Annotated in this window: 48 protein-coding genes (1 of these 48 running past the window's edge); 24 read left to right on the top strand and 24 right to left on the bottom strand. The window is 68.1% G+C overall.

Features of this window, described 5'->3' with window-relative positions; all coding sequences use genetic code 11:
• The 8 genes from MicroSTF_RS12850 to MicroSTF_RS12815 all read right to left on the bottom strand — a co-directional run.
• On the bottom strand, positions 1-316 hold the 5' portion of the coding sequence (locus tag MicroSTF_RS12850) for a hypothetical protein (protein ID WP_021200112.1). Its footprint begins 62 nt before the window's first position; 316 of the gene's 378 nt are visible here — the first part of the coding sequence; its start codon is at positions 314-316; the stop codon falls past the left edge of the window.
• A 115-nt stretch (positions 317-431) separates the two neighbouring features.
• Positions 432-1,001, bottom strand: a complete 570-nt coding sequence (locus MicroSTF_RS12845; RefSeq protein ID WP_051668250.1) for a barstar family protein — start codon at positions 999-1,001, stop codon at positions 432-434.
• A complete protein-coding gene (locus tag MicroSTF_RS12840) occupies positions 998-2,254 on the bottom strand; it encodes a hypothetical protein (protein WP_029260846.1) in 1,257 nt (418 codons plus the stop codon). The genes MicroSTF_RS12845 and MicroSTF_RS12840 overlap by 4 nt, the downstream gene beginning before the upstream one ends.
• 136 nt (positions 2,255-2,390) lie before the next feature.
• Positions 2,391-5,432, bottom strand: coding sequence for an AbfB domain-containing protein (locus MicroSTF_RS12835; RefSeq protein ID WP_096359335.1), 3,042 nt, complete (start codon positions 5,430-5,432; stop codon positions 2,391-2,393).
• A gap of 69 nt (positions 5,433-5,501) precedes the next feature.
• Complete coding sequence (locus MicroSTF_RS12830) at positions 5,502-7,865, bottom strand: FG-GAP-like repeat-containing protein (protein WP_322956089.1); 2,364 nt, start codon at positions 7,863-7,865, stop codon at positions 5,502-5,504.
• 126 nt (positions 7,866-7,991) lie between these two features.
• Positions 7,992-10,445: an FG-GAP-like repeat-containing protein gene (locus tag MicroSTF_RS12825; RefSeq protein WP_322956087.1), complete on the bottom strand. Its 2,454-nt coding sequence runs from the start codon at positions 10,443-10,445 to the stop codon at positions 7,992-7,994.
• A 28-nt stretch (positions 10,446-10,473) separates the two neighbouring features.
• The gene (locus tag MicroSTF_RS12820; protein WP_322956085.1) at positions 10,474-11,682 is read right to left on the bottom strand and encodes a hypothetical protein; all 1,209 of its coding nucleotides are present in this window, start codon (positions 11,680-11,682) and stop codon (positions 10,474-10,476) included.
• A gap of 6 nt (positions 11,683-11,688) precedes the next feature.
• The gene (locus tag MicroSTF_RS12815; protein ID WP_322956083.1) at positions 11,689-15,465 is read right to left on the bottom strand and encodes a putative toxin; all 3,777 of its coding nucleotides are present in this window, start codon (positions 15,463-15,465) and stop codon (positions 11,689-11,691) included.
• Between the two features lie 480 nt (positions 15,466-15,945).
• Here MicroSTF_RS12815 and MicroSTF_RS12810 point away from each other — a divergent pair, with 480 nt between their 5' ends.
• Both MicroSTF_RS12810 and MicroSTF_RS12805 read left to right on the top strand, forming a co-directional pair.
• Positions 15,946-16,896, top strand: coding sequence for a DMT family transporter (locus MicroSTF_RS12810; protein ID WP_136024317.1), 951 nt, complete (start codon positions 15,946-15,948; stop codon positions 16,894-16,896).
• Positions 16,897-16,987: 91 nt separating this feature from the next.
• A complete protein-coding gene (locus MicroSTF_RS12805; RefSeq protein WP_029260839.1) occupies positions 16,988-17,707 on the top strand; it encodes a Pr6Pr family membrane protein in 720 nt (239 codons plus the stop codon).
• Positions 17,708-17,863: 156 nt separating this feature from the next.
• Here MicroSTF_RS12805 and MicroSTF_RS12800 read toward each other — a convergent pair whose 3' ends face one another.
• Together MicroSTF_RS12800 and MicroSTF_RS12795 are read right to left on the bottom strand one after the other, a co-directional pair.
• A complete protein-coding gene (locus MicroSTF_RS12800) occupies positions 17,864-18,412 on the bottom strand; it encodes a YbhB/YbcL family Raf kinase inhibitor-like protein (protein WP_297557123.1) in 549 nt (182 codons plus the stop codon).
• A gap of 80 nt (positions 18,413-18,492) precedes the next feature.
• Positions 18,493-18,855, bottom strand: a complete 363-nt coding sequence (locus MicroSTF_RS12795; protein ID WP_021200104.1) for a winged helix-turn-helix transcriptional regulator — start codon at positions 18,853-18,855, stop codon at positions 18,493-18,495.
• Between the two features lie 115 nt (positions 18,856-18,970).
• On the opposite strand from MicroSTF_RS12795, the gene MicroSTF_RS12790 reads away from it, so the two are divergent.
• The 10 genes from MicroSTF_RS12790 (at position 18,971) to MicroSTF_RS12745 (ending at position 30,044) form a co-directional block, all read left to right on the top strand.
• Positions 18,971-19,282 carry a putative quinol monooxygenase gene (locus tag MicroSTF_RS12790; protein WP_029268225.1) on the top strand — a complete coding sequence of 104 codons (312 nt, stop codon included), beginning with the start codon at positions 18,971-18,973 and terminating at the stop codon, positions 19,280-19,282.
• 126 nt (positions 19,283-19,408) lie between these two features.
• Positions 19,409-19,729 (top strand): hypothetical protein, encoded by a 321-nt coding sequence (locus MicroSTF_RS12785; RefSeq protein ID WP_240750531.1) that lies wholly within the window; start codon positions 19,409-19,411, stop codon positions 19,727-19,729.
• Between the two features lie 202 nt (positions 19,730-19,931).
• Complete coding sequence (locus tag MicroSTF_RS12780) at positions 19,932-20,897, top strand: AAA family ATPase (RefSeq protein WP_046398963.1); 966 nt, start codon at positions 19,932-19,934, stop codon at positions 20,895-20,897.
• 7 nt (positions 20,898-20,904) lie between these two features.
• Positions 20,905-21,792 (top strand): DUF58 domain-containing protein, encoded by an 888-nt coding sequence (locus tag MicroSTF_RS12775; protein ID WP_021200100.1) that lies wholly within the window; start codon positions 20,905-20,907, stop codon positions 21,790-21,792.
• Positions 21,779-22,270 (top strand): hypothetical protein, encoded by a 492-nt coding sequence (locus tag MicroSTF_RS12770; RefSeq protein WP_322956075.1) that lies wholly within the window; start codon positions 21,779-21,781, stop codon positions 22,268-22,270. Before MicroSTF_RS12775 ends, MicroSTF_RS12770 begins: the two co-directional genes overlap by 14 nt.
• The gene (locus MicroSTF_RS12765; RefSeq protein ID WP_322956073.1) at positions 22,261-23,247 is read left to right on the top strand and encodes a VWA domain-containing protein; all 987 of its coding nucleotides are present in this window, start codon (positions 22,261-22,263) and stop codon (positions 23,245-23,247) included. Before MicroSTF_RS12770 ends, MicroSTF_RS12765 begins: the two co-directional genes overlap by 10 nt.
• Complete coding sequence (locus MicroSTF_RS12760; protein WP_322956071.1) at positions 23,244-24,293, top strand: VWA domain-containing protein; 1,050 nt, start codon at positions 23,244-23,246, stop codon at positions 24,291-24,293. Before MicroSTF_RS12765 ends, MicroSTF_RS12760 begins: the two co-directional genes overlap by 4 nt.
• 184 nt (positions 24,294-24,477) lie before the next feature.
• Positions 24,478-27,981: a PKD domain-containing protein gene (locus tag MicroSTF_RS12755; protein WP_322956069.1), complete on the top strand. Its 3,504-nt coding sequence runs from the start codon at positions 24,478-24,480 to the stop codon at positions 27,979-27,981.
• A 171-nt stretch (positions 27,982-28,152) separates the two neighbouring features.
• Positions 28,153-28,944 carry a hypothetical protein gene (locus MicroSTF_RS12750; protein ID WP_029260832.1) on the top strand — a complete coding sequence of 264 codons (792 nt, stop codon included), beginning with the start codon at positions 28,153-28,155 and terminating at the stop codon, positions 28,942-28,944.
• Complete coding sequence (locus tag MicroSTF_RS12745; RefSeq protein WP_231494506.1) at positions 28,941-30,044, top strand: hypothetical protein; 1,104 nt, start codon at positions 28,941-28,943, stop codon at positions 30,042-30,044. The genes MicroSTF_RS12750 and MicroSTF_RS12745 overlap by 4 nt, the downstream gene beginning before the upstream one ends.
• A gap of 40 nt (positions 30,045-30,084) precedes the next feature.
• On the opposite strand, the gene MicroSTF_RS12740 is transcribed toward MicroSTF_RS12745, so the two are convergent.
• The gene (locus MicroSTF_RS12740; RefSeq protein WP_322956067.1) at positions 30,085-31,080 is read right to left on the bottom strand and encodes a hypothetical protein; all 996 of its coding nucleotides are present in this window, start codon (positions 31,078-31,080) and stop codon (positions 30,085-30,087) included.
• Positions 31,081-31,149: 69 nt separating this feature from the next.
• Complete coding sequence (locus MicroSTF_RS12735; protein WP_322956065.1) at positions 31,150-32,121, bottom strand: alpha/beta hydrolase; 972 nt, start codon at positions 32,119-32,121, stop codon at positions 31,150-31,152.
• Positions 32,122-32,325: 204 nt separating this feature from the next.
• Here MicroSTF_RS12735 and MicroSTF_RS12730 point away from each other — a divergent pair, with 204 nt between their 5' ends.
• Positions 32,326-32,733, top strand: coding sequence for a pyridoxamine 5'-phosphate oxidase family protein (locus MicroSTF_RS12730; protein WP_029268240.1), 408 nt, complete (start codon positions 32,326-32,328; stop codon positions 32,731-32,733).
• Between the two features lie 38 nt (positions 32,734-32,771).
• Here MicroSTF_RS12730 and MicroSTF_RS12725 read toward each other — a convergent pair whose 3' ends face one another.
• Both MicroSTF_RS12725 and MicroSTF_RS12720 read right to left on the bottom strand, forming a co-directional pair.
• Positions 32,772-33,479, bottom strand: a complete 708-nt coding sequence (locus MicroSTF_RS12725) for a hypothetical protein (RefSeq protein ID WP_322956063.1) — start codon at positions 33,477-33,479, stop codon at positions 32,772-32,774.
• A gap of 313 nt (positions 33,480-33,792) precedes the next feature.
• The gene (locus MicroSTF_RS12720; RefSeq protein ID WP_136053485.1) at positions 33,793-34,287 is read right to left on the bottom strand and encodes a hypothetical protein; all 495 of its coding nucleotides are present in this window, start codon (positions 34,285-34,287) and stop codon (positions 33,793-33,795) included.
• A 94-nt stretch (positions 34,288-34,381) separates the two neighbouring features.
• On the opposite strand from MicroSTF_RS12720, the gene MicroSTF_RS12715 reads away from it, so the two are divergent.
• Genes MicroSTF_RS12715 through argG form a run of 3 tightly spaced genes read left to right on the top strand, consistent with a single transcriptional unit; the run spans position 34,382 to position 36,504 of the window.
• On the top strand, positions 34,382-34,615 hold the full coding sequence (locus MicroSTF_RS12715; protein ID WP_029260826.1) for an AbrB/MazE/SpoVT family DNA-binding domain-containing protein: 234 nt from the start codon (positions 34,382-34,384) through the stop codon (positions 34,613-34,615).
• Positions 34,599-35,015: a PIN domain-containing protein gene (locus MicroSTF_RS12710; protein ID WP_029260825.1), complete on the top strand. Its 417-nt coding sequence runs from the start codon at positions 34,599-34,601 to the stop codon at positions 35,013-35,015. The genes MicroSTF_RS12715 and MicroSTF_RS12710 overlap by 17 nt, the downstream gene beginning before the upstream one ends.
• Before the next feature lie 43 nt (positions 35,016-35,058).
• The gene (gene argG, locus MicroSTF_RS12705) at positions 35,059-36,504 is read left to right on the top strand and encodes an argininosuccinate synthase (protein WP_029268247.1); all 1,446 of its coding nucleotides are present in this window, start codon (positions 35,059-35,061) and stop codon (positions 36,502-36,504) included.
• Positions 36,505-36,592: 88 nt separating this feature from the next.
• Here the strand turns inward: argG and MicroSTF_RS12700 are convergent, their stop codons facing one another.
• Positions 36,593-37,261, bottom strand: coding sequence for a GntR family transcriptional regulator (locus tag MicroSTF_RS12700; protein WP_297557132.1), 669 nt, complete (start codon positions 37,259-37,261; stop codon positions 36,593-36,595).
• Positions 37,262-37,492: 231 nt separating this feature from the next.
• On the opposite strand from MicroSTF_RS12700, the gene MicroSTF_RS12695 reads away from it, so the two are divergent.
• The 5 genes from MicroSTF_RS12695 (at position 37,493) to MicroSTF_RS12675 (ending at position 44,294) form a co-directional block, all read left to right on the top strand.
• Complete coding sequence (locus tag MicroSTF_RS12695; RefSeq protein WP_136024327.1) at positions 37,493-38,146, top strand: TetR/AcrR family transcriptional regulator; 654 nt, start codon at positions 37,493-37,495, stop codon at positions 38,144-38,146.
• The gene (locus tag MicroSTF_RS12690) at positions 38,143-38,847 is read left to right on the top strand and encodes a hypothetical protein (RefSeq protein ID WP_021200082.1); all 705 of its coding nucleotides are present in this window, start codon (positions 38,143-38,145) and stop codon (positions 38,845-38,847) included. Before MicroSTF_RS12695 ends, MicroSTF_RS12690 begins: the two co-directional genes overlap by 4 nt.
• Positions 38,844-40,679: a YhgE/Pip family protein gene (locus MicroSTF_RS12685; protein WP_322956055.1), complete on the top strand. Its 1,836-nt coding sequence runs from the start codon at positions 38,844-38,846 to the stop codon at positions 40,677-40,679. Before MicroSTF_RS12690 ends, MicroSTF_RS12685 begins: the two co-directional genes overlap by 4 nt.
• Positions 40,680-40,816: 137 nt before the next feature.
• Positions 40,817-43,474, top strand: coding sequence for a penicillin acylase family protein (locus MicroSTF_RS12680; RefSeq protein ID WP_322956053.1), 2,658 nt, complete (start codon positions 40,817-40,819; stop codon positions 43,472-43,474).
• Between the two features lie 58 nt (positions 43,475-43,532).
• On the top strand, positions 43,533-44,294 hold the full coding sequence (locus MicroSTF_RS12675; RefSeq protein ID WP_021200079.1) for an alpha/beta fold hydrolase: 762 nt from the start codon (positions 43,533-43,535) through the stop codon (positions 44,292-44,294).
• Between the two features lie 88 nt (positions 44,295-44,382).
• Here the strand turns inward: MicroSTF_RS12675 and mnhG are convergent, their stop codons facing one another.
• Genes mnhG through MicroSTF_RS12645 form a run of 6 tightly spaced genes read right to left on the bottom strand, consistent with a single transcriptional unit; the run spans position 44,383 to position 50,749 of the window.
• A complete protein-coding gene (mnhG, locus tag MicroSTF_RS12670; RefSeq protein ID WP_021200078.1) occupies positions 44,383-44,772 on the bottom strand; it encodes a monovalent cation/H(+) antiporter subunit G in 390 nt (129 codons plus the stop codon).
• On the bottom strand, positions 44,769-45,038 hold the full coding sequence (locus MicroSTF_RS12665; RefSeq protein ID WP_021200077.1) for a monovalent cation/H+ antiporter complex subunit F: 270 nt from the start codon (positions 45,036-45,038) through the stop codon (positions 44,769-44,771). The genes mnhG and MicroSTF_RS12665 overlap by 4 nt, the downstream gene beginning before the upstream one ends.
• The gene (locus MicroSTF_RS12660) at positions 45,035-45,625 is read right to left on the bottom strand and encodes a Na+/H+ antiporter subunit E (RefSeq protein WP_021200076.1); all 591 of its coding nucleotides are present in this window, start codon (positions 45,623-45,625) and stop codon (positions 45,035-45,037) included. Before MicroSTF_RS12660 ends, MicroSTF_RS12665 begins: the two co-directional genes overlap by 4 nt.
• A complete protein-coding gene (locus MicroSTF_RS12655) occupies positions 45,625-47,175 on the bottom strand; it encodes a Na+/H+ antiporter subunit D (RefSeq protein ID WP_021200075.1) in 1,551 nt (516 codons plus the stop codon). The genes MicroSTF_RS12660 and MicroSTF_RS12655 overlap by 1 nt, the downstream gene beginning before the upstream one ends.
• Positions 47,172-47,780: a Na(+)/H(+) antiporter subunit C gene (locus MicroSTF_RS12650; protein WP_021200074.1), complete on the bottom strand. Its 609-nt coding sequence runs from the start codon at positions 47,778-47,780 to the stop codon at positions 47,172-47,174. Before MicroSTF_RS12650 ends, MicroSTF_RS12655 begins: the two co-directional genes overlap by 4 nt.
• A complete protein-coding gene (locus MicroSTF_RS12645; protein ID WP_167254913.1) occupies positions 47,780-50,749 on the bottom strand; it encodes a Na+/H+ antiporter subunit A in 2,970 nt (989 codons plus the stop codon). Before MicroSTF_RS12645 ends, MicroSTF_RS12650 begins: the two co-directional genes overlap by 1 nt.
• A gap of 120 nt (positions 50,750-50,869) precedes the next feature.
• Here MicroSTF_RS12645 and MicroSTF_RS12640 point away from each other — a divergent pair, with 120 nt between their 5' ends.
• The gene (locus MicroSTF_RS12640) at positions 50,870-52,369 is read left to right on the top strand and encodes a hypothetical protein (RefSeq protein ID WP_297557141.1); all 1,500 of its coding nucleotides are present in this window, start codon (positions 50,870-50,872) and stop codon (positions 52,367-52,369) included.
• Positions 52,370-52,380: 11 nt separating this feature from the next.
• Here the strand turns inward: MicroSTF_RS12640 and MicroSTF_RS12635 are convergent, their stop codons facing one another.
• On the bottom strand, positions 52,381-53,442 hold the full coding sequence (locus tag MicroSTF_RS12635) for a LacI family DNA-binding transcriptional regulator (protein WP_029260816.1): 1,062 nt from the start codon (positions 53,440-53,442) through the stop codon (positions 52,381-52,383).
• Positions 53,443-53,502: 60 nt separating this feature from the next.
• On the opposite strand from MicroSTF_RS12635, the gene MicroSTF_RS12630 reads away from it, so the two are divergent.
• Complete coding sequence (locus MicroSTF_RS12630) at positions 53,503-54,741, top strand: MFS transporter (protein WP_029260815.1); 1,239 nt, start codon at positions 53,503-53,505, stop codon at positions 54,739-54,741.
• Positions 54,742-54,795: 54 nt separating this feature from the next.
• Here the strand turns inward: MicroSTF_RS12630 and MicroSTF_RS12625 are convergent, their stop codons facing one another.
• Both MicroSTF_RS12625 and MicroSTF_RS12620 read right to left on the bottom strand, forming a co-directional pair.
• Positions 54,796-55,443: a response regulator gene (locus MicroSTF_RS12625; RefSeq protein WP_029260814.1), complete on the bottom strand. Its 648-nt coding sequence runs from the start codon at positions 55,441-55,443 to the stop codon at positions 54,796-54,798.
• Complete coding sequence (locus tag MicroSTF_RS12620; RefSeq protein ID WP_029260813.1) at positions 55,440-56,636, bottom strand: sensor histidine kinase; 1,197 nt, start codon at positions 56,634-56,636, stop codon at positions 55,440-55,442. Before MicroSTF_RS12620 ends, MicroSTF_RS12625 begins: the two co-directional genes overlap by 4 nt.
• A gap of 116 nt (positions 56,637-56,752) precedes the next feature.
• Between MicroSTF_RS12620 and MicroSTF_RS12615 the strand changes: the two genes are divergently transcribed.
• Positions 56,753-57,634: a GAP family protein gene (locus MicroSTF_RS12615; RefSeq protein ID WP_322956040.1), complete on the top strand. Its 882-nt coding sequence runs from the start codon at positions 56,753-56,755 to the stop codon at positions 57,632-57,634.
• Positions 57,635-57,671 lie beyond the last annotated feature (37 nt).

The raw sequence follows: 57,671 nt of genomic DNA, 5'->3' as shown, positions 1-57,671 counted from the left end.
CGATGATCGTGAGGGTTCGCGCCGAGAGCTTCGCGACACCCCACCCCACGAGGAAGGGAAGGGCGAGGAGCATGATCGCGACGATCCACCAGAACGCCGTATAGCCGCCGACGGTCGCCTCCGACAGTCGGCCTCCGAACAGCTGCTGGGACATCGGATGGGTCGCGAAGCGCACCGCCGCGCTGATCGGGACACCGACGAAGACGAACACGATGAGTCCGATCAGCGCGCCCCACAGCGCCGGGCTGCCACCGCCGCTCAGCACCCCTCCGTGAAGTTCGGGCTGATGCTGCCGCTGGTTCTTGTGCTCCGTCATGGCACAGGAGCCTATCCGTCTGGATGCACGCAGGGTGGTCGATTCCCCACTCTCCGCCGGCGCGGGCACAGAAGTCACCCGGGTGGAAGTACCAGGGATTGCATGTTTCGCCCCATCATCGACGGCCCACACGCAAGGCGATGTCGGTTCGCGCCTCGGCGGCAGTGCGGACGAATCGGTCGATGCCCTCCGGGTGCGCATCGCTGACGTTCAGCAGCACGTGGAACGGGATGGGCGGACGCGCATAGATCTCGGGGCTGTCCACGGCTGCAGACCAGGATTCTCCGGCCGAATGGAGCGTGCGCAAGAACGCTTCGACATCAAGGGGATCGTCGACGAGAACCTCTTCCGCGCGCTCGACGACGAGCACGTAGGCCTTGGCCGGCAGCCACTCGTCCAGAGATCGGAGGCAGTCGCTCAGCGCCGACCAGTTCTCCCCGAATCCGTCGAAGAACTGGAGCGCGGCTCCGAACTCGTTCATCAGTCCTTCGTAAGAACGCATCTTCCACCCGCGGAGCGTCCGCACACACGCGTCATCCAGCTCGGCCGTCATGTAGAACGACGATGGAATCCACTTCTCGCGCCCCTGCTCGCCGTGTCCGACGTACACCCACGGACCTTCCGTCGCCCAGAGGAAGCCCCTCGCGGTCGACGTCGGGCCGACCTCTCCCCCTTCGAGCGTCATCGCCGCCCCTCGGCGGCTCGGTTCCGTGCGTTGGCCTCGATCTCTCGCACCCGCGCGTAGTGCGCCTCGATGCGCAGGGCTTGCGGTGATTCGGGGGCGGGATACCTCAGAGACGCCGGCATGACCGCGGCCGCCTCGGCGCACCGCCCGTCGCCTGCGGGATCGAGCACCCCTCGGAAGCCGGCGGGGATCCACGGATCGCCGCTCAACCGAAGGAGCTCCTCCGCCTCGGCCGGGTGCTCCGTCCAGCGGTGCAGAGTCCCCTGGCCGTTGGCCTTCGTGCGGATGGGATCGAGATGCGGAGCGACCATCTCGGCGTATTCCGGCTCGAACCAGGTCATCCATTGCGGCGCGGTCGGCAATCCGCTCCACGGGTCTTTGAGTTTGACGTCCATGAGCGGGTGGGCGGTTCCGTACCGATTCGTATTGACCTCGGCGAACGCGAAGAAGGCCCCGGTCCGTTCGGCGAGTGCGACGAAGAACGGCTCGATGGCGTCAAGAGCTTTGAGCTTCTCGAGCCGATCGAGCTCGAACTTCAGTCGGATCGATTGAGTTCGGCGCTCCAGGTCGTTCGTCCAGCCGTCGATGGTCCCGTGCTCGATCGGCTTGCCCGCGAGGATGAGATCGCCGAGGTAGCAGTTTGCGCGGTACATCCCGTCAAACGTCGCATCGTCGTCGCGGGGGAACCTCCCCTGAAACGGTTCGTGCGTGCCGAATCGCGACGGCACCCCTGGTCTGAAGAACTCGCGCGCCGTGCGGAGGTAGATCGCGGCGAGATCCTTATCGTGTGTGTCATCGAGCAGTCGGTACCAGCGCAGATGCAGGAAGCGGGGGCGCTGCGGCTGCGGTTCCGGCTGCGGTTCCGGCTGCGGCTCGTAGGTCTGCGGGTCGATCACCGTGCCGTCGACGCGCTCCGCCAACCGTGCGGCGAAGGCCGACGCCGTCGCCAGCTTCGTCTCGTCGACGCTGAACGAGAACCCCGCTCCCGACGTGACGTCGTACGACACGTGGATGCTGTAGAGCACCGTCGCATCCGCGACCTCGGTCCACTCCGCCGGGATATCCTCCGGCTCCACACGATCGGGGCCGTCGAGCTCGAACGCCATCTCGCGGGTGCGCTTGTCGACGATCGACGAGATCGTCTGCGATCGCCGATCGACCTTAGCCTTCAGCCCGCGCAGTGACGAAACCACTTTCGCCAGGTCCCTCGCCGTCAACGAGACCTTCCCGTACACCTCGAGGTCGTATGACACCTATCCCGCCTTTCGATTCGTCTGTCTCGTCCTGCCGGAAGCGCTCCACACGCTCCGATCGCAGGCCCTGTCACTCCCCCCGCGGAGAGCGACAGGGCCTACGAAGAGAGCAGAGGCACGCCGTCCGAGGAGCCTCCTACGGTGCGGTCACCCAAGGCTCGCCGAAGACCCATGCGGTGTCAGGGATGTAGTTGGCGGCGTCGTCGCCGTTCGGCACTCCCGCACTGAACGTCGCACCACCATAGACGAGACCGTTCTGGTGCATGCGAAGCTTGCGCCACGGATCACGGGCGGCCGGGAAAGAGAGTCCCACGCCGAATTCCGCGTCCTCTGCGCACCAGGTCGCGTTACGGCTGCTGGTCGCAGAAGGCGTGGCCAAGACGATGTAGCCATCCGTCGTCGTGGAGATGTTCAAGTACTTCCCGGGAGATGCGACCGACTCGAAGCTGTAGCACTGTGGATCCACCAGCCCCTGCACTACCCGGAACGTCGCTGCTTGACGCTGAGCGAGCGGTGAGGAGGCAGTGACGTTGCCGACGGATGCTTGCGCCGCGGCAGGCACGGCCGTCAAGGACTTCCCACCGACGACGGTGCGCAGCGAAACGTAACTGCCGATCGTCGCGACGTCGGAACGCATCTTGGTGACGTTCTTGTACGTCCATCGTTCGACGCTCGCGCCCGTGGCGGCCCGCAAGGTGAGAGTCGTCGATGTCGGCGCTGTGAGCACCTTGCCGGAGGCGACGTTGACGATGCTCACTCCGCCCGAGGGCTGGTCGGCGAATGTCCACTGCTGACGAGTGTCAGTCGTAGCGCACGCAGCCTGCACGACCCCGCTGCCCGCAGCATCCGAACTCGCGGCGCACATGGGGTGATGTGCGTAGTTGCGCAGGCCGAACACGGTCGGTGTGATCTCGATCAGTTCCCAGCGGCGCATCTGGGGGTTCAGGGTGCAGCCCACAGGAGCCAGGACAGCCCCGGCGTTCGGACTCGAGGCCGCGCTCTTCGTCGAGAAGCATGTGCCTGGTTGGCCGATGCTCTCGATCTCGAAGACCTGACCTCCTGCGAACGTGGGCGCGGCCCAGGGCTCGCCGATGACCCATGCGGTATCGGGAACGTAGCCGGCCTGATCATCGCCGTTGGGCACGCCCGCATTGAAGCTGGCGCCGCCGTAGACGAGACCGTTCTTGTGTGAACGCAGCATCCGCCAGGAATCGCGAGCCGCGGGGAACGAGAAGCCGACTCCGTGCGCCGCATCCTGCGCACACCAGGTCGCGTTGCGCGTACTGGTGGGAGAAGGCGCGACCAGCACGATGTTTCCGTCTGCCGTCGTGGAGATGTTCAGGAACTTGCCCGGCGAGGCGATCGACTCGAAGCTGACGCACTGCGGATCGATCAGACCCTTCACGACCCGGAACGTCGATTCCTGGCGCAACGCGAGAGGTGACGTCGCGACGACATCCTTGACGTTCGCCTGGGCGGTGGTGGTCGCGGTGAGGGACTTGCCTCCGACGGCCGTGCGCAACGATACGTAGCTTCCCACGGTGGCAGCGTCGTAACGCATCTTCGCGACGTTCGTGTACTTCCATCGATCGACGTTCGCGCCGGAATCCGTCTTCAGCGTGATGGCCGTCGTCGAGGGCGCTGCGAGAACCTTGCCGGACGCGATGTTCACGACACTCACCGTGCCGGCGGCCTGCTCGCGGAACGTCCACTGCTGCTTCGGATCGGCGGGCGCGCAGGCGGCCTGCACGAGGGCGCTGCCTGCGGCATCCGAACTCGCGGCACACATCGCGCGGTCGACGTAGTTGCGCAGGGCGAAGACGGTCGGAGTGACCTCTACGAGCTCCCACCGACGCATCTGGCCGATGAGCGTGCAGCTCGACGGAATCACCACAGGCCCCGCTGAAGAGTTCGACGCTGCGTTCTTGGTCGACATGCACGCGCCCGCCTGAGCGATGCTCTCGATCTCCAGCACCTGACCGGCGCTGATTCCGGCGAGCTTCCGGCCGTTCTCGATGGTCGCGGTGACCCAGGGTGCGATGACATCGCCGCGGGTCGCCGTGATCGATGCGGTGCCTGCGGGGATGCCGGAGCCGTGGCAGCCAGCCTGTGATGCCTGCGACGCGACAGCGACGAGTGTCTTCGTGCCGTTGATGTCGCGGATGCCGGGGGCGCCGCCGTCACCGAGACAGAGCGAAGCACCGGAGGCTGCGGTGGTCACTGTGGCCGTGTTGAGGGACGTGACCGGGTAGGTGTTCGTCCGAGAGGTGAGCGGGACCCAGACGGATGCGGTGCGCCCGAAGCCCGTGAACGCGATGTCCTGGCCTGCGACCGGGGCGGCCGTCGCGACCGGCATCGGGGTGATGTCATCGACAGGTGCCTCCAGCTTCGCCAGAACCACGTCCTGACCGTTGCCCGCGGGCTCCAGGTGAGTGATCTTCACGCCCAGATCGCCGGTGCCGCTCATCGTCTTGTCGTTCGCGACATCCGGGCCGAACAACGCCCGTGCCGGAGCGGCAGGGGCACCCGCAGCGAGGGTCGTCGGGTCGGCCGCGAAGCAGCTCGCCGCAGTCAGCACCCACGAGCGGTCCACCAACGTGCCCGTGCAGGATCCCAGACCCGTGCGGATCTTCGTGATCGCCGTCCGCGGGTGCGTGGTGGTGGTCGCAGGGACGTCGGTAGACACCGCGTTCACCTCGATCACCACGACCGTCGACTGACCAGTCTGATTCTGGTCGACCGTGCGACGTCCGTTGGCCGGCACCGGGATCTCCGTCTCCGGACCACCCGCGACCGAGTACGTGACATCCATCGGCTGCGCGCCGGCCTTGACCCCGAACGATGCCGCGATCTCCAGATTCAACACCGCCGGACGGAACACGGCCTCGAAGCACACCTTCGCCTTCTTGCCGGCCATCTGATACTCGACCTCGACCTGCCCGGTCCCGGCCGCGCACGTGACGACACGCAGACCACCGTTGCCATCCTTCAGAACGATGCCCGCGGCCGAACCCACCGAACCCCCGTCCGGATACGCTCCGGACTCCACGAGATACCCGGGAGCGTCATCCGCCACCGCAGAACTCACGGGGACCGAGACGAGCAACGCCGACACCAACGCCGCCGCCACCCCCACAGCCGTGATGCGGCCCCGACGGGGAGATCTCAACGAGAACATGCAATGCCTTTCAAGAAGCCTGGGGTTCAGGACGCGTGAGTGATGTCTGTCTGCAAAAAGAGCAGCCGTTCAACTGAGCAGACGGAGAGCGTTCCACCCGCTGTTGAGGTTGGTCGGGCCCGTGAATCCTGTGGCTGTGCCCGGGTAGATCCAGAACGCACCCGTGGTCTGGCGGGCCAGGATGTCGGCGATGCCGTCACCGGTGTAGTCGAGCCCGCCGGTGATCACGGTCATGATGTTCCAGCCGTTGCCGACCTGCGTCGGCGTCGTGAGATTTACGCCGTCGCCGAGGAATCGCCACAGCAGGCCGTTGGAGTCGCGAGCGACGAGGTCGCCCTTGCCATCGCCGTTGAAGTCGCCGGCGAGCAGAGAAGTCATATGCCCCCAGCCGGCGTTGAAATGCACCCCGGCTGCAAAGCTCCCCGCGCCGTTTCCCGCATACAGGTAGATGTTCCCGTTGGTGCCGCGGCCGATGAGGTCGGCGCGTCCGTCGCCGTTGAAGTCGACGCCTCCGGTGAGCAGCGCCGTTCCGGGCCAACCCGAGCCGATGAGTGATCTGCCGACGAAGCCGTTCGCCCCATCACCCTCGTAGAACCAGATGCTGCCGTCATTCCAGGTCGCGACGATATCGCCGTTGCCGTCCGCGTTGTAGTCTCCGTGGACGATCGCGGTGACCGCTTCCCAACCGGCGCTGCCTGTCGACTGCTGGGTCCAGCCACCCGTCCCGCTACCCAGGTAGAGGTAGAGCTGGTGATTCGACGCCGAGACCGACAGAACGTCGGGCTTGCCATCGCTGTTCACGTCGAACGAGGGCTTGATCACCGGCGCTGCAGCCGCGACGGACCCCCGGTACTCGAAGTGGTTGTGCGTGCAGGCGGCGTCGAACTGCGACCATCCCGCAGGTGTCGTGGTCCTCGGGCGGCAGCTGAGCTGTCCGATCCCGCTGGGTGCAGGCAATGCCGCGAGCATCGCCGCTCGCAGCGCCTGATCCTGTGCCGTGTTGCCTGTCGAAGCCACGCCGTTCACCACGCTGATGTCGACGGCGTATCCGCCGCCGTTCCGCGAGTGATAGTCCGCTTTCGCAGCCCCCGGAGTGACGCAGTACTCGTTCAGCGAAGAGATCGTGATCGAGAAGCCCTGGTCGACGACGACCTTCTTCAACGCTTCGAGGAGGACCGGGTCGATCGTGCAGTCGCGAACCTGGTTGTCGACGATGTTTCCCCTCACCTTGCCCGCCGCGTACGCCTGAAGCTGCGTCATGATCTTCGGCTCCGCGGTGATGCGGCCGCTGTCGACGAGCTGCTGAGCGAGGACCTTGGTCGCCGCCGGCACGACCACCGTGTCGAGGCCGTTGCGGATGGTGGCGGCGACCCAGCCGGAGAGGGTGTCGCCGCGGGTTGCGGTGACGGTTGCGGTGCCGGCGGGGATGCCGGAGCCGTAGCAGCCGGCCTGTGATGCCTGGGATGCGACAGCGACGAGTGTCTTCGTGCCGTTGATGTCGCGGACGCCGGGGGCGCCGCCGTCACCGAGGCAGAGAGAAGCACCGGCCGCTGCAGCCGTCAGCGCGGCCGTGTTGACGGCCGTCACGGGGTAGGTGTTCGTGTGCGAGGCGAGGGGGACCCAGACGTTGTTCGTGCGGCCGAAGCCGGTGAAGGCGAGGTCTTGACCCGCGGCAGGTGCCGATGTCGCGATCGGCATGGGGGCGATGTCGTCCACTGCGGTGTCGAGCTTCGCCAGAACAGCATCCTGACCGTTGCCGGCGGGCTCGATGTGGGCGACCTTCACACCCAGATCCCCGGTGCCACTCATCGTCTTGTCATTCGCGACATCGGGGCCGAACAGCACCCGCGCCGGAGCCGCCGGGGCACCCGGGACCAGCGTCGCCGGATCAGCTGCGAAACAGCTCGCCGCCGTCAGCACCCACGACCGATCCACCAACGTTCCCGTGCACGAACCCAGACCCGTGCGGACCTTCGTGACAGCGGTCCGCGGATGCGTGGCCGTCGTCGCCGGCACGTCAACCGCGGGGTCGGCCTTCACCTCGATCACCACGATCGTCGACTGACCCGTCTGCAGCTCGTCAACCGTGCGACGCCCGCCCGCCGGCACTGGGATCTCCTTCTCCGGACCACCCGCGACCGAATAGGTCACATCCATCGGCTGCGCACCGGCCTTCACACCGAACGACGCCGCGATCTCCAGATTCAACACCGCCGGACGGAACACCGCCTCGAAGCACACCTTCGCCCGCTTGCCCGACCTCTCGAACTCCACCTCGACCTGCCCAGTCCCCGCCGCGCACGTGACGACACGCAGACCACCGTTCCCGTCCTTCAGAACGATCCCGGCGGCCGGACCGACCGCGGCCCCATCCGGATACAGCCCCGCCTCCACGAGATACCCCGGAGCATCATCGGCGACTGCCGAGGTCATGGGAACCGAGACGAGCAAGGCCGACACCAACGCCGCCACCCCCACAGCCGCAACACGACCACGACGGGGAGATCTCAACGAGAACATGCAATGCCTTTCAAGGAATGTGAGTGCGCGAGACTGGGCTCAGCTGAACAGGCGGAGCGAGGTCCACCCGTTGCCGACGCGTGTGGAGGCGCCGAAACCGGAGATGCCGAGGCCGGGGTATACGTACAGTCCGCCATCGCCGGTCCGACCGAACAGGTCGGCCTTGCCGTCCAGGCCGTAGTCGACGCCGCCGGTGATCGCCGAGATGTTGTTCCAGCCATTGCCGACCTGCGGACCGCCGGTGAGCGTCACGTTGTTGCCCGGGTAGATGCGAAGGAGTCCGGTCGTCGTCGTGGCGAGGATGTCGCCCTTGCCGTCGCCGGTCCAGTCGCCGGCGAGGACCCGAGAGATCCCACCCCAGTCATGGCCGATCTTCATCTTGGCGCCGAAGGTTCCGTTCCCGTTGCCGGGGTAGGCGTAGAGGTGGCCGTCGGACTCACGGGCGACGAGGTCGGCCTTCTTGTCTCCGTTGAAGTCGATCCCACCCGTGATCAGGCCCTTCGTATCCCATCCGCGGGCAGCCAGCGCCTTCGACGGGAAGCCCAGCGCACCATCACCCTGGTAGTACCAGAGGGTGCCGTCGGTGTTGACGACCATCATGTCGCCCTTGCCATCACCGTTGTAGTCGCCGTGGATGAGGGTCTTGGCCGAAGCCCACCCTGCGCTGACGGAGGTCTGGGTCGTCCATCCGCCGTTGCCGTTGCCGTGATAGATGTAGAGCGAATTGGACGAGGTGATCCCGATCACGTCAGCCTTGCCATCGCTGTTCAGATCGAACGAGGGCTTGGCCGGTGTGAGCGGCACGCCGTGGTACTCGAAGTGGTTGTGCGTGCAGTCCTCTTCGGTCTGCGCCCAGCCGTTCGGAACCGTGAGCGCCGGGCGGCACGTGACCTGACCGATGCCCGCCGGTGCCGGCAGCGCGGTGAACATGGCGGTCGTCAGAGCCTGGTCCTGCGCCGTGTTGCCGGTCGCGGCGACGCCGTTCACGACGCTGATGTCGACAGCATGACCGCCACTGTTCTTCGCGTGGTAGCTCGTGGGCGACGGGGTCGCCGTGGTGCAGTACTCGTTGAGAGAAGAGATCGTGATCGAGAAGTTCTGATCGACGACGACCTTCTTCAAAGCGGAGAGGATCACGGGGTCGATCGTGCAGTCACGAACCTGTCCGCCGATCAGGTGGCCGCGCTTGAAGCCGTCGGCATACGCCTGGATCTGGGCGAGCGCCTCGGTTCCGCTCACGCGGCCGGTGGCCACGATCTGCTGCGCAAGGGTCTGATCCGCAGCGGCGACCGGGGTCGTGTCGAGCCCCTTCTGGACCGTGGCGGCCACCCATCCGGCGATGATGTCGCCGCGTGTCGCGATGGTCGAAGCGGTGCCTGCGGGGAGGCCGGAGCCGTAGCAACCGGTCTGCGTCGACTGGGAGGCGACAGCGACGAGCGTGTCGGTTCCATCGACGTTGCGGACGCCGGGGGCGCCGCCGTCGCCGAGGCAGAGGGAAGCACCGGATGCCGAACCAGTCACGGTCGCGGCGTTGACCGCCGTGACCGGGTAGGTGTTCGTGCGAGACGCGAGAGGGACCCACACGTTGTTCGTGCGGCCGAAGCCCGTGAACGCCACGTCTTGGCCCGCGACCGGAGCGGTCGTGGCGACCGGCATCGGAGTGATGTCATCCACCGCCGTCTCCAGCTTCGCCAGCACCGCGTCCTGACCGTTGCCGGCCGGCTCGACGTGGGTGATCTTCACACCCAGATCCCCAGCACCGCTCATCGTCTTGTCGTTCGCGACATCCGGACCGAACAACACCCTCGCCGGAGCCGCCGGAGCACCCGCGACAAGCGTTGCCGGGTCGGCCGCGAAACAACTCGCCGCGGTCAGCACCCACGACCGGTCCACCAGCGTTCCCGTGCACGAGCCCAGACCCGTGCGGATCTTCGTGACAGCCGTCCGCGGATGCGTGGTCGTCGTCGCCGGGACATCCACGGCCGGGTCGGCCTTCACCTCGATCACCACGATCGTCGACTGACCCGTCAAGCCCGTATCAACACTGCGACGTCCGCCCGCCGGCACCGAGATATCCTCCTCCGGACCACCCGCCACCGAATACGTCACATCCATCGGCTGCTTGCCGGCCTTCACCCCGAACGACGCCGCGATCTCCAGGTTCAACACGGCCGGACGGAACACCGTCTCGAAGCACACCTTCGCGCGCTTACCCGACTTCTCGAACTCGACCTCGACCAGCCCGGCACCGACCGGAATCGGGACCGGACAGGTCACGACACGCAACCCACCGTTCCCGTCCTTCAGAACGATGCCGTTCGCCGCACCCACCGACGACCCATCCGGATACGCCCCCGACTCCACCAGGAACCCCGGAGCGTCATCAGCGACCGCCGACGACACCGGAACCGAGACGAGCAACGCCGACACCAACGCGGACGCGATGCCAACCGCGCTGATGCGCGCACGACGGCGAGACTTCAACGAGAACATGCAATGCCTTTCAAGAGATTCGGTCGTCTCATGACGTCCAACGCCTGTGTGCCCTCTTGTGAGCAAACAGTGCTTCAAGACGCAGGGCTTCCGCAGATCCGGGCTCGGGCGGGCGCAGTGACGGAGGCATCCTCTTTGCCGGCGCTCGCACTGTCCTCCCCTCCACGACCGCGAAGAAGTCGGGGCGCAACCAGCCGCGACGGCCCAGTTGCGCACGAATGTCCTTCGCCTCGCAAGGATGCTCGGTCCAACGATGGAGCGTGCCGCCTTCGAACTCCTCCAAGGTCCCACGCTCGTCCAGGTAAGGACGCACCATCTCGCCGTATTCCGACCCGTACCACGTCATCCATTGCGGGTCGGCTGGTAGCCCTCCCCATCCACCCTCGAAGTGCCCGACCCCTGCGTCTGCGTCCTGACGGTCGTTCAGCTCGACGAAGCCGAAGAAGCTCTGAGACCGCCGCGCCAGGTCTACGAAGAAGTCGCGCGAGGCCGCGACAAGACTCGCCTTTTGCACTGATTCGAAGCGAACGGAGAGCTGAGCACTCTGGTAGCGCATCCGTCCATCGAGCGACCATCCGGCGATGCTTCCTTCCGAGATCGACTTGTTCGCAAAGTAGAGAGGCGTTGCGTCGCACTCCATTTCATACGTCTCGGTGAATCTCTCGTCCGGGTCCCGCGGGAAGCGACCCTGCATCGGCTCGTATGATCCGAAGCGAACAGGAACACCCAGCTCAAAAGAACGCCGAGCCGCCCGCAGGTACTCGCCGGCAAGGTCCGCACGTCCATCCCGGAGACGGAACCAGCTGAAGTGCATCCAGAGCTTTCGTGTGGATGCCGCTCCCGCTGCAGACTGCGAAGCCACAGATGCAGGTGGCACCTCCGCCCTCTGGGGATCAACTACTGATCCTCCAAGTCGACGAGCAAGAACCTCGGCGAAAGACAGCGCGAGGGAAATGTCATCGGGACCGCCGCCATCCACGGAGACTGAGTACATCACGCCGGGCCCGGTCGAAGGTCCTAGCCCGGGGACGTCTTCGGCATCGAGGTCAAACGGTCCATCGACGGTGAAACACTGCTCGCGAGAAGACCAAAGCCCGGATCGCCTCTTGACCGTCGCTGTCACGACTCCTGAGGGTTGATCGAGTTCTGCTTTCAGGCCGTCGACCTGGGCGACCACCCCGGACAGCTCGTCCGGCGGAAGCGATTCCCGGCCGTAGATGTGAAGATCGTAGGACATTCGCGCTCAACCCCCTGGGCACACCAGCTTGTTGGTGGACAACTCCCCACCGACAACGATCGGGAGGTGCTTGACCATCACCTCGAATCCGAGGTCGGCTCGACACAGTGCTTTGATAAGGGGAGCAGTCAGATGAGTATCGGGCCTCGTCACCAGCACGAACTCTGACCTGTTCGTAGCGCCGGTGATCTTAAGTAGATCCTTGATCTGGGTGCTGTAGTGCTGTGTCGCGACGTTCTTCACCTCCATGATCATGGTTTCGTTCGCGTAGTCGGTGATTCGCGTTCGCGTGGTGCCATACAAAGCCTTGTCAAATACCTCTTTCGGGGACCCGATGACGATACCGGCGGCATACTCACCCAGCTGACCCTTTTCGTTCGCTGTTGCACCTGGCGGATTAGTCAACCGGTAGGCGTCGATGGGATCGCAACCGGGTCGAACCATGCACTCACCGGCGACTTCGTCGGTCTTGGTCTTGTTCTTCTTGAGGAGGCTGAACGCGTCGCCGACCTTATTGACGAAGCCCACCACCTTGTCGGCAAGCTTCATGATCAGCGGAATCGACTCGACCAGCTTGGCGAGCTTGCCCCATGGAGCGAACCCGATGAGCGCCATGAAGCACGCACCGATGTCGCCCTTCGTGACGCAGTCCATGATGTCGGTCACACCGATGAGGTCGAGGAGAACCTTGCCGCCCTCCTGGATGATGAAGTTCAGCAGGGCATCAGGCTGTGTCAACGCGTGGGCGTCCTTCAGCCGCTGCACCTCTGCGTCTCCACCGAGCGCGTACGCGGCATCGATCTGCGCCTGGGTGAGCTCCCCTTCTTTGCCGGCAGGCGGCGGGTAGTTGTCGGCCCCATCTTCCGCGCGTTGCTTCGATGCCGCGATCTCGCGAGCCTCCGTCGCGGCCTTCACTGCAGCTTCCGCGTCCAGCCCTGCGTTCGTCGCCGACGTGGCCGCACGGCTCGCGGCATCGTTGGCCCGCGACGCCGCAGCGCTGGCTGACTGCGCCGACGACGTCGCCTGCGCGGCGAACCCGTTGGCCTTCTTCGCATCGGCGGTCGCGGCCGTCAGCGCCTGATGCGCTCGCTGCGACGACTGGCGCGCTTCGTTCTCCGAAGCAGTCGCCTGGTTGGCCGACGTGGCCGCCTGCGCAGCCCATCCCTGCGCCTCCTGCGCATACTTCCGGGCCAGGTCGGCGCTGGCCTGGGCCTCGGCCGCCGCCTGCCGCGCGGTCGCCGCCGCCTTCTCCGCGAGCGCAGCCGCCTCCCGCGCGGCCGCGGCCTGCTGGTCGGCCAGGTGCAACATGCTCTGCATCTGCGCCACGTGAGCCGCGGTGTCGTTGTCGCGCTTGGCAGCTTCGTACTGGCCCTGCTCGAGGAACCTCTTCAGCGCCGTCTGGGAACCTTCGAGCGCGATGTTCGCGGCCGCCTGCACCTCGGGGCCGCCCGACGTGCTGAGCGCGAAGGCTGCCGCCCGCTGGTCGACCTCGAGCGCGTCGTACTGTCCTTCCGCGATGAACTTGGCGAGGACCGCGGGGTCGTCGGCATCGAGCGCGAGGTTCGCCGCGCGCTGCATGGCCGGTCCCCCCTCGGTGGCGAGCACGAATGCGATCTGGCGGTTCTCGAGGTCGCGGATCTCAGGAAGCCGCTCGTTGAGGAACGCCGCGACGTACTCCTCGCCGTTCTCGAGGACGTCATAGGCCTCGTCCTGCAGCATCGTGTTGTCGCCGTCATACAGCAGGGCCTTCGCCTCGTCCCACTGATCCTGCTCGAGCGCGACGCCGTACCCGTTCTTGAAGAACTCGACGACGGCCTCGTCATTGCCGACGACAGCCTGCTCGGCCGCAGCGGCAATCCACGGGGTTCCCGACGTGATCAGGGCGAGCATGGCCGAGCGCGCTTCCGGCAGCAGCTCCTGCAGGTTCGCATCCGGAGCGGTGATCTTCTTCAGGAACGCGCTGCTCTCCGCAACGGCGGCTGCGCCCTCCTTCTTGGCCTCGTCCTTGAGCTCCTTCTCCTCGGCTTCCTCTGCTGCGGCGATCTCCGCCTGCGCCAGCCCGAATTCCTCTTCTGCGGCCAGACGCTCCGCATCGGCCTTCCGCGCCAGAGTGAAGATGGTCTTCGCCAGCTCGACGTCCTTCGTCGCGGCCTCAGCAGCGGCCGCCGCCTTCGCCGAAGAAGCGGTCGCCCGAGCAGCAGCCCCCTGCGCAACACCGGCCTGGGCCGCGGCCGTGTCTGCCTCGATCGCCGCGGCGTTGGCGTTGTCGGCCGCACGCCCGGCCGCATCACGGGCCTGCTGAGCGACAGCCGAGGTCTCGGCGGCAAGGCGGTCCGTCCGCGCCGTGGCGGATGCCGCGCGGTTCTTGGCCGCGTTCGCCTTGGCCGCAGCAGCCCGCGCCTGCGCGGCAGCGGCCGATGACACTCCCGACGCCTGAGAGGCTTCCATCGCATATCCGGCCGCCTCGCCCGAGTAGCCGGCCGCGGCGCCCGCAGCCTGCGCAGCGCGGTTCGCCGCATTCGTCGCCGTCTCCGCCTCGGCCGCTGCACGCTTGGCCTTCGCCGCCTTGTCTGCGGCGTCGCGCGCCTTCTCCGCCTCTGCCCGTGCCGCGGCCGCCATGCCCTCCTGGCCCGCCGCATTCGCCGCCGCACCATCAGCGTTCGCCGCCGCCCGGTTGGCGCGAGCAGCCGCGGATGCGGCTGTTCCCGCCGCGCTCATCGACGCGTTCATCGCCTGATGCGCTGCCGCAGCCGCCTGCACGGCGAGATCTGCCGCGTCGGCGGCTTGCCGGGCGAGACCGGCCGCCCTGCTCGCGGCGGCGCTGGCCTGCTCGGCGTTGCCCTGCGCGGCGGCGGCCTGCTGCGCGGCACGCTGCGTGGCCTCCTTCGCGAGCTTGGCCGCGAGGACCGCCTGCGCGGAGGCGCTGTCGGCGTTGCGACGCTCTTCCTGAGCGACCATGTTCGCCGCGATCACCTGGTTCGTCAGCTGGGCGATGGTCGCCGCCTCGGCGTCGCGCGCCCCGGCGACGAACTGCCCGTAACGCAGGAAATCCGCCACGGCCTGTGCGTCTTCGGACCCGTCCGGGAGCGTCGCATCGAGCGCTGCCTCCGCGGCGGCGATCACGCTCGGCGATCCCGTGGAGGCGAGCACGTAGGCCGCCGCGCGGTCGTCGATGATCTTCGCGTCGTACTGACCGATCAGGAGGAACTGCGAGACGGCGCTCGAATCATCCGAGTCCAGCGCCTTGTTGGCCTCTCGCTGGACGGTGGGCGTTCCGGTATCCGCAAGCACATACGCCGCCGAGCGGTCGTCGACCTCCCAGGCGTCCTTCCACCCTTCTGTGACGAAGGCACGAAGCTGGTCCGGATTGTTCGCCGTCAGCACCGCCTCCGCCTGCTGACGGACGGCGCGCCCGCCCGCGAGGCTCAGTCGCAGCGCGATGAGGCGGTAGTCCTGTGCGATCGCCTCGTGCTGCCCCGTGGTGATGAAGCTCTCGATGCTCTGCCCACCCTTGAGCAGCGCCTGCCTCGCCGCCTCCTGGACAGCCGGACCCCCATCGGTGAACTGCGTGACCACACCGGCGGCATCCGTCGACGGGGTGAAGAGACCCGCCGGCGCGGACACCTGCGTCCGCGCGGCCGATGCGGCGGTCGCCGCTGACGCTTCGAGCGGCTGGAAGAGACCGACCGCGACGACGGTCGTCATCAGCATGGCGGCGAACGCGAACGGGAGCCGCCGCGCCGGTGCGAAACGCAGGCGCCGACGGTGAGGTCTGGTCTTCATCGCAGGACTCTTCTCCAGGAGGACACGAGAGGGATCGGACCGCGTGAAGATCACGACGCTGCGATGGCGCCCCAGAACGAGTCGCGGCGCATGCGCATATGCGCGTACACGCACGTCAGGATGCACGCAAACCACGACCTCGAAACAGGACCGTCACGCTTCGACCGTGGGCTTGCGGCGGTACTCGCTCGGGACTCTATCCGTCAGCTGTGAGTCTTGTCTGTCCCCCGAATGGCCTACTTGACGCTGGGCTTTCCCTGTGAAGTGCGGGTTTCCGCGTTCATACGACGCCACAATATCCACGGATGAGGAAGGTGATCGAACGGAACTTTTTCTCCACTCGGGAGAGATACGTGAACCGGTCGGGAAGATCTCGTGAATCTCCGCTCACGGGCCATCGTCTCGGATCGTCCGAAATGCATCGGCGGATGTCGCTTCGACGGCTCGACCGATGTCGGACGCCCCTGCCAGGATCGAAGGATGGCAGAAGCCGCATCCGGGGACCCCGGAATCCACACGCGCACCAGCGCGACCAACAGCACCGATGCACCGAAGAAGCAGGGCGCGCTCGTGCTCGTCGCGGCGCTCGTCACCGTGGTGCTCTGGGCTTCGGCCTTCATCGGCATCCGCGGTGCAGGCCCGCACTACGACCCCGGCGCACTGGCCCTGCTGCGGATGGCCGTCGGCACCGTCGTGCTGACGATCATCGCCGCGCGCCACGGCATCCGCATGCCGGAGCGTCGGCACTGGCTGATGATCGCGGTGTGGGGCGTCGGCTGGTTCTGCGTCTACAACCTCGCCCTCAACAGCGCCGAGCTCACGCTCGACGCCGGCACCGCGGCGATGGTCGTGAACCTCGCACCGCTCATGGTCGTCGTCTTCAGCGGGCTCTTCCTGCGCGAGGGGTTCCCGAAACCGCTCGTCATCGGGGCACCCATCGCCTTCCTCGGCGTCGTCCTGATCGGCATGAACTCGTCCACCAGTGCCGGCCCCGACATCACCGGCCTGCTGCTCGCCCTCCTCGCCGCGGTCATGTACGCCGGGTGCACGCTCGTGCAGAAGCGGCTGCTCACCTCGGGCGTCGACCCGACCACCCTCACCTGGCTCGGAGCGGGTGTCGGCACCATCGCGCTGCTGCCCTGGATCGGCAACCTCATCGGCTCGCTCCAAACGGCACCTCTGGATGCGACGCTCTGGGTCGTCTACCTCGGCATCTTCCCCACCGCGATCGCCTTCACGACCTGGGCCTACGTGCTGCAGCGCAGCACCGCGGGACAGACCTCGGCGACCACCTACGTGGTGCCGGCGATCGCGATCCTGATGTCGTGGGCGATCCTCGGCGAGGTGCCGACGCCATTGATGTTCCTCGGCGGGGCGCTGTGCCTGCTCGGCGTGCTCATCACCCGTCTGCGGTGGCGTCGCCGCACCTGACGCCGGGAGGCGGCGAGCCCCTCGACGATATCGATATATCGGTGCCGCGGTCTACGGAAATCTGCCACTACAGTTGCGACCGGAGGCGAACATGACGACCTGGTGGCCCTACGTGCGCATCGCCGCAGCCGTGCTCTCCGCGGCAGCGATCATCGCGCAGCTCATCCGCACCCTCGAGATCGCCGCTGCGGCCACGACCGAGTGGGGCGCGCATCTGCCGACCGTCATCTCGAACTTCTTCAGCTTCTTCACGATCGAGTCGAACGTCCTCGCCGTGGTCGCGTTGGCGTGTGGCGGGTTCTGGGCGCTCGCCCATCGCGACACGACGGCGGAACCGCGGTGGCTCGCGATCCTGCTGATGTGCGCCAGCACCTACATGATCGTCACCGGCGTGGTCTACAACCTGCTGCTTCGCGGCATCGAGCTGCCCCAGGGCTCGACGGTCGGCTGGTCGAACGAGGTGCTCCACGTGGTGGTGCCGATCATCATGCTGGCCGATGTGCTGTTCGCCCCGAGACGGCGGGCTCTCGGCTGGAGCGCCGTGGGCATCGCCGCCATCTTCCCGATCGTCTGGGTGATCTACACGCTGATCCGGGCGAACCTCGTGATCGCGCCGGCATCGGGTGAGCCGTCGTGGTATCCGTACCCGTTCCTCAACCCTGCCCAGCCCGGCGGGTATGGAGGCGTCGCCCTCTACGTGCTGCTGATCGCCGCGATCATCATCGGCGCCGCCGCCCTCGTCGTGTGGGTGGGCCGTCGCCGGGCGGTCGTCTCGGATTCGACCGCCGACGCCACCATCGCCGCAGCCTGACACCCAGCCTGACCCCGCAGCTGCTTCCGCCCACTCCTGCTCACGAATGGACGCCCCGCGACGGGCGGAGTTCTCGCCGTCGGGCGGAGATCTCGAGACGAAAGCTCCGCCCGACAGGGAGAATCCCGCCCGGGACGGGGGTGCTCAGCCCGAGGTCTACTCCCCGGCGTACGCGACGAGCGTGGCTCGCGCGATCGTGTGCGGGCCCGCCGTGAAGCCGAGGAGCGCCGGGGATGCACCGGAGTCCAGATCGAGCCGCGCCACATCCAGCGCGGTCACGGTGATGTGGTACCGGTGCACGCCCGATCCGGCAGGCGGAGCGGCGCCGATGTAGCGCGCGAGCCCGGCGTCGTTCGGGAAAGCCACGGCACCGGCGGGAAGCAGCTCCCGGCTCTCGGAGCCAGCGTCCTCGACGAGGTGGGTCGTGGTCGCGGGGATGTTGCCGACGGCCCAATGCCAGAATCCCGATCCGGTGGGAGCGTCCGGATCGAAGACCGTGACGGTGAAGCTCCGGGTGTCGTCGGGAAACCCCGACCAGGTGAGTTCGGGAGAGATGTCGCGTCCGCCCGGGACGCCGAAGACTCCGGAGTACTGCGCCTCGGCGAAGGGTGTTCCGTCAGCGACGGTGGAGCTGCGGAGCTCGAAGCTCGGCACCTCGGGAAGCGCGTAGTACGGGTCGTTCGTTGCCTGTGTCTGATCTGTCATGCGAGGACGGTATCGACGAGCACCTGGTTTCCCGCAAGGGGTGCAAGTCACCTCCGGGTAACCACCCCACTCTCGGAATCTCAGAGATCGGGGAAGCGCTGGATGTTCGACTCGACCCAATCACGGAGGCTCTGCAGGGGCTTCGCCGCGTCGGCGCCGAGGGCGGTGAGCGAGTACTCGACGCGAGCCGGCACCTCGGCGAAGATCTCGCGGGCGACGAGGTCGCGGTCTTCGAGTCGCCGAAGGCACGACGTGAGCACCTTCGGGCTGATGCCCTCGAGCTTGCGCTTGAGCTCACCGAACCGCATCGGGCCGCCCTCGAGTGCGCCGAGGATGAGCGCGCTCCATTTGTCGGCGAGCAGATCGAGGATGCCCCGGCACGGGCACTGGGCGTCGTAGACATCATGGGGCCTGCCGGCGGCGCAGGTGCTGAGGGAAGTCATCCGTTCATGGTATCCGAAAGTTACCAGCGGTCCTTGCGGGTAACTGCTCCCCTTCGAGTAGTAATGATCTCGCGGCAGCATGCCGTGCTCGATCCCACGAAAGAAAGACCACATCATGTCTTCACCCCTGCCCGACCCTCTGTACAGCCTCGCCATCCTGCGCGCCCTCCCCGGTCGCCGCGACGCACTGCTCACCGCCCTGCAGCGCCTGATCGAGCCGACCCGCGCGGAGCCCGGCAACCAGGATTACGTGCTGTTCGAATCGCGCAGCGAGCCAGGAACGTTCTACATGCGCGAGGCGTTCGACGACCAGGCTGCGCTCGACACCCACTTCGCCACACCTCACTTCCAGGCATTCGCGCAGGGAGTGGATGCGCTGCTGGCCTCACCGCTCGAGTTGCTGTTCCTCGACCGGCGGTCGGCGTAGCGGCCCACGCTGCCGGAACACGCTCCGACGCCCGTACCTGAGAACCGGCGCAATCATCCGCTGGACGTACGACGTGGGTACTCCAGTCCGATGACCGCCGACAGACCCCGTCATAGCGTGGATGTCATGTCAACAACTGCTTCTGCACCCGCCCCCGCCACCACTCCTGCCACCACCGCGCCGTCCGTCGCTGCGACGTCGACCGCGAAAGGCACCGCCAGTCTCGTTCTCGGGATCTGCTCCGTGTTCGCCGGCTGGACGTTCTTCGCGCCCGCCATCGGACTCATCCTCGGGATCGTCTCGCTGCGAGGCGAGCCGCGCGCACGCACACAGGCGGGATGGGGGATCGCCCTCAACGCGATCGCCATGAGCATCTGGATCATCGTGACGATCCTCGCCCTCACGTTCGGATGGATCGCGGCGACCTCGTCCATGTTCGGCCAGTGACGGCGCTCAGCTCTCCTCCTCGGTGCGGCGGCTACCCTGGCTGGGGGGAGAAGCGCCGCGCTCCCCAGGAGGAGAGAGCATGCACGACCTGAACGCCGCATCCCCGCAGCCGGTGGCACCTCCGCCTCCGCCCGCTCCCGCGCAGGCCCCCGCCCCCACAGCCCCACCCGCCACGGCGAACGGTGCACCCACCGACGCCGAGATGGCCAGAGCGTCCGAGGTGCTGCGGGTCATCTCCGCCTCCTACTCCGCCAAGATGGTCGGTCAGGACCGGCTGCGCACGAGCCTGCTCATCTCGCTCATCGCCGGCGGCCACATTCTGCTCGAGAGCGTGCCGGGACTGGCGAAGACCACTGCGGCCAGCACTCTCGCCGACACCGTGAAGGCGCAGTTCAAGCGCATCCAGTGCACGCCCGACCTGCTGCCGAGCGACATCACGGGCAACCAGATCTACGACGCGGCGACGGGATCGTTCCGGACAGTGCTCGGCCCGGTGCACGCGAACTTCGTGCTGCTCGACGAGATCAACCGCTCCAGCGCCAAGACACAGAGCGCCATGCTCGAGGCCATGCAGGAGCATCAGACCACGATCGGCGGCGAGATCCACCACCTGCCGAAGCCGTTCCTCGTGATCGCGACGCAGAACCCCATCGAGCAGGAGGGCACGTACGAGCTGCCCGAGGCGCAGATGGACCGCTTCCTGCTCAAAGAGATCGTCGAATACCCGAGCCCGGCCGAAGAGCTCGAGGTGCTCAGCCGCATCGATTCGGGTGTGCTCGACCCCGACCGGCACGTCGCCAGCGCCGTCAGCCTCGACGACGTTCACCTGCTGCAGGACGTCGCGAGCCGCATCTACGTCGACCCCGCGATCCGCAACTACATCGTGTCGATCGCCTACGTCACCCGCAACCCGGCGCCGTACATCGGCGAAGAACGCGCCCGCTTCATCAAGTACGGCGCGAGTCCGCGTGCGAGCATCGCGTTCCTCCAGGCTTCTAGAGCGCTGGCTCTGCTCAAGGGACGCACGCACGTGCTGCCCGAAGACATCCGCGAGCTCCGGCACCTCGTGCTGCGCCACCGGGTGCTGCTGACGTTCGAGGCCGACGCCGAAGGAATCCGCAGCGAGGAGATCATCGACCAGATCTTCGCGTCGGTCCCCACACCCTGACATCTCCATGGCCAGCCTGATCACGCAGGTGAAGAGCAAGCTCTTCATCCACTCGACGCGCAAGTCGTTGCACGCGCTCGACGGCGCCTACGCGTCGCTGCTGCGCGGGCGGAGCCTCGACTTCGAAGACCTGCGCAAGTACGAGTACGGCGATCAGGTGCGCGACATCGACTGGCGGGCGACCGCCCGGCTGGGAACGCCCCTGGTGAAGCGCTCGCGCGCGACCCGCATGCACACCGTGCTGTTCGTGGTCGACACCGGGCGCTCGATGTCAGCACTCGCCGCAGACGAGCAGTCGAAGAAGCACCTGGCGATCCTGGCGACCGGAGTGCTCGGTGTGCTGACGCTGCGCCACGGCGACGACTTCACCACGGTGTACGGCGATGCCGCCAAGGTGCGCCGCCTCGCGCCGGGCCGCAGCGAAGGGGCGCTCGAGCACGCGCTGCGCACGATCGATCGGGCCGTCGACCAGAGCGACGCACCGAGCGACCGTGATGGCCTGCTGTCGTTCGTCACCCGCACGATCGCGCGTCGCATGATCGTGGTCGTGATCACCGACGAGGCCCCCGTCACCGGCGAGACCGAACGGATGCTGCGGCGACTGCGCGTGCAGCACGACGTGCTCTGGCTCACGCTGCGCGACGCCGAGCCCGTGCTGGACCACGCCACCGGACACATCCGCAGTGACGTCGACAGTCGCTGGCAGGTGCCGGGATTCGTGCAGGGCGACCGCGAGATCGTGCAGGAGCTGACCGCGCAACGCGAGGCCGACGCCGCACACCTCGCCGAGCTCCTCACCCGGATGGAGATCAGCCACTCCACGCTGGACGGGCAGGACGATGCCGTCGCTCAGCTGCTGACGCTGCTGAATCGGAGGTCGAATGCCCGGCTCTGACGACCTCTATCCGCCAGCGCAGTACGGCTGGGGATGGATGCTGCTCGCAATCGGCATCCTGGCTCTGCTGGTGCTGGGGGCGTGGTTGCTGATCGTGCTCACCCGACCGCGGCGCACCCTGGCGGTCGCCGACCCGAACGCCGGGCAGGCACCGCTGGTCATCGACGTGCTCTCGCAGCTGCGCACCGAGTACCTGGCGCGCATCCAGCAGATCGAGACCGAGTACGTCGAACGCCGCATGTCCGCCCGGCAGGCGAATCTCGAGCTGAGCCGCACCGTGCGCACCTTCGTGAACGAGTACAGCGGCCTGGAGGCGCCGGTGCTCGCACTCGACGATCTCGTGGCCCGTGGTGCGCATCCCGCCCTCATCGATGCGCTCGGCAGGCACTACTACCCGAGCATCTTCCGCCAGGGACCGGTGATCGATCCTGTGGCCGGCGCCGAAGCCGCCAGGACGGTGGTGCGCACGTGGCACTAGCGAACGTCTGGATGCTCGCGGCCGCGGTCGCGGTCGTGGTGCTCGCGATCACGATCGGTCTCGTCGTCGGCCTCCGGCGGGGCGGCCCGAGCCGAGGCACCGACGCCGCGCGCGTCGCCCGTGCCGAGCGCGTGCGCGCGCTGCCCTCCTTCCGCCGCGCACTGACGCGGAGAGCACTCGCGCTGTCCGGCATCCTCGCCCTCGGCGCGACCGCCGCCATCGTCGCGGGCGTGGTGGCTGCGCGGCCGATGTCGGCGCAGACGATCCAGCCCGTCAACACCAGCCGAGACATCATGCTGTGCCTCGACGTCTCCGGTTCCATGACCGAGGTCGACGTGGAGGTGCTGAACGTCTTCGACGAGCTTCTGGACAGCTTCGAGGGCGAACGCATCGGACTGACGATCTTCAACAGCTCGCCCGTGCAGATCTTCCCCCTGACCGACGACTACGACTTCGTGCGCGAGCACATCGAGAGCATGACGCAGAGCTTCGACTACGTCGATCAGGTCCCGGAGCACTGGGTCGGCACCCTCAACGGCGACGGCGCCTCCCTGATCGGCGACGGTCTCGCCGCCTGCACGATGGGTTTCGACAACCCGGACGCCGAGCGCTCACGCTCCGTCATCTTCGCCACCGACAACGAGGTCAACGGCGCCTCGATCGTCACGCTCGACGAGGCCGCCGCCTACGCCGCCTCGAAGGACGTGCGAGTCTTCGCGCTGAACCCGGTCCAGGGCAAGGATGCCGATGTCAGCGCCGAGCTGAGCGCTGCGGCCGAGGCGACGGGCGGCGCCGCATTCGGCCTGCGCGACACGACCACCGTCTCCGACATCGTCACCCAGGTGCAGGAACAGGAGGCGACCGAGTTGCGCGGGGAGGCGCAGGTGGTCTGGACCGACACCCCGAACCTGTGGATCGTGCTGCTCTCGATCTGCCTGCTCGGCTTCGTCGTGGTGCTGTGGAGGGTGCGACTGTGATCCTCCAACCCGTGCTCAACCCGCTGCTCGTTGCTCTGCTGTGCGCCCCCGTCGCCGTCGCCGCCGTCTGGGTGCTGGTGCGTCCGCCGAAGTCCGCCGGGGTGCCGGTCACCGATCGTCGCGCGCTGGCCGGGCATCGTGCCCTGTGGGCCATGCGGCTGCTTCTGGTGCTCGCCTGCTTCGCGATGCTCATGCGTCCGGGCATCCCCGGGGGAGCGACCCAGACCCTCGCGACGGATACCGACATCGTGCTCGTGGTCGACACGACGGCGAGCATCGTGGCTGAGGACTGGGACGACGGCGAACCGCGGCTCGACGGCATCCGTGCAGACGTGCGCGCTCTGGTGGAGGAGTATCCGGGAGCGCGCTTCGCCCTCATCACCTCGGATGCCGCGGCCGAGCTGAGGATGCCGCTGACCACGGACACCACGGCACTCCTGGGTTCCCTCGGGGTGCTGCGCCCCGAGGTCACCAGCCAGTCACGCGGCAGCTCGATCGGCATCGCCGCCCCCCTGCTGTCGGAAACCCTCGCCTCGGCAGCCGAATCGTCTCCCGACCGCTCGCGCATGGTGTTCTATTTCGGCGACGGGGAGCAGACGGTCGACACCGCGCCGGAGTCGTTCAGCGCGAGCGAGAAGTACACCGATTCGGGAGCCGTGTTCGGCTACGGCACCGCCGAGGGCGGGCCGATGCGCATCACCACGGGCGGCGTCTCGGATCAGGGCGGCGACTACATCCAGTACCAGGGCGCCGACGCTCTCTCGGTGATCGACGAGTCGAACCTCGAGACGATCGCCGACCAGCTCGGGGTCACGTACGCGACTCGGACGGCGGATGCCGCCCCCTCCCTTCCCGAGGCCCCGTCGACCACCACCGACTACGCCGATTCGGGCGAGGTCGGCAACGTCATCGAGCTCTACTGGATCGCGGCGCTCGTCGCCCTGGCCATCCTCGGCGTCGAGCTCACCCGTGCCGCCCTGCTGATCGCGCGACTTCGGCAGCTGCGCGCGCCACGACAGCGCGTCCGCTCACGCACCCAGATCTAACACTCAGGCTTCGTCGATATCAGCTGCTAATGTTTTACCGGTCGAGGACTGTCTTGGTCCCGGCAGGGGTTCGCAGATGCATGACGATCGCGGAACACATGGCTTGGGGAAGCCTCCGCGGCGCGTGACTGCGATGTCGTGTCGGCGCTCGCGTCGGCATCAGATCACTGGGGAAAACAAAATCATGGGGAACAATCACGTTCTTGAGCGCGCCCGCTCCGCGGCCGCTGGTGTCGTCGTCGGCATCTTGGTCGTGGCGGGGCTGGTGTCGTTCGGGGGTGGAGCCGCCGTGGCGGCCGACGCCGCGCCGACGTTGCCGCCACTGCTGCAACGCGACGGTGACGTCGTCACATCCGACCCGATTCCAACGGTGCAGATCGACAACGGCTACGTCTGGGCACAGACCACCATCGGCTCCACCGTCTACGCCGTGGGCAAGTTCGACAACGCCCGCGAGCCCAAAGCCGCTCCGGGCACTGCCCTCACCGCGCGGTCGAACGTTCTCGCCTACGACATCAACACCGGGGCACTGCTGCCGTTCGCACCGAAGGTCAACGGCGTCATCAAGGCCGTCGCCGCATCTCCCGACGGCAGCCGCATCTACATCGGCGGTTCGTTCAACAATGTCAACGGGAAGGACCGTTGGAACATCGCCGCGATCGACGCGAAGACCGGCGAGCTGGTCGCCGGGTTCGTCCCGTCGATCGGCGGATCGGGCGTCTACGCTCTCACGACATCCGGAACCGCGGTCTACGCTGGCGGCCTGTTCGGCCAGGCCAACGGCACCGCACGGAAGAACCTCGCCGCGTTCAACACCGCGAACGGCGCGCTCCTGCCCTGGGCCCCGCAGACCGACCTGCAGGTGGATGCGATGGTGATGGACCCCGCCGGCAAGGACACCATCATCGGCGGACGGTTCTCGCAGATCAACGGCGACACCGAGATGCGTGGCAGCGGAGCCGTCGACAAGACCACCGGCACGCTGAACACCGCGTGGGAGCTGGCCAAGACGGTGAAGAACGGCGCCGGTAGCGGCATCTACGCCGGTAAAGCCGGAACCTTCAGCCTCACCACCGATACCACCGGCGTCTACGGCACCGGTTGGGGCTATGCCGACGCTGCCACCGGCAACCTCGAAGGCACCTTCGCGGCCGAGGCCGGCACCGGCAAGGTCCGCTGGATCGCGGACTGCATCGGCGACCACTACGGCGTCTACTCGACCGGCAAGGTCGTCTACACCACGAGCCACACCCATACCTGCGAGACGTTGGGTCTCCACCCGGAACAGGCCCCGCGCGTGCACCGTTATTCCGAGGCATACACGGCCGATGCCCGGGGGACCCTCGCACCTCAGCCGGCGGCACCGGGCCGAAAGGACTGGGGCGGAACTCCCGCGCCTTCGCCGTATGCGTGGTCTCCCGACTGGGCGGTCGGTGTCACCACCGGACTCGGCCAGGCCGGGTTGTCGATCACCGGCACGGGCAACATGATCTCCATCGGAGGCGAGTTCCGCTCCGTCAACAACGGCCAGTTCGAGGGACTCGTGCGATTCTCGACCGCTCCTCCCGCCGGCCCCAAAGACGGCCCCCGCCTCTCTGGAGACAAGTGGCAGCCGACCGCGACGTCTCTCACCCCCGGTCGGGTGAAGGTGTCGATCCCGGCCAACTGGGACCGTGACGACCTCACGCTCACCTATGAGCTGCGCCGCGCCGGTTCGACCACTCCTCTGCTCACCACGAAGGTGGACTCCACCTGGTGGAACCTGCCCGCCGTCAGCTTCGAGGACACGACGGCTCCGGCCGGCTCGCAGCAGCAGTACACCTTCACCGCCACAGACGGCAACGGCAACACCGTCTCGAGCAAGACGGCGACCGTGACGGTGGCCGACCCGACGCCACCGTATTCCAACGCGGTGCTCGCCGATGAACCCCAGCTCTACTACCCGCTGGGAACCGTCGGCCAGGACGTTGCCGGCGCGAACAGCCCGATCTTCCGCGCAGGGGCGAAGCTCTTGCCGTCGGGAACGTCGAAGGGCACGGGCGCGACGGCCCTCGACGGCACCGAGACCGGACGCGTCGACACCACCACGAAGATGCCCGCACCTTCCGCGTACTCCGCCGAGATGTGGTTCCAGACGTCGACGACAAGCGGCGGACTGCTGTTCGATTTCGAGAGCTCAGCAGCGGGCTTCTCGAAGAACTACGACCGCAACGTCTACATGTCGAACGACGGACGCCTGAACTTCGGGGTGTACAGCGACGGCACGAGAGTCATCACGACCAAGGCTGCGTACAACGACAACCAGTGGCACCAGGTCGTGGCGTCCGTCAGCCCCGAGGGGATGAAGCTCTTCGTCGACGGCCAACTCAACGATCAGATCACCGGTGTGACCAAGGGTCAGGCCTACGAGGGCTTCTGGAAGATCGGCAGCGGCAAGCTGGTCAACTGGCCGAACATCCCGACGTCGGTGTCCCTCACCGGCAACGTCAACCAGTTCGCCATCTACCCGTACGGGCTGAGCGCCGGGCAGGTGAAGACGCACTTCTGGGTCGCCAAGGGCTCCACGGCGCCCGTCGCGGCGTACACGGCGACCCCGGTCGGGCTCGCTGTGGCATTCGACGCGAGCACGTCGGTCCCGCCGGGATCCGCCACTGTCGCGGCGTACCGCTGGGACTTCGGCGACGGGACGACGGGTACGGGCAAGACGCCCTCGCACACGTATGCGGCGCCCGGCACGTACCAGGTCAAGCTCACGATCACCGACAGCCAAGGGCTCGTGGGGTCGGTCAAGAAGCCGGTGGTCGTGCAGGGAGCCAATGCGCTGCCCACCGCGTCTTTCACCCTCTCCTCATCGGGTCTCACCGCCTCGGCTGACGCAGCGGCATCGACCGACACCGACGGCACCATCAGCAGCTACAGCTGGAACTGGGGCGATGGCACGACCAGTGCGGGTGCGGTCGCCAGCCACGCCTACTCGACGGCGGGGACACGTACGGTCACCCTCACCGTGACCGACAACGTGGGCGGCTCGGCGACCACGACCCGCGAATCCGTCGTGGCGGAACCCGCGCCGCTCGCGGGTGACGACTTCGAGCAGGCATCCAGCCGCGGCTGGGGGAACGCGGTCGCGGGCGGCGCCTGGACGATCGCGGGCGGTTCGCAGGCGGCGGCCACGGTCGCCGACGGCTTCGGACGGTTGAACCTGGCCGCGGGCGACACCCGACACGCCACGCTGAACGCGACGTCGGTCCCGAGCCCGGCTCTGGAGACGACCTTCCGCGTCGATCAGGGGGCCACCACCGGTGGTGCGTACATCGGAGTCATCGCACGCGACTCCGCCGCCGGACGCTATCTCGTCCGCGCATGGCTCCGTCCCGACGGAACCATCTGGCTCGTCGCCCACCGTGACGGAACCGTCCTGGCCACCCGGGCCGTCTCGGGTCTCGCCTTCGCGGCGAACACCTCGTACACCCTCAAGGTCACGGTGACGGGCACCGCGCAGGCGTCCATCAACGCGAAGATCTGGGCGACCGGGGCGACGGAACCGGCCGATTGGCAGCTCAAGGCGTCGGATGCGACGCCCCTGCAGCCCGCGGGCGGGGTGGGCCTGAGCGGCAACCGCTCCGGCAGCTCGACCGCGGCACTCGGCGTGGCCTTCGACACGTTCCGCGTCACCGCAGCCGAGTAGCGCCCGGGGACGGGCATCGTCCCTCACCATGATTCAGCCGACCTCGGCACTCGAGGTCGGCTGAATCGTATCCGGAGGATCCCCGGATAGGATGTTCAGCGCTTCGTCCTGCCGCTTCGGGGACCAGAATTCCCCGCGCTGAGCAGTGGTCGATCGGTAAGGGGGTTGGACGTGACACATCCGTCGGCACCCGCGGCGACCGAGCTCGGGTCCTCGACCACCACCGCCAGCACGGCCGACAGCGCCGCCGCCCTCCTCCGGTCCAACCGCCGTCGTCGCAGCGTCCGCCGCTGGGTCGCGATCGGGACGATTCCGCTCACCCTCGCCGCGCTCCTGTTCGTGGGCAAGCTGCTGAGCATGTACGCCTTCGCACATCAGGCCATCACCGCCTACCTGGTGGACGACTTCGCCGGGTCGGAGGCATCCGCACGCGGACAAGACCTCCTGAACTGGTTCGAGCCGTACAAGGCACCGTTCAACATCGGCACCGCGCTCGGTGCGGCGGAGCAGCTGCCGGAGGCGCGGGCCGAGCTCGAAAGGGCACTCGACCTCGCCACCGGACTGGAGGTATGCGGGGTACGGATCAATCTCGCCCTGGTGGTCGAGCGCATGGGTGACGCCGCACGCGCGGACGGCGACGGCGCGGGCGCTGCTGCGCTCTACGGCGAGGCGCTCACGATCACGGTCGAGACGCCGGAGGAGTGCCGCAGCGAAGAGGCCCGGCAGCAGTCGTCCGACCCGCAGCGCGACATGGCCGATTCTCTCGACGGCACCGCCGATCGTCTCAAGCAGAAGCAGCAGGAGGAGCAGCAGCCGTCACCCCAGCCGCAACCGGGGGAGAAGGAACAGCCGTCGGAGGACAAGCTGAAGGGCCTGCAGGACAAGCTCGAGCAGGGGACGCAGGAACGCGATCAGCAACAGGGCGACGACCAGGGCGGTTCGGAGACGGACAAGCCGTGGTGAGCGATCACGAGAGGCAGCGCGCGCGCTACATCGCGGGCACCGAGGGCGCTCCACCCGTGCCCCCACCCGGCGGCTACCGAGGAGCGCGGCGCGATGCGTTCGGATCCGCACCGCGCCCGAACGTCGCGACGATCGCCCCGGCGGAAGAGCCGAGGAAGCCGTCGAACGCCCTCGGTTGGATCGCCCTCACCACCTCCATCCTCTTCGCGCTGATCCTGCTCGGGACGCTGATCGCCGGCGGCACCGACCTGCTCTACGGCGTCACGATGCTCGCCCTGCAGCTCGTCGTGGTCGCGGTCATCGCGGCCGCCCTGTTCTCGGCACGCGGACGGAAGCTGGGGGCGATCGCGCTCGTCGTGGCGATCCTGTTCAACGTCGCCACCGTGGGCGGCATGAGTGCCCTGCAGACCTCAGCCTCCGGCAACTACGAGGGTACGAAGACGGCCGCGCAGAAGCACGCGGAGGCCTATCCCGCGATCAAGGGCACCGACCCCCAGCAGACCCTCTCGCAGCAGTCGCTCGAGGAGGTGCGTGCGCAGGCCGAGACCATGTTCGCCGACATCCGCACGCGACTCACCGACGAGTTCGGCTACACCTGGGTGCAGGTGGGCGACGACGACCTGCGTCCGGAACGCAACGGCTACGGCGGCGAGTCGATGCTCGTCGAATTCACCTCCGCGGCGTGGGCGACGAACGAACCGATCCAGGATGACGAGCGCAAGCTCGACGTGATGCGTGTCGTCAACGAGGTCGTCGTCGAGCACGGACTGTGGGACCTCTACTCCTTCAACGATCCCTCGGTCTCGGGAATCGACCCCGCGATGATCGCGAAGCTCTACGGCAGCGACGACCCGCGCACGCAGACGACGTGGGAGTACTACACCGAGAACTTCCCCGATCCGCTGCGTTTCTACGCCACCATCAACGACCTCTCGAACGATCGGGACGGCGGATTCCTGGCCGCCCGCGAGGCGCAGAACGCCCGCACCGGCGAACCCCTCGAAGGCCTGCAGCTGACCGTGATCGCCAGCGGAGTGCTGAGCGAGGCCCATCGCGAAGAGTTCCAGACGAAGCTGCAGGAGTACCCCGGCTTCGAGTGAGACGGTGCCGGAGCCCTGCCGGGCCGTGGGCCGATGCGCGTCAGGGGCCGAGCGTCAGCAGCATCCGGGCCAGCACGTAGCGGGCGTGGCCGCGGGAGGTGCGCGGGTCGTAGCCCAGAGTCTCCACCAGCACCGTCAGACGCTCCTGCACGCTGGAATGATGGCGGCCGAGACGCGTGGCGGCGGCGCGCACGCTCTGCTCTTCGGCGACCGCGTCGAGAAGCTCCCGACTACGGGCGTCGAGGGCCGCGAGCGCGGCGGCATCCGGGTGCAACGGGCTCGACTCGGCGGCGTCGGCGACGAGGAGCAGCGCTCCGAGGTCGGCCGCATCGACCACCGGCTCGCCCGGACTCGTCAGACGCACGGCGACGAGAGCCGATGCCCACGACTGGGGAAGCTGGTCTCCCGGTCCGGCGAGACCGACGCCCAACCGCAGAGCAGCGGTATCGGGCCAGACTTCCCGCACGTCCGTCTGCGCGTCGATGATCGTCGCGCGCGTGAGTCCGTGCCGGGTGGCGACCACAGCCGTGGGGTGCGTCGGCAACGGTGCGGGCTCCGGGGGTGACGCGACCAGTCGCAGCATGCCCGCGGAGAGCCGGAGCCGCGGCAGCGCAGCCGCCCGCTCCTCGGCACCGGCGTAGGAACTGATGGCGAGTTCGACCGCGCTCTCGGGGCCGACCGTGCGTCGCGCCCGGATGATGCCGAGGGCGAGGCTGAGCCGCTCCAGGATCATCGCGTCGTTCGAATGCGCATCGCCCTCCCGCTCGATCCAGGCGACGGCATCCGGCCCGCTCTCCCGGACGGGCCAGGAGGGGGACGGCTCGACGGGATCGATGCGCACCCCATCTGCCCGCACGCGCACGATGTGCCGGCCGTCGCGCTGGCCGACGGTCGCACCGCTCAGCACCGCCGCACCCCGCAGCATGCTCTCCACACCCACGGAGCGGGCGACGAGGGCATCGAAGTAGCTGACGACTTTGAGCGTCTCGCTGGCATCCGGGTCGAGGGCGGTGAGACGCCCCAGCAGATCTTGCATGTCGGCTCCATCGCGCGGGGATTCCACCCTACGGGGTCGGCGCGCGGCCCCGGAGGGTGGAATCCGGACTCAGGAGAGCAGGCGGTGCACCCAGTTGTCCCGCGCGGCGAGCATGGCCTGAGCGACGGCGGCGTGCGGGGCGAACATGTCGAAGCCGTGGAAGCCGCCGGCCCACACGTGCAGCTCTGCCTGGACCCCGGCTTCCCAGAGCTTCGTGGCATAGGCGACGTCCTCGTCGCGGAACACCTCTGCGCTGCCGCAATCGATGAACGCCGGGGGCAGTCCGCTCAGATCGGTCGCCCGCGCGGGAGCGGCATAGATCGAGACGTCGTCTGTACCTTTGCGGTCGCCGAGCAACGCCGTCCATCCGGTCACGTTCGACCCGCGATCCCAGACCCCGATCCCGTCGATCTGCCGGGTGGACACCGACTCGTCTCGGTCGTCGAGCATCGGGTAGATGAGCAGCTGGCCGATCAGCTCGGGGCCCTTCCGGTCACGGGCGAGCAGCGCGGTGCCCGCAGCCAGACCTCCCCCGGCGCTGCCGCCGCAGATCAGCAGGCGCGACAGGTCGATCCCGAGCTCTTCGGCATGCTCGGCGGTCCACAGCAGACCCGCGTAGCAATCCTCCACCGGATACGGGTCGGGGAACTCGGGGGCGAGCCGATACTCGACCGTGACGATCACGCCGTCGTAGCGCTCCGCCCAGTCGAGGAAGCCGACCACACCGAGCCAGCGGTTGCCGATGATCATGCCGCCACCGTGGGTGTGGAAGAAGCCCGGACCGGTGCCGGTCCGGCCCTCCTTCTCGATCACGGACAGGACGATCTCGCCTCCGTCGTATCCGGCGATCGTGACGTCACGGCGCGTGAAGCCGCGGTCGTCGAGCACGGTGAAGATCTCCTGGTCGCCGCTCACCGGCGACTGGCGCATCAGCGGGATCATCTCGGGCGTCAGGGTCGACGGCAGCTGGTCGCCGACGAGGGCGAGAGCAGCCTCGAGCTCGGGATCGAACGGCGGTCGCGCCAGGGTCGTGTCAGTCATCGGAACTCCTTTGTCCTCGGCCACCATCGCGGCGGTGTTCCGCCAGCCTCCCGCACGCCGCTCCCGAGAGTAACCCGCCAGCGCGGGCGGATCCGACGTCTCCGATCCGCCGGATGGCGGGCTGTTCCGCTCCGGCGTCACACGACTCCCTTGATGGCGCGTGTCGCGCTGGATAGCCTGGCGCCAAAGGGAAGGGATGCGCGCATGATTCGAGCACTCGACGAGCAGCAGTCCTACGAACTGCTGTCCACCACCACGATCGGCCGGATCGGCTTCGTCCATGAGGACCGGGTGCAGATCCTTCCCGTGAACTTCGCGGTCTCCGGTCACGACCTGCTTCTTCGCACCGCCCCGGACGGCGTGTTGGCCGCCCTGACCTCCGAGCCGCTCCCGGTCGCGTTCGAGGTGGACTACCACGACCCCCTCGGCAACACGGCATGGAGCGTGCTGCTGCATGGCCCCCTCTCGCGGGTCCCCGACGACGAAGCGGCGGGTGACGCCGCGCGCGTGCATCCGTGGGCGGGGGAGGATCGGAGCCTTCCGCTGTCGTTCCGCATCGAGAGCATCACCGGCCGTACCGTGCGACGGGACCAGTTCCGCGGCAAGGACTGAGCGCCCTCTCCGGGTGATCTCCGTCGTCGCTCAGTCGCTCAGGATGCGAGGGCCAGGCCGGCGGCGAGCGCGAAGCCCAGCACGGTCGCGAGTCCCGTCGATTCCTTGGCCTTGGACTGCGCCTCGGGGATCATCGAATCGACCAGCATCACGAGCAGGGCGCCGGCGGCGAAACCACTCGCCGCCGAACGGAACTCATCGCCGGTGATGCTCGCGAGACCGAAGCCCGCGACGGTCGCGGCCGCGCACAGCACCGCGACACCCGCCCAGAGCAGCAGCACCCGCGATTTCGCCATGCCGCCTTCGAGCAGGTCGGCGGCCGAGCCGATCGACTCGGGCAGGTTCGAGACCAGGATGGCGACCACGAGCGCGATGCTCACCGGCTCACCGGATGCGAGCCCGATGCCGAGCACCAGCTGCTCGGGGATGCCGTCGAGCAGAGCGCCCACGGCGAGCTGACCTCCACCCGCCTGTTCCTTGGTCTTCGCAGCACGCGCATCGAGGATGCGGTCGGCGATGTAGTAGCTGATCGCTCCCCCCGCGACGCCGACAATGAGGGGAACGGGACCGGCGAGGTCGAGCCCCTCCTCCCAGAGCTCGAACGCGATCGAAGCCATCAGCGCGCCGGCACCGAATCCCAGCACGATGCCGAGCCAGCGCGGCGGCCACTTCCGTAGCAGCGCAAGCACCGCGCCGATGAACAGCGGCGCAGCCGCGACCAGACCCCACAGGACTGCTCCACCCATGTCCGACCTCCGTGGGGCCTACTCTCCCACCTCCGAGCCCGCCATCCGGGTCGACCCACCCGTCTCCAGAAAGGGGCGCTAATAGGATGACCACAGCGGGAGCGGCGGGCGACCCAGCGAGGCGGCGATGAGCGACAGGCCGGTCGAGGTTCTGCGCATCCCTGCTTTCGCACTCTTCTGGTCATCGTCGACGCTCGGCGCGTTCACGGGCGCCGTGACCGCCTTCGCGTTCGGTCGGCGTGGTGGTGTTCGTCGTGGCTGCACTGATCGTGCTCTTCTCCCCACTGCGCCTGGCACGCCATGAAGATGTCGTTCAGTCGGAGTAGTCGGCGTTCGGGGTGACGAACGTCGCCGTGTACTCCTCGGTGCAGGGCGTCAGGACATAAACCTTGCCCCAACCCCAGCCCATGAGCATCGGATCGTCCTGGCTCAGGCGCGTCTGCCGTTCACCCGCCTCGATGACGACCCACCCCGCATCGTCCGTCCGCCAGCTGGCCTTCCCGACGACCGGGGTCACGTCGCCATCGAGGCACACCCGCCCGTCGTCGAGTTCCCGTTCCTCGGTGCCGAGCATCAGCGCCGAGACCTCCGCTGATCCGTCTTCCTTGAGTGTGAAACCTGCGAGTTCCGAGGCCTCTTCGAAGCCGTGATACGTCGCGGGGAACGACAGGTGCGCCGCCATGTCCTGCCGCGCGAGCGTCGACCCGCGGAAGGCTTGGACCGCCAGGACGAGAAGCACGACCAGTATCGCGGCGAGAAGCGCACCTCCCGCAATCAACCACCATCTACGCGACCTTGCTCTCTGCATGGCCACAATGTAGCGGCGGATCCTGAACGAGGACACCGATATGAAGCACCCGCCTCGCCCCCGTTCTGCGCCATTCGAATGGTATTCTCATGGCATGAAGGCAACCATGGACAAGGCAGGACGGATCGTCATCCCCGCTGCGCTCCGCGAGCGCGTCGGATTGATCCCTGGTCCTATCGATCTCATCCTCGACGGCAACGGCATCCGCATCGAGATCGATGCCCCGGACAACCTCATCGAGAAGGACGGGCGTCTCGTCGTCGCGTCGTCCGGCATGGCGATCACACCCGACGACATCCGCGAGTTGCGCCTTGCCGACCAGCGCTGACCTGCTCCTCGATACGAGCGCGGCGCTCGCGCTCCTCGTGGAAGACAACACCGCGCACATCGCGGTCCAGAGCGCCTGCGCCGGTGCAATCCTCGGCCTTGCCGGCCACGCCTCAGCAGAGACATACTCCGTGCTGACGCGCCTGCCGGGCCCCAATCGCCTGACCCCTCTGGCAGCGGCGAACGCGATCCGGGCTGCATTCCCCCGATCGATCTCACTCTCGGAAGAGGACGCGCGCACCGCCGTCGACGTTCTCGCCGATGCTGGAATCGCCGGCGGAGCGGTCTACGACGGCCTGGTCGCGTTGTGCGCCAGGGCCGCCGGGGTGACGCTCGTCACATGCGATCGCCGCGCGATAGGAACGTATGCGGCGCTAGGCGTCGATGTGCGCGTGATCTGACGCAGCACGGGGCTACACGCCGCCCGCCGATAGACTGGGAAGCATGTCCAAGGTCCTCCAGTCCCTGCCCGTCGGCGAGCGCGTCGGCATCGCCTTCTCCGGAGGACTCGACACCTCCGTCGCCGTCGCGTGGATGCGCGAGAAGGGCGCGGTTCCCTTCACGTACACCGGCGACCTCGGTCAGTACGACGAAGACGACATCGCCTCGATCCCGGGCCGCGCGCTGGAGTACGGCGCCGAGGCCTCGCGTCTGATCGACTGCAAGACCGCCCTGGTCGAAGAGGGCTTCGTCGCCCTCTCCTGCGGCGCCTTCCACATCCGCTCCGGCGGCAAGACCTACTTCAACACGACGCCCCTCGGCCGCGCGGTCACCGGCACCATGCTGGTGCGCGCCATGAAGGAGGACGGCGTCGACATCTGGGGCGACGGCTCCACCTACAAGGGCAACGACATCGAGCGGTTCTACCGCTACGGCCTGCTCGCCAACCCGCGCCTGCGCATCTACAAGCCGTGGCTCGACGCCGACTTCGTCACCGAGCTGGGCGGCCGCAAGGAGATGAGCGACTGGCTCGTCGCCCGCGACTTCCCCTACCGCGACTCCGCCGAGAAGGCCTATTCGACCGACGCCAACATCTGGGGCGCGACGCACGAGGCCAAGACGCTCGAGCACCTCGACGTCTCGCTCGAGACCGTCGACCCGATCATGGGCGTGAAGTTCTGGGACCCGTCCGTCGCGATCGACACCGAAGACGTCACCGTCACGTTCGAGGCCGGCCGCCCCGTCGCCATCAACGGTGTCGAGTACTCCGACCCGGTCGCCCTCGTCATGGAGGCGAACACGATCGGCGGTCGCCACGGCCTCGGCATGAGCGACCAGATCGAGAACCGCATCATCGAGGCGAAGTCGCGCGGCATCTACGAAGCTCCGGCCATGTCGCTGTTGTTCATCGCCTACGAGCGCCTGGTCAACGGCATCCTGAACGAAGACACCCTCGCGACCTACCACGAGCAGGGTCGCCGCCTCGGCCGTCTGATGTACGAGGGCCGCTGGCTCGAGCCGCAGTCGCTCATGCTGCGCGAGTCGATCCAGCGCTGGGTCGGGCTCACCATCTCGGGCACGGTCACGATCCGCCTGCGCCGCGGCGACGACTGGACGATCCTCGACACCGTCTCGCCGAACCTCTCCTACGGCCCCGAGAAGCTGTCGATGGAGCGCGTCGGCGATGCGGCCTTCGGCCCGGTCGACCGCATCGGCCAGCTCACCATGCGCAACCTCGACATCGCCGACTCCCGTGCGCGCCTCGAGCAGTACGCGGGTCTCGGTCTCGTGGGCGGTGCGACCGGCGAGCTCGTCGGCCGCGTCACCGCCGGCGAGTCGAGCGAGATCACCGAGTCCGTCCACGGGTCGATCTCCGAAGCCGACGAGACGCTGGCCGACGCCGTCGACTCGGCGTCCGAAGGCGCGGCCTTCGACTCCGGCACGGACTGACACATCGAGCGACACCGATGCGCCGGCACCCTCGGGTGTCGGCGCATCGTGCATTCAGACCCCCGTCCCGCCTCAGCGGCGTCCCGCCTCAGCGGTCTCCGACCTCCGTCCGGTCGATGATGCCGGGAAGCACCTCGTCGAACAGGGTCACGAGGGCCGCGCGCACCTGCGTCGCATCTCGGCAGACGATGGCGTCCCTGATCTCGAGGGTGGATCGCTCGCTCGCGGCCCAATCGAACCAGCCGGCGGCATGCTGCGTGAAGCGCCGGATCTGCGGCCCGAGCAGCTCGATCACGGACGCCCGCGTGGCATTGCCCTCGAGACGAGCGAAGCCGATGGCGATGGCACGCAGAGCCACGCCGTAGGCCAGGACGTCGCGCTCGACCGCCGCGTCGGACATGTCCTCCGTCAGGTCGACGAGGTAGCTGACGTCATCCTGTCGGACGAGCGGCATCGCATGCCGCACCGATCCGATCCAGATGTCGCCGAACAGCGCGATCGCGTCGCGGATCCGGTCCAGGTCGAGCGGCGCCACGCGCGTGAAGCGATTTCGCTGCATCTCGACGAGACCCTGCTCGGCCAGTCGCGCCAGCGCATGACGCACGGGCGTCTTGGAGGTGCCCAGATCTTCCGCCAGCTCGGTGTCGCGAAGGCGTTCCCCCGGTCGCAACTCACCGTCCACGATCGCATCTCGCAACCGCCGATAGACGTCCTCACTCATCGTCCGGCGCTCGAGCGCCACATCGATGCCTGCCAAATCACACTCTCCCTCGACCACAGCGGGTCCCCCACCACTCGAAACGGTCGGCACGCGCGGACCGAACAACCCCCGTGTCCGGAACCGGTGCGATCCCCCGCGCGCACCAGCGCGCAACGCGTAACATAACACAGCAGTCCTCGATCAGCGCTGTACGCCTGCCTGGGCGCTCTCCACGAATCCGCACGCCATACCTTGCACATTCATGTGCATGATCCCTATCGTGAACTCATGACCACCCGTGCACCTCGTCGCGACGCCGTCGAGAATCGCGCCGGCATCCTCTCCGCCGCCCGCGCGACCCTGGCGCTGCACCCGCACGCCTCCGTCGACGTCATCGCGCGCAGCGCCGGGCTTTCGCGACGCACCCTGTACGGACACTTCGACGATCGCGACGCCCTCATCCGCGAACTCATCTCCAGCGGCGCGCAGCGGTTCAACGCCATCGCCGCCTCGATCGACGACACCGACGCCCGCCTCGCCCTCGCCCGCCTCGCCGCCCACCTCTGGCACGAAGCCGCGCACGTGCAGGTGGCCGCCGCCCTCGCTCTCGATGAGACGCACGTCGAACACACCGCCACCGCGCTCGCTCCCCTGCGCCGCACTGTGGCAGCGCTCGTGCGCCGGGGACAGGACGACGGCAGCTTCCGCACCGACCTCGCCGCCCCCACCCTCGCTCGCCTCATCGAAGAGATGGCGCGCACGGTCATCTCCCGCACGGATGCGGCCAGCACGGGGGCCGCCGACCTCGCCGTGCGGACGGTGCTGAGCATAGCCGGACTCTCCTGGCGCGAAGCGGACGAGCTGCTCGCATCGCACCCCGACCTCGCCGCATCCGCGGCAGCCCCGACGGAACCCCCGAACACCCCGGAGGACCGGGCATGAAGATCTCTCTGCACGACGTGAGCAAAGGCCGCAACGGCCAAGCACTCCCGGCGATCTCGCTCGAGTTCCACACCGGCTCGGTGCGCTTCGCCCTGGCCGAGACGGAGCAGCGACCGACGGTGCTCGGACTCATCGCGAGCGGTCGCATGCGCCCCGACACCGGCCGCGTGAGCATCGACGCCGCCGACGATCCGAAGGCACTGCGTCGTCGCGTGGCTCTGGTCGACGCCCCCGCCGTCAGCGACCCGCACCCCGACGTCGCCCTCGTCGGCGTCGTGGAGGAAGAGCTCATGTTCGCCGGACTCGGCGCCACTCCGCTGCACGCACGACGCTGGCTCGCGCGGCTCGGCTACACCGAGCTGGCCGGCGTGCCGTTCGGCTCCATCGATCCCGCCGCACGCGTGCGCATCCTGTGTGAACTCGCGGTGCTCCGATCCGGGGTCGAGGGCATCGTGCTCGTGTCGCCCGACCGCCACGGAGGAAGCCCCGACGGTTGGTGGCGCATCGCGGGCGAATTCGCGGACCGCGGCTACGCGATGCTCGTGATCATCGGAGGCTCGGCAGCCATCGCCCTGGAGCGGATGCAGGAGTTCGACGCGATCAACGCCTCCGGGCCTGTCGAACCGCTCGCGATCGACGAGCCCGCATCTCCCGCCGCCGACGAGACGCCCGCCACGAGTGAGAACGGAGATGCGCGATGAAGGTTCCCGCCATGATCGCCGCCGAGCTGCGGCGACTCACCGCGAGCCGTATGGGCATCATCGCCCTGGTCGCGTTGATCTGCGTCCCGATCCTCTACGGCGGTCTCTACCTCTGGGCGAACCAGGATCCGTACGCGAAGTTCCCCGAGGTCCCTGTCGCGCTCGTGGTCGACGACGAAGGCGCCCCCGCGCCCACCACCGGCACCGAACCCGCGACCGGCGAGACCGTGAACTACGGCGAGGACGTGGCCGAGAACCTCATCAAGGGCAACGCCTTCGACTGGCAGCTGATGTCGGCCGACGAAGCCTCCGAAGCCCTGAAACACGGCACTGTGGACTTCACCGTGACGATCCCGGCCGACTTCTCCTCCGCCCTCACCTCAGCCGCGGGAAGCGACCCGCACCAGGCGCGCATCGACCTCGAGACCAACGACGCGAACAACTACCTCGCTTCATCGATGGGCACGCAGGCCGTGGAGAAGATCCGCAGCTCGGTCGCCCAGATGGTCGGCAGCCAGGCCGCAGAGCGCCTGCTCACCGGCCTCAGCGACGTGCGCGACAAGCTGATCACGGCGACGGACGGCGCCACGCAGCTCACCGACGGCGCCGGCACCGCCGCTTCCGGCAGCTCCACGCTCGCCGAAGGCACCGCGAAGCTCGCCGACGGAACGGCGCAACTGGCCACGGGGGCGCAGAGCCTCGCGAACGGCGCGCAGCAGGTGAGCGCGGGCAACCGTCAGCTCGCCGACGTCGCCGACCGTGCAGGATCCGCGGTGCAGCAGGCCGCGAACGCCCTGCCGCAGGTGCGCACCGACATCGCGAACGCCCTGACGCAGCAGGGCCTCACGCCCGACGAGATCGACCAGGTGCTCGCCACGCTCGATCCGCTCGGCGCTCACCTGCAGGAGGGGAACACTCAGGTGCAGGCCGCGGTCGGCAAGGTCGACCAGCTCGCCGCCGGTGCCGCCTCCCTCGCCTCGGGCGCCTCGGAACTCGCCACCGGTGCCGGCGCGGTCGCCACGGGTGCCTCCGCCGCGAACGACGGTGCCTCTCAGTTGCGCGACGGACTCGCCACGCTCGCCTCCGGCACGGCCGAGCTGCGCGACGGACTGTCCCAGGGGGTCGACGCGATTCCCGCCTCCACCCCCGACCTGCGCTCGCTTCAGGCCGACACGATCGCCGACCCGGTCAAGGTGTCGAGCGACAAGGTCGCCTCCGCCGAGGACTACGGTGCCGGACTCGCCCCCTTCTTCGCCGCGCTCTCCGCCTGGATCGGCATCTACGCCCTCTTCCTGATCGTGAAGCCCATCTCCCGGCGCGCCATCACCGCACTGCACTCCCCCATCCGCATCACGCTGGCCGGCTGGCTGACCCCGGCGATGCTCGGTGCCGTGCAGATGCTCGGGTTGATGGGCATCCTCGCCATCACGCTCGGCTTCACCTTCGACCATCCGCTCGGCACGCTCGGCATCATGGTCTTCGCGTCGGCGACCTTCGCGGCGATCATCCTCGCCCTGAACGTCTGGCTCGGATCGGTCGGGCAGTTCCTCGGCCTGGTTCTGATGGTGCTGCAACTGGTCACCGCGGGCGGCACGTTCCCGTGGCAGACGCTGCCCGCTCCCCTCGCCGCCCTGCATCACGTGCTGCCGCTGGGTTACGTCGTCGATGCGATGCGACAGCTGATGTACGGCGGCGACTTCGCGCGTGCCGGCGGGGATCTGGCCGTGCTCGGCGTGTGGCTCGTCAGCGCGCTGCTGTTCGCGATGATCGGGGTGACGCGGATGACACATCGGCGCACCCTGCGCGATCTGCAGCCGAGCCTGATCGGATGATCGACCCGGTGCTCGTCGCGGAACGCCTCGTGGCGAGCGCCGGTGCGGATATGATGCGAAGGCGCGGCCCTGAAACGCGCGCTGGGGCTCGGTGGAACTGAGTTCCACCTTTCTACCCGAAAGTGTTCTCGACGATGATGACCGATTCGCAGGAGTCCGCTGCCCCTTCCCGCCTCCCGCTGGGCGTTCGCATCGGGCGCATCGCGTTCCTCGTCGTGGCCGCCGTCGTGGTGATCGCCGTGGCTGCGGCGTTCTTCGTGACCTGGACCATCCAGCGTTCCTTCCCGCAGACCGAGGGATCGATCGAGCTCGACGGTCTCGCGGCCGCAGTGACCGTGCAGCGAGACGACCGCGGTATCCCGACGATCACCGCCGACTCGACCGACGACCTGTTCTACGCGCAGGGCTTCGTGCACGCGCAGGACCGGTTCTTCGAGATGGACTTCCGCCGCCATGTGACCGCCGGCCGCGTCGCCGAGATGTTCGGGGAGTCGCAGGCCGGCACCGACGCCTTCCTCCGCACGCTCGGATGGCGCACGGTCGCGGAGGCCGAGGTCGAGGCGATGGACGACACCACGCGCGGCTACTACGAGGCCTATGCGGATGGCGTGAACGCCTACCTGGCTTCGCGCTCCGGCGCCGAGCTGTCGCTCGAGTACGCCGTGATCGGACTGCAGAACCCCGACTACGCTCCCGAGCCGTGGGAACCCGCGGATTCCGTCGCCTGGCTCAAGGCCATGGCCTGGGACCTGCGCGGCAACATCGAGGACGAGACCGAACGCTCGCTGCTGGCCGCAGAGCTGAGCACAGGCGCGGACGGGGCAGAGGACGCGGCCACCGGTGACCTGCTGGCGAAGCTCTACCCCGACTACCCGTTCGACGAGAACCCCGTGATCGTGCCCAAGATCTCGACCGTTCCCGCACTCGGCACCGATGCGGAGCCTGCGGTCTACCCCACCTCCGAGACCGACGGCGAGGCGCAGCAGGCATCGACGACCGTCGAGTGGGAGGAGACCTCGAGCGTGATCGAAGCGGCGAGTGTGCTGGTCGGCGATGTCGGCGAGGGCATCGGCTCGAACTCCTGGGTCGTCTCCGGAGACCTCACCGAAACCGGGATGCCCCTGCTCGCGAACGATCCGCACCTCGGGGCCTCGCTGCCCTCGGTCTGGTACCAGGTGCAGTTGAAGTGCTCGACGGTGAGAGAGGAGTGCCCGTTCGACGTGGGAGGCTTCTCGTTCTCCGGCCTTCCCGGCATCGTCATCGGCCACAACCAGAAGGTCGCCTGGGGGTTCACGAACCTCACCACCGATGTCACCGACCTCTACATCGAGCGCGTCGAGGGCGACCAGTACTGGCGCGACGGAGCACTGGTGCCTCTCGAGGAGCGCACCGAGACGATCAAGGTCGCGGGCGGCGACGACATCGAGCTGACCATCCGCTCGACCGTCCACGGGCCCCTCATCTCCGGACTCACGGACGACTTCACGGCGATCGCGGGGGCCCCGGAACCCGCCCTCGGCGCCGAAGCCATCGCCCCGGCGTCCGCACCCCCCGGTTCCGACGATGCCGAGTACGCCGTGAGTCTGCGGTGGACCGCGCTCGATCCCGGTACGGCTGCGACGGCCATCTTCGCGCTCTCCACCGCGCAGGACTTCGACGACTTCCGCTACGCGGCCTCGCTCTTCGACGTGCCGGCGCAGAACCTCATCTACGCCGACACCGAGGGCAACATCGGCTACCAGACACCCGGCCGCCTTCCGATCCGCGGCGCGGGCGACGGATGGATGCCGCAGCCCGGGTGGGACAGCAGCTACGACTGGACGGGGTTCATCCCGTTCGAGGAGCTGCCGGTCTCGTACAACCCCACCTCGGGCTACATCGTGACCGCGAACAACGCGATCGTCACCGACGACTACGCCTACTTCCTCTCGCGCGACTGGGACTACGGCTACCGCGCCGCCCGGATCGCACACCTCATCGAGCGACGCGCGGCCGTCGCACCGCTGACCGCCGACGACATGCGCGAGATCCAGATGGACAACGAGATGTGGATCGGCACCCAGCTGGCGACCGCCATGGCCGACGTCGACGTGTCCGGTGCAGGCCCGACCGCGGCCGTGGAACTGCTGCAGGGGTGGGACGGGCAGAACTCCGCATCGTCGGCGGCTGCGGCCTACGCGAACGTGCTGTGGTCGAACCTGGTGCAGAACATCTTCGCCGAGCGCGCTCAGCCGCTCCCCATCGACGGCCAAGGTCGGCTCTTCACCGTCGTCTCCGACATGCTGGCAGACCCTTCCGACCCGCTCTGGGTCAACGCGCAGATCGACGTCGACGGGATGGAGCGGATGCTGGCGCTGTCGGCGGAAGAGGCCTACGACGAGCTCGCCGCCCTGCAGGGCACCACCGTCTCACGCTGGAACTGGGGCGACCTGCACGCGATCACCCTCACCAGCGAGACACTCGGCTCCTCGGGCATCGCGCCGATCGAAGCACTCTTCAACCGTGGACCTTTCCCGGTCAGCGGAGGGGCCTCGGTGGTGAACGCGACCGGATGGGAGCTCGGGGTCTCGTACGCCACCACGACCGTGCCGTCGATGCGCATGGTCGTCGACCTTTCCGACTTCGACGCCTCGACCTGGAATCATCTCACCGGCGCCTCGGGTCACGCGTACAACGAGCACTACACGGATCAGACGGCGGACTGGGCAGCGGGCATCCAGAAGCCGTGGGCGTACTCGGCGAAGGCCGTGAAGGCAGCGGCGGTCAACACCCTGGTGCTCACCCCGGCCGGCTGAACGACGGCTCTCTGGGCATCTGAAGCAGCGCCCCAGGATGCTCGGCTAGCGTTGACGGGTGCCATCCGCCTATCTCGCCCCCAAGGGCACCCCCGTCACGCTCCTGGAGTTCGAGCACGCAGGTGCGACCCTCATCGCCGAGACGTTCGGTGAGGGCCCGCACACGTATCTGCTCCTGCACGGCATCGGCATGGGGCGGAGCGTCTATCTCGATATCGTGCAACGTCTCGAGGGAAGGGTCATCGCCCTCGATCTGCCCGGATTCGGCGAGGCGCCCGAGCCCACCCGCACGCTCACCATGGAACGGCATGCCGACCTCGTCGCGGCCTACCTGCAGCACGTCGACTCGGGCCCCGTCGTCGTGATCGGGCACTCGATGGGCAGTCAGATCGCCGCCGAGCTCGCCGCGCGGCATCCGTCCCTGGTCGAGGGAGTGGTGCTCGCCGGCCCCACCGTGAACAAGGCCGCGCGCAACATCGGCGCGCAGGCGCGGTATCTGCTCACCGACCTCATCGGCGAACGCCCCCTGGTCATCTGGCGCGGGGCCCGGGAGTACCTCCGCGGCGGCCCCCACCTGTTCCGGAAGATGCGTGCGACCATCGTGCACGAGCCCGAAGACGCCTTCGTGCGCATCCAGTGCCCCGTGCTCGTGCTGCGCGGGGAAAGCGATCCGCTGGCTCCGATGAGCTGGTGCCGCGAGATCATCGACGCCATCCCCGGCGCCGACCTCGAAGTCATCCCCGACCACGGTCACGGCACGCTGATCAGCGACTCCGAACCCGCGGCGCGCCTGATCCACGAGTTCACCGCTCGCCTCTGACGCCCCGGGCCCTCCTCATGAGCGGCCCGCGGGATCAGGCGCGCCGGCATCGAGCGCCCGGCGCAGCCGGCAGGATCAGAGCTCGATGTCAGCCCGCAGCGGGCGGGGTCTGCTTCGACTCGGAGAGCTCGTCGACGACGAGGCCGCGCTGCTCGATGGTGCCGTTGCGATACGCCTGCCGTCCGACCATGTGCGCCGAGAGCGGAGCCGTGGCGAACTGCATGAGCACGACCGGGGCGACCAGCACGAACCCGATCAGGATGCCGCCGACCGACCGCTGCGACAGCGCGATCGCGATGCAGATGAGCAGCAGTCCGAGCACCTGAGGCTTGGTCGCCGCGTGCAGTCGCGACGGCACATCGCGGAAGTGCAGCAGACCGACCGCCGCCGACAGGCACAGCAGCGCTCCGAGCAGGATGAGCACCAGGACCGCCACGTCGATGACGGCATCCGGGATCATGAGACCGAACACGTTCATGGTGTCGTGTTGTCCCTTCTCGCGACGAACCGGGCGACGGCGATCGACCCGAACACTCCGATCGCCGCGATGATCAAGAGCACGGGGATGTTGCGAGTGTGACCGTTGATCGCCATCTCGGCGCCGATCACGCACATCACCTCGGTGAGCAGCACGTCGGAGGCGACGGCGCGGTCGAGGATCGACGGTCCGCGCACGATGCGGATCAGCGCGAGCACAGCGGCGATGCCGAACACCACCATGATCAGCAGCAGGAGGATGTTCATCGGGCACCGCCCTTCATCGTTCCGAGGCCCGCGCGCTCGTCGGCCTTGAGGGCACGATATTGATCGGGGTCGCCGAGCGCACGCACCACGCGTCGCTCCCACCGGAGCACGCCGGCGCGCTGCTTCTCCACGTCGTCGAGATTCCGGACCCCGATCACGTGCAGGTACAGGATCCGCCGGTCGCGGTCGGTCTCCACGACGAGAGACCCGGGGATCAGCGACGACACGACGGCGACGTGCGTCATCACCAGGTCGTCGGCATACCGCAGCGGCACCGCGATGATGGCCGTGCCGGGCTGGCGACGGAAGTCGAACACCTGCACCGTGACCGAGAGAGCACCGCTCAGCACCGCGAACAGGAATTGCACCACGAACAGTGCGGCGTACCAGAGGTTGATGCGGCCGGAGAGCGCGACGGTCGGCAGGCGGAACACGCGGGTGACGAAGATCGCGACGACGAGTCCGGTGAGGAACGACAGCACCGTGAACTGCGCCCACAGCAGCATCCAGAGCACCACGAGCCAGGCGAGGAAGGGCAGCTGCACGCGAATGTCGCGCCAGAGGTGACGTCGGGTGTCGCGCGCCATCAGCCCACCTCCTCTTCCAGTTGCACGAGGCTCACCGGCTGCAGCAGTGCGGCGCCGATGCGGTCGCAGAGGGCGTAGAGAGGACCAGCGAAGATCGTCAACGCGAGCGTGACCGCGACCATGCCGCCGGTCGCCACGGTCATGATCTTCGGGATGCGACGGCGCTCCTGCTGCTCATCGGCCGCCGGCGCGTTGCCGAGGTACGAGATGCGTCCCTCGGTCTCGGTGGAGTCCTCCTCTTCGCGCCAGAAGGCGAGGTTCCAGGCGCGCATCAGGGCGTAGAGGGTCAGCAGCGACGTGACGATGCCGCCGAAGATCAGCACGATCATGATCGGTGTGCCGACCGAGGCCGCCGCCTCGAAGAGGGCGAACTTGCCGATGAAGCCGGAGAAGGGCGGCAGTCCGCCGAGGTTGATCGCGGGGACGAAGTAGAGGACGGCGATCAGGGGGGCGACCTTCAGCAGCCCCTTGACCCGCAGGATCGAGGTGCTTCCGGCTCGACGTTCCACGAGCCCGACGGCGAGGAACAGGGTGGTCTGCACGACGATGTGGTGCACGATGTAGTACACCGTGGCGCCGATCGCGGCGGGGGTCGCTATCGCGAGGCCGAAGATCATGTAGCCGACGTGGCTGACCAGTGTGAACGACAGGATTCGCTTGAGCTCGGCCTGTGCGACGGCACCGAGCACTCCGACGATCATGGTCGCGAGCGCGATGATCAAGAGCAGCGTGTCGATGCTGTTCGAGGCGAAGAGCTGGGTCTCGGTGCGGATCAGCGCGTACACGCCGACCTTCGTCAGCAGGCCGGCGAACACGGCGGTGACCGGGGCCGGTGCGGTCGGGTACGAGTCCGGCAGCCAGAACGACACCGGGAAGATGGCGGCCTTGATGCCGAAGGCGACCACGAGCATCAGGTGCAGCACCAGCTGCGTCTCCTGCGGGAGCTCCGACATGCGCTCGGCGATCTGGGCCATGTTGACCGTGCCGAGTGCGCCGTAGATCATCGCGATCGACGCGAGGAACAGGATCGACGAGACCAGCGACACCACGATGTAGACCGCGCCGGTACGGATGCGGGACTCGGTGCTGCCGAGGGTGATCAACACGTACGACGCGACGAGCAGGATCTCGAAGCCGACGTAGAGGTTGAACAGGTCGCCCGCGATGAAGGCGTTGAAGATGCCGGCCGCGAGGATCAGGTACGACGGGTTGAAGATCGAGATCGGCGTCTCGTCGGTGCCGTCTGCGGCACCCTGGCCGATGGAGAAGAGCAGGACCGCGAGCAGCACGATGCTGGAGATGAGCACGAGGAGGGCGGCGAGCCTGTCGACGTAGAGCACGATGCCGAACGGCACGGGCCAGCCGCCGACCGACACCGCCAGCGGAGCACCGGAATCGACCACGACCAGGAGCACGGCGGCGATGACCGAGACGGCGGCGAGAGTGGCGACCGTGACGACGACCTGCAGGCGCGCATTGCGACCGAAGACGAGGGTGACCGCGGCGCCCAGCAGAGGCAGTGCGACGAGGAGCGGGACGAGGGCGGTCATGGCTTGCCCTCCTCGTTCTCGTCGCGGTCATGGGGTTGGTCGGGGCGCGGTTCACGGCCCTCGTCGGAGGGTTCTGACGGTTCGGAGGGCTCGCTCCCCCACCCGGTCGGGGCGTCGAACGGAGCATCGTCGTGGATCGAGGGATGATCGCGCATGTGCAGCACCGTGATCGGCGCAGTCTGCACGCCGACGAAGTCGGTGGTCGCCTCGTCGTCGTCGGTCTCGGACTCGTCGTCCATGAGGTCTTCGTCGGCATCTGTGCGCTCGCGGAGCGCGATGTCGGCCTCGTCGTCCTCGACCGTGTCGGCCTGACCCAGTTGCCAGGAGCGGTAGATCAGGGCGAGCAGGAAAGCCGAGACCGCGAACGTGATGACGATGGCGGTGAGGGTGAGCGCCTGCGGGAGCGGGTCGCTCATCTCCCCTTCCGTCCCGAAGAACGGCGCGTTGCCGGGAACGCCCATCACGATCAGGAGCAGCAGGTTCGTGGCGTTGCCGAGCAGCAGGAAGCCGATCAGCACACGGGTCAGGCTGCGCTCCAGCATCGCGTACACGCCGCACGCGAAGAGGATGGCCATGATGACGATCAGGGTGAGGGAGACGTCCATCAGCTGCTCCTCCCGCCCCGGGAGAGGAATCCTTCAGGACCCGGTGTGGTGCGCAGCGCCGCCTGACGGTCGACCTCGGCGCCCAGACTGCGCAGCACGTCGAGGACGAGCCCGATCACGACGAGGTACACGCCGATGTCGAAGATGGTCGAGGTGACGAACTCCATGTGTCCGATGCCGGGGATCTCCCACTCCCAGAAGGTGCTGGTCAGGGGCGCGAGACCGAAGAACAGGGGAACGACCGCCGTGCCGACGGCGAGGATCAGGCCGGTGCCGAGCAGTCGTCCCGCATCCGTGGGGGCCGCGGCGCCCAGCTCCCAGCGTCCGCCGGCGATGTAGCGCATCACGAGTGCCATGCCCGCGACGAGACCGCCGGCGAAGCCGCCGCCCGGCAGATTGTGGCCGGAGAACAGCAGGAAGATCGACACCACGATGATGGTGTGGAACAGGATGCGGACGATCACCTCGAGCAGGATCGACCTGTTCTCGGGCTTCATCTTCTGACCGCCGACGAGCCACGCCCGCGGGCTGCTCTCGTTCTCGGAGGTCTGGAATCGGATGCCCTCGGTCGTCTCGACGAGCGGGCGGCTGCGTGCGGCCTTGCGCGTCGCCCGGGGAAGGTTCTTGGTGGCGGCGAGCAGGTCGGCGCGGTGCGTGACGAACACCAGGGAGGCCACACCGGTCGCGGCGAGCACGAGCACCGAGAGCTCGCCCATGGTGTCCCAGCCGCGCAGGTCGACCAGCGCCACGTTGACGACGTTCTTGCCGTGTCCGATCTCGTACGCGAGCTTCGGGAACGCCTCCGAGATCGGGTCGGCGATGCGCGACTGGGTGGCGACGACGGCGACGAAGGCCATCGTGACGCCCACGCCGATCGCCAGCAGCGCGCGGGGGATGCGCCCGACCGAGGCGTTGTGCTCGCCCATCCGCGCGGGGAGGCGACGGAGCACCAGCGCGAACGTGACCATCGTGACCGTCTCGACCAGGATCTGCGTCAGCGCGAGGTCGGGTGCACCGCTCGTCGCGAACAGCACGACCATGCCGAGTCCGGTGACCGAGACGAGCACCACGCCGGTGTAGCGCTTCTGCGCACGGACGGCGAAGATGCCGGCGATCGCCATGATCGGCGCGACCACGATCTGCGCCGGGGTGTGCCAGAGGGACAGGTTGTACCGATCGATGTCGCTCGCGATGAGGGCCGTGACCTCGGCGGCGACGAACACCACGAAGATGGTGCCGACGTACACCGGCAGCGAGCCCCGCTGGGTGAGCGTGGTGCTGAGCACCGAGAGCCGGTCGACGCCGCGCATGACGAAGTAGTAGACGTCGGCCGCGGTGAATCGCAGGATCCGCGGCTTGCGATCCCATCCGGTCCTGCGGGTGACCAGGAACAGCCCGATGCCGAGCAGGATCGACAGGATCGAGATGCCCAGTGCGGGCTCGAAGCCGTGCCACAGCGCGAGATGGCCGGGGCCCTCGACGGCTTCGCCCGCATGGTCGAGCCCCGGGGTCGCGGTGAGGGCGTACCCCTGCAGAGCCGTGTCGAGAGCGGGGGCGCCGATCCCCGCCGCGAGCGTGACGCCGGCGAGGATGATCGGGGCCGAGAGGAAGCCGACCGGCGGGTCGGGCCAGGCTGTGTCGGGGAGTTGCTGGCCCTGCTCATCGCGCTTCTTCCAGAACGCGCCCCAGAGGAAACGCACCCCATATGCCGCAGTCAGCATGGATCCGAGGACGATACCGATGAGGGCGACGAGTCCCCACGGGGATCCGCCTTGTGCGTCGTCGAGGAGGGCGGTGAGCGTGGATTCCTTGGCGACGAAGCCGATGGTCGGCGCTATGCCCGCCATCGATGCCACGGAGATGAATGCCGCGGTCGCCATGACGGGCGCCTGCCGACCGACGCCGGAGAGCTCGTTGATGTCGCGGGTGGACAGCTGACGGTCGATGACGCCGACGATCAGGAAGAGCGCCGACTTGAACAGCGCGTGCCCGATGACCAGGGCGAGACCGGCGAGCGCCGCCGCTTGCGTGCCGTAGCCGACGACGATCGCGAAGAAGCCGAGCTGGCTGACCGTGCCGAAGGCGAGAATGCGCTTGAGGTCGGTCTCACGCAACGCCTGGATGCCCCCGAGCAGCATCGTGATGATGCCCAGGGTGATGACGATCGGCCGCCAGGTGGTGCTGAACGCGAAGATCGGCGCGAACCGGGCGATCAGGTAGATGCCGGCCTTCACCATCGCGGCGGCGTGCAGATACGCGCTCACCGGCGTGGGCGCGGCCATCGCACCGGGGAGCCAGAAGTGGAAGGGGAACAGTGCCGACTTGCTGATCGCCCCGATCAGGAGCATGACGATCGCAGCATCGACGAGAGGTCCGCTGGGCGCGATGACGAGGATCTCGCGGATGCTCGAGGTGCCGGTGTCGACCACGAGCAGCACGACGCCCACGAACATCACGAGGCCACCGAGCGTCGTCACCAGCAGAGCCTGCAGCGCCGCACGACGGCTGGCGGCACGGCGGCGGTAGTGACCGATGAGGAGGTACGAGAGGATGCTCGTGACTTCCCAGAACATGACGAGGATCACGAGGTCATCGGTCAGGACCAGTCCGTACATCGCGCCCGCGAAGCCCAACAGCACGCCGGCGAACTGTCCGACGCCCGCCGAGTCCTCGTAGAAGTACCAACGGCAGTAGAGGAGAACCAGTGCCCCGACGCCCGTGACGATCAGGGTGAGCACCCAGCCGAGCACGTCCATGTTCATGGAGAGGTTCAGACCCAGTTGGGGGATCCACTCGACCGACTCGAACGGTACCGGCCCGTCGAGCACCTGCGGCGTCATGACGAGTGCATGCACGAAGGCGGCGGCCGGGACGAGGGCGGCGATGGCGAAAGCCTGAGCTCCGAGCCAGCGCACCAGAACGGGCATCAACAGCGACCCGAGGAGGAATACAGCGAGGAGCATCAGCATATACGCGGCTCCCTCAGGGCTCGTCGGCCATTTCGGCACAGGCGGGCGGGTGTCAGACCAGTTTACCGGCGCGAGAGGTTCCTGCGGTCCACGTTTGCACGATCGTGCGAGAGTAGCCCCATGCGGCGGGTCTGGGTTCGAGAGCTCGCGGGCTGGGTGGGGGCACTGGCCGTGGCGATGATCACGGTGGCGCAGGTCGCTTCATCCGCTCGCGCCGACCTGCTGTTCCGCGATGGAGATTCCCTGGTCGTGGCGATGTTCGCACGATCCGTCCTGTCCGGCGCTCCGCTGGATTGGGCGATGTCCAGCGTGCTGTTCCTGCCCGAGTCTGCTGTGTTCGCCGGCCTCGATGCGGTGCTGCCCGTCGACGTGAACGGATTGCTCACGATCAATGCCGTCATCAACATGCTCGCTCTCTACGGGGCCCTCCGGCTGGTCTCGGGCCGTCGACGCGACGACACCGCCCCGGTCAGCTGGGCACTCCTCGGGCTCGCGGTCTTCGGCATCTTGGCGATGACCGATGTCTCGGGTTCTCGGGACGCGCTCGAACTCGCCTCCCTGCTGCTCACCACCACGTATTACTGCTCGACGGTGATCGCCGTCGTGCTGTCCGTCGGTCTGGTGCGTCGGGTGATCGACCGCGACGAGGGCGGAACCGGGTCGTTGGTCGCTCTGGGCGCGACGGCCGCCGTGTCCACCCTCTCCAACCCGTTGTTCGCCGCCTGGGCGACGGTTCCGATCGCTCTTCTCCTCGCCGTGATGCTCATCCGGTCGCCTCGACGCACCCGCACGGCGACGATGCTCGTCGTGCTGGTCCTGGGCACCGCGATGGGCTCCCTCGGTCGCATTCCTCTTCGGGCATGGATCGCCAACACCGGAGCCGGCTACGCCCAGCCCGAACTCTGGCCGGAGTCGGCGGGCTACTACGGAACCCTTCTCCTCGACCGCACGGCGACGCCCGCCGGCATCATCGGCGCCCTGATCGTGCTCGCCCTCATCGCGTCGGCCATCGCGCGCACGGCGCGAGCGGGCGATCCCGGCACGCGGTTCGTCGCGACCGTCGCGTGGGTCACCCCCGTGCTCGTCGCGATCGGCGCGATCGCTCTCGGCACCCACGCCGCGCGGTACCTGCAGCCCCTCGTCTTCGCGCCGGTGCTCGCCCTGGTGGCGGCTCCCCGTGCCTGGCTGGTGCCGCGGCGTGCCGGTGCTCTCCTCGCGGCGGCCGCCACCGTGGTGCTCGTGATCGGCGGCACGCTCAGCGTTCCCCGGCTCGCCGCTGCGAGCGCCGCCCCCGATGCCGATCTCGCCTGTGTGACCGACTGGGTCGATGCGTCGGGCCGGGTCGGGGCCGGCCAGTTCTGGACGGTACGCCTGCCGAAGCTGCATCTGGAGGATCCCGCCCGTCTCGTGCAGGTCGATCATGAGCTCAACGGCTACGCGTGGCTCGTGAACCGAGCGGATTTCGATGTCGGTGAGGTGTCATTCCTCGTGGAGGACGCCCAGACGGTCCCCTGGCGCCTCTCGTCACCGGTCATCCCTGACGAGGTGATCGACTGCGGGCGCTACCGCATCCTCGATTTCGGGGAGAACGGCCTGCCGCTCGGTCCGCAGCGCAGCTGAGCGGGCGCCGCTCAGCGCGGAACGGGGCCGGTGGTCGTGCCGGCGCGGAACACACAGGTGAGATGCTGCGTCTCGCCCGGTTCTCCGCGGAGCATGCGGGCGACCTGCTCCCCCGCCGCGCGACCCTTCTCGACCGCCGGTTGCACGCTGGTGGTGAGGGTGAGATCCCCGAAGCCGTCGAGCGGGATCCCGTCGAAACCGGCGACCGAGAGGTCCTCGGGCACGCGGAGCCCCAGTTCCTCGGCCGCTCGGATCACCCCGACCGCGAGCAGGTCGCTCTGGGCGAGCACGGCCGTCGGGCGGGTGGCGGGGTCGGTCAGAAGCATCCGTCCGACCAGCACGCCCTCGTCGATGAGGCTGCCGGACGCCGAGATCGCCGGCGCATCGGGGAACACCTGACGCATCCCCTCGAGGCGATGCACCGAGACGTCGACGGTCGCGTTCGCGATCCGTTCGGGGGTCACCAGTGCCCGTTCCCGTTCGCTGTCGAGCGAGAGCGTGACCAGCGCCACGTCGCGGTGACCGAGGTCGTGGACGTGCCGCGCGACGTCGGCGGACGCTGCGACGTTGTCGAGCGTGATGCGGGGGATATCCTCACCGGCATCTCCTTCGATCACGACCACCGGCAGACCACGGCCGACGACCACCTCGAGCGAGGCCTTCGTGCGCCCCGAGCATCCGATCAGGACGAAGGCGTCTACGGGGGCGTTCGTGATGGCGGCCCCCTCCTCCCCCGGTTCGTCGCGCATCAGGAGGATGCCCGCGCTGAGGTCGGCGAGACCGTCGGTGAGGCCGTCCATCATGGCCGTCGTCACCGGATCGAGGAATGCCGCGCGCAGATGCCCCTCGAGAACGACGGCGACGATGCCGCTGCGTCCGCGACGCAGCGACGCCGCGCGGGGATCCGGACCCGCGTATCCGAGGTCCGACGCCGCGGCGAGCACACGCTCCCGCGTTGCGGCCGCCACATTCGCCTTGCCGCTGAAGACGACCGAGGCGGTGGACGTCGCCACGCCCGCCTCACGTGCGACGTCGGCGATCGTGGGCCGACGCGGCGTCTCCTGACTGCTCATACTTCGAGGATAGCTCCCCACGGTTCCCTTCGGTCGAATCGATTCGATAGGCTGTCCGGCATGGAAACAGCCCTCTCCCGTTCGCAGTTCGTGCGCTGGCGCGCGGCGATCTTCGCCATCTTCCTCGCGAGCGGGCTGTCGATCGCCACCTGGGCGTCGCGCGTGCCCGGTATCAAGGAGGCGCTGGGGCTCGACAACGCGCAGGTCGGCCTCATCCTGCTCGGCATGGGCGTGTCATCGATCATCGGCATCTCGACAGGTCCCGCCGTGATGGCGCGCCTCGGTGCCCGGCGGGGCATGCTCCTGACGATGCTGATGTTCGCATCCGGGATCGTCCTCGTGGGCCTCGGGGCCAATGTGTTCGGCTCCGTTCCCGTCGTCATCATCGGCATGGTGCTGTTCGGCTTCGGCAACGGATCGGTCGACGTGATGATGAACGTCGAGGCCACGGCGATCGAGCAGCAGATGGGCCGCACGATCCTGCCGGTCTTCCACGCATTCTTCAGCTTCGGCACGGTCATCGGCGCGGGAATCGGCGCCCTCGCGGCGCAGCTCTCCATCAACGTCGCCGCCCACGCCGCGGTCATGGGTGCACTGATCGCCGTGATCGCGATCGTCTGCTTCTTCCAGGTGCCGGTGCGCGAGGCCGCCCTCGATCCCGCGGCGCACGAGAAGCCGGCCTTCCGTGCACGCATGCACACCGCGCTCGAGGCATGGCGCGAACCGCGCACCTATCTGATCGGCGTGGTCATGCTCGGCATGTCGTTCGCCGAGGGCGGCGCCAACGACTGGATCGCCCTGGGCACCGAGCAGGGGCACGGCTTCGCCGAGGGTACCGGCGCCGTGTCGCTCGCCGTGTTCTCGGTGGGCATGACCGTCGTGCGTCTGTTCGGAGGTCCGCTCGTCGACCGCTTCGGCCGCGTGCTGGTGCTGCGCATCCTCGCGGTCGCGGCGGCATCGGGCATCCTGCTGTTCATCCTCGCGCCCACCTTCCCGCTCGTGCTCGTCGGGGCGGCGCTCTGGGGCGTCGGCGCCTCCCTCGGCTTCCCGCTCGGCATGTCGGCGGCGGCCGACGATCCGGCAAAGGCAGCGGCCCGGGTGAGCGCTGCGGCCACGATCGGCTACATCGCGTTCCTGGGTGGACCTCCCGTGCTCGGCGTCATCAGCGAGCACATCGGTCTGCTCAACACGCTGTTCATCCTGGTCGCACTGGTCGTGATGTCCGGGCTGTTCTCCGGCGCCGCGCGCCCGCTCCGCGACGACGAGAAGACGCCGGCCGCGACGACTCCACAGGGCTGACCACGGCGACGGGGTGATCACGGCGGCGGAGTGATCACGGCGTCGGAGGGAGGTTCAGTCCTCGCCACCGCGGACGAGCGCTGCCGCGTGTGAACGGCTGCGCGCGCCGAGCTTCGTGAGCACATTCGAGACATGAGTCTTGACCGTCGGCACCGAGATGCACAGCCGTGCGGCGAGTTGAGCGTTCGACCACCCCTGCAGGATCCCCTCGAGCACTTCCTGCTCCCGGCCGGTCAGATTCGCGAGCCTCCCCGCATCCGGCACCGGCACGGGAAGCGCGGCGTTCTCGGCGACGGCGGCGAGCGCACGTCTCGTCACCCGCGGATCCAGAGCGCCGTCGCCCGCGGCGACCGCGCGGACAGCCTGCCCGAGGGTAGGGGCGTCGACCGTCTTGAGCAGGAATCCGACGGCCCCGGCGCGGATGGCCCCGAACACGAGGTCGTCTTCGTCGAAGCTCGTCAGGACCAGGACGTCGCCGAGACCGCGCTCGACGATCTCTCTGGTGGCCGAGATCCCGTCGCGCCCCGGCATCCGCACATCCATGAGCACGACGTCGGGGCGCAGTGCCGCGGCGTTGCGGACAGCGACCTCACCATCCGCGGCCTCTCCGACCACCGAGATGCCCTGTGTCTCGAGCATGATGCGCAGGCCCGCCCTGATCGCGCTGTGATCATCGGCCAGCAGCACGGTCGGCGCCGTCATGCCCGCACCTCCATCGGGATGCGCCCCTCGACCGCCCATCCACCCGGGGTCGGCCCCGCGGAGAAGACGCCGTCCAACGCGCCGACGCGTTCCCGGAGCATCTGCAGCCCCCAGCCTTCGTCGCCGTGTGCAGCCGCGCGGCTGGGCGCACCGCCACGCGAGCGCACCTCGACCCGCACCTCGGAGTCCTGCTCCTGAACCGTGATGTCGACGACGGCGCCGCTCGCATGGCGGATGCAGTTGTTCAGCGCCTCACGCACGATGCGGATGACGGCCTGCTCGCGTGCCGCACCGATGTCCTCGATGTCATCGACGACGAGATGCACGACGAGCCCTGCCCGCTCCGCCTCCTGCACGATTCCGCCGAGATCCGCCCAGCGCGGTGCGGGCGCCAGAGTCCCGTCGCCGCGACGGAGCACCGAGATCATGGATCGCAGCGCACCATGAGCATCGAGTCCCGCGTCGCGCACAGCCTGCAGGGCTTCTCGATCCCTGGCACGGTCGGGTGCGGACGACAAAGCCGCTTCGGCACGGATCGCCATCGCCATCACGTGACCGGCGACGACATCGTGCAGCTCTCTCGCCATCGTCTCGCGCTCACGCTGCACCGCTTCGACGCGGTCCCGCTCGGCGGCGGCGGCGGCCTCTTCCGCTCGCTGACGATGCAGCTCGGCGAGTTCGTGGGCCTGGGAGACCGCCACCGCCCACCAGTAGTCGGTGCCGAAGATCGCGCCGAACTGCACGCCGATGAGGAAGGCCACGGCGAACGGCACGTCGGTGAAGAACCAGGCGGCGAGGAAGAAGATGATCGTCGAAGCGCCCAGCAGGAGGAGCAGCACCCGCCTCCCCTGCGGCCCCGCCAGGAACGCCGCCGTCCACAACACGTCCAGCAGCACCACGAGCGTGCCGATGCCGCCGACGGTGAGCAGATCGACCACGAAGAGGAGCGTGACCAGCGCGAGGACCGTCACGGGCATACGCCGCTTGACGAGGGCGAGCGCGCAAGCTGGAAGCGCGAGGGCCAGTGCCCACCACGGCGAGACGGAGGTCTCGAGGATCGAGAACGGACCCCAGATGCCGCGGAACCCGAAGCCCGCCATGACGACCGCCAGGATCGCCATCCCGAGCGGATCCGCCCACCAGCGGTGCCGGCGGTACCAGGCTCCGAACCCGCCTTCGACCTGCTCGTGCATGCCCTCATGCAACCACGGCGCGCGCACTCGCGCATCCGACGAAGGGATGAGGGAGCCGAAGGAGACGATACTTTCGCCCGATCCGCAGCCGTCCCCCGTTCCGTGAACGTGGAGACATGGAACTCTTCGGCGGAATGCCGCTTCCCCTCTCCCTCGCCCTCCTGGCGCTGATAGATGGGCTGAGCGTCGGCACTCTCCTCATCCCCGTCTTCCTGCTCCTGCATCCGGGGCGGGTGCGCGCCGGACGCATCCTGCTGTATCTGGTGACGATCGCCGCGTTCTACCTGCTCGTCGGGCTCCTCTTCCTCTGGGGGCTGGTGAATCTCGTCGACGTGGCGTCCGACTTCCTGGCCTCGCCCGCCGGCCTGGTCATCCGCCTGCTCGTCGGAGGAGCGCTCCTCATCACGGCCTTCGTGATGCCAACCGGTGACAAGCGCGCCAAGCCCACGTCGACGACCCCCACGTCGGGACCCACGACCCCGCAGGTCTCGGCGTGGACGGGGATGCCGACGAGGTCGGCTGCGCACAGCTCGTCGATGACGACGCCACCCCCTCCGGCTCGCGCGATGACGACGGACGCCGCGCCGCGCCCCGGTCGCATCACCCGGTGGCGCGAGCGACTGCTCGACCCGCGCACTCGCGGAACCGCCGTGATGGCCGTCGCGATCGCCGCCGGGCTTGTCGAGATCGCCACCATGCTCCCGTACATCGTCGCGATGACGATGCTGGCGGATGCGGGGATCGACACTCCGCTGCGTGTGCTGTCGCTCGTCGGGTACTGCGCGCTGATGATCCTGCCCGCTGTCGTGCTGCTCGTCCTGCGCCTGGTCGCCGCCCCCCTGGTGCGGCGGCCGCTCGAACGCTTCGCGGCCTGGATGGAGCGCACCGGCGCGGAGAACACCGCCTGGATCATCGGCATCATCGGATTCCTCATCGCCCGCTCCGCCGCCACCGAGCTCGGTCTCTTTCAGGCGATCGGGTCGTTCCTCGACCGATGACCGCCGCGCCCACCGCCTGCGACCGCTCAGCACCTCC

Origin of the sequence: Microbacterium sp. STF-2, assembly GCF_034650155.1 — a bacterium.
Taxonomy (GTDB): Bacteria; Actinomycetota; Actinomycetes; order Actinomycetales; family Microbacteriaceae; genus Microbacterium; species Microbacterium maritypicum_A.
This window is presented reverse-complemented; position numbering and strand designations above follow the sequence as displayed.

Excerpts from the sequence above, each read along its gene's own strand:
- MicroSTF_RS12845 (WP_051668250.1), bottom strand. The coding sequence starts at position 1,001 with ATGACGCTCGAAGGGGGAGAGGTCGGCCCGACGTCGACCGCGAGGGGC.
- MicroSTF_RS12835 (WP_096359335.1), bottom strand. The coding sequence starts at position 5,432 with ATGTTCTCGTTGAGATCTCCCCGTCGGGGCCGCATCACGGCTGTGGGG.
- MicroSTF_RS12830 (WP_322956089.1), bottom strand. The coding sequence starts at position 7,865 with ATGACCTCGGCAGTCGCCGATGATGCTCCGGGGTATCTCGTGGAGGCG.
- MicroSTF_RS12825 (WP_322956087.1), bottom strand. The coding sequence starts at position 10,445 with ATGTTCTCGTTGAAGTCTCGCCGTCGTGCGCGCATCAGCGCGGTTGGC.
- MicroSTF_RS12820 (WP_322956085.1), bottom strand. The coding sequence starts at position 11,682 with ATGTCCTACGATCTTCACATCTACGGCCGGGAATCGCTTCCGCCGGAC.
- MicroSTF_RS12815 (WP_322956083.1), bottom strand. The coding sequence starts at position 15,465 with ATGAAGACCAGACCTCACCGTCGGCGCCTGCGTTTCGCACCGGCGCGG.
- MicroSTF_RS12810 (WP_136024317.1), top strand. The coding sequence starts at position 15,946 with ATGGCAGAAGCCGCATCCGGGGACCCCGGAATCCACACGCGCACCAGC.
- MicroSTF_RS12805 (WP_029260839.1), top strand. The coding sequence starts at position 16,988 with ATGACGACCTGGTGGCCCTACGTGCGCATCGCCGCAGCCGTGCTCTCC.
- MicroSTF_RS12800 (WP_297557123.1), bottom strand. The coding sequence starts at position 18,412 with ATGACAGATCAGACACAGGCAACGAACGACCCGTACTACGCGCTTCCC.
- MicroSTF_RS12795 (WP_021200104.1), bottom strand. The coding sequence starts at position 18,855 with ATGACTTCCCTCAGCACCTGCGCCGCCGGCAGGCCCCATGATGTCTAC.
- MicroSTF_RS12790 (WP_029268225.1), top strand. The coding sequence starts at position 18,971 with ATGTCTTCACCCCTGCCCGACCCTCTGTACAGCCTCGCCATCCTGCGC.
- MicroSTF_RS12785 (WP_240750531.1), top strand. The coding sequence starts at position 19,409 with ATGTCAACAACTGCTTCTGCACCCGCCCCCGCCACCACTCCTGCCACC.
- MicroSTF_RS12780 (WP_046398963.1), top strand. The coding sequence starts at position 19,932 with ATGGCCAGAGCGTCCGAGGTGCTGCGGGTCATCTCCGCCTCCTACTCC.
- MicroSTF_RS12775 (WP_021200100.1), top strand. The coding sequence starts at position 20,905 with ATGGCCAGCCTGATCACGCAGGTGAAGAGCAAGCTCTTCATCCACTCG.
- MicroSTF_RS12770 (WP_322956075.1), top strand. The coding sequence starts at position 21,779 with ATGCCCGGCTCTGACGACCTCTATCCGCCAGCGCAGTACGGCTGGGGA.
- MicroSTF_RS12755 (WP_322956069.1), top strand. The coding sequence starts at position 24,478 with ATGGGGAACAATCACGTTCTTGAGCGCGCCCGCTCCGCGGCCGCTGGT.
- MicroSTF_RS12740 (WP_322956067.1), bottom strand. The coding sequence starts at position 31,080 with ATGCAAGATCTGCTGGGGCGTCTCACCGCCCTCGACCCGGATGCCAGC.
- MicroSTF_RS12735 (WP_322956065.1), bottom strand. The coding sequence starts at position 32,121 with ATGACTGACACGACCCTGGCGCGACCGCCGTTCGATCCCGAGCTCGAG.
- MicroSTF_RS12730 (WP_029268240.1), top strand. The coding sequence starts at position 32,326 with ATGATTCGAGCACTCGACGAGCAGCAGTCCTACGAACTGCTGTCCACC.
- MicroSTF_RS12725 (WP_322956063.1), bottom strand. The coding sequence starts at position 33,479 with ATGGGTGGAGCAGTCCTGTGGGGTCTGGTCGCGGCTGCGCCGCTGTTC.
- MicroSTF_RS12720 (WP_136053485.1), bottom strand. The coding sequence starts at position 34,287 with ATGCAGAGAGCAAGGTCGCGTAGATGGTGGTTGATTGCGGGAGGTGCG.
- MicroSTF_RS12715 (WP_029260826.1), top strand. The coding sequence starts at position 34,382 with ATGAAGGCAACCATGGACAAGGCAGGACGGATCGTCATCCCCGCTGCG.
- argG (WP_029268247.1), top strand. The coding sequence starts at position 35,059 with ATGTCCAAGGTCCTCCAGTCCCTGCCCGTCGGCGAGCGCGTCGGCATC.
- MicroSTF_RS12695 (WP_136024327.1), top strand. The coding sequence starts at position 37,493 with ATGACCACCCGTGCACCTCGTCGCGACGCCGTCGAGAATCGCGCCGGC.
- MicroSTF_RS12690 (WP_021200082.1), top strand. The coding sequence starts at position 38,143 with ATGAAGATCTCTCTGCACGACGTGAGCAAAGGCCGCAACGGCCAAGCA.
- MicroSTF_RS12685 (WP_322956055.1), top strand. The coding sequence starts at position 38,844 with ATGAAGGTTCCCGCCATGATCGCCGCCGAGCTGCGGCGACTCACCGCG.
- MicroSTF_RS12680 (WP_322956053.1), top strand. The coding sequence starts at position 40,817 with ATGACCGATTCGCAGGAGTCCGCTGCCCCTTCCCGCCTCCCGCTGGGC.
- mnhG (WP_021200078.1), bottom strand. The coding sequence starts at position 44,772 with ATGAACGTGTTCGGTCTCATGATCCCGGATGCCGTCATCGACGTGGCG.
- MicroSTF_RS12665 (WP_021200077.1), bottom strand. The coding sequence starts at position 45,038 with ATGAACATCCTCCTGCTGCTGATCATGGTGGTGTTCGGCATCGCCGCT.
- MicroSTF_RS12660 (WP_021200076.1), bottom strand. The coding sequence starts at position 45,625 with ATGGCGCGCGACACCCGACGTCACCTCTGGCGCGACATTCGCGTGCAG.
- MicroSTF_RS12655 (WP_021200075.1), bottom strand. The coding sequence starts at position 47,175 with ATGACCGCCCTCGTCCCGCTCCTCGTCGCACTGCCTCTGCTGGGCGCC.
- MicroSTF_RS12650 (WP_021200074.1), bottom strand. The coding sequence starts at position 47,780 with ATGGACGTCTCCCTCACCCTGATCGTCATCATGGCCATCCTCTTCGCG.
- MicroSTF_RS12645 (WP_167254913.1), bottom strand. The coding sequence starts at position 50,749 with ATGCTGATGCTCCTCGCTGTATTCCTCCTCGGGTCGCTGTTGATGCCC.
- MicroSTF_RS12640 (WP_297557141.1), top strand. The coding sequence starts at position 50,870 with ATGCGGCGGGTCTGGGTTCGAGAGCTCGCGGGCTGGGTGGGGGCACTG.
- MicroSTF_RS12635 (WP_029260816.1), bottom strand. The coding sequence starts at position 53,442 with ATGAGCAGTCAGGAGACGCCGCGTCGGCCCACGATCGCCGACGTCGCA.
- MicroSTF_RS12630 (WP_029260815.1), top strand. The coding sequence starts at position 53,503 with ATGGAAACAGCCCTCTCCCGTTCGCAGTTCGTGCGCTGGCGCGCGGCG.
- MicroSTF_RS12625 (WP_029260814.1), bottom strand. The coding sequence starts at position 55,443 with ATGACGGCGCCGACCGTGCTGCTGGCCGATGATCACAGCGCGATCAGG.
- MicroSTF_RS12620 (WP_029260813.1), bottom strand. The coding sequence starts at position 56,636 with ATGCACGAGCAGGTCGAAGGCGGGTTCGGAGCCTGGTACCGCCGGCAC.
- MicroSTF_RS12615 (WP_322956040.1), top strand. The coding sequence starts at position 56,753 with ATGGAACTCTTCGGCGGAATGCCGCTTCCCCTCTCCCTCGCCCTCCTG.